39 protein-coding genes and 3 tRNA genes (1 of these 42 running past the window's edge) are annotated in these 57,671 nt (G+C 73.5%); 19 read left to right on the forward strand and 23 right to left on the reverse strand.

Annotation, left to right across the window (positions count from 1 at the left end; all coding sequences use genetic code 11):
• Nucleotides 1–129: 129 nt before the first annotated feature.
• Both ACGFX4_RS17200 and ACGFX4_RS17205 read right to left on the reverse strand, forming a co-directional pair.
• Nucleotides 130–624, reverse strand: a complete 495-nt coding sequence (locus tag ACGFX4_RS17200) for a DUF3145 domain-containing protein (protein WP_345696925.1) — start codon at nt 622–624, stop codon at nt 130–132.
• Between the two features lie 361 nt (nt 625–985).
• The gene (locus ACGFX4_RS17205; protein ID WP_393074506.1) at nt 986–2,005 is read right to left on the reverse strand and encodes an NADP-dependent oxidoreductase; all 1,020 of its coding nucleotides are present in this window, start codon (nt 2,003–2,005) and stop codon (nt 986–988) included.
• A 92-nt stretch (nt 2,006–2,097) separates the two neighbouring features.
• Here ACGFX4_RS17205 and ACGFX4_RS17210 point away from each other — a divergent pair, with 92 nt between their 5' ends.
• Both ACGFX4_RS17210 and ACGFX4_RS17215 read left to right on the forward strand, forming a co-directional pair.
• On the forward strand, nt 2,098–2,547 hold the full coding sequence (locus ACGFX4_RS17210; RefSeq protein ID WP_393074509.1) for a MarR family winged helix-turn-helix transcriptional regulator: 450 nt from the start codon (nt 2,098–2,100) through the stop codon (nt 2,545–2,547).
• A gap of 128 nt (nt 2,548–2,675) precedes the next feature.
• Nucleotides 2,676–4,217 (forward strand): LCP family protein, encoded by a 1,542-nt coding sequence (locus ACGFX4_RS17215; RefSeq protein WP_393074512.1) that lies wholly within the window; start codon nt 2,676–2,678, stop codon nt 4,215–4,217.
• Here ACGFX4_RS17215 and ACGFX4_RS17220 read toward each other — a convergent pair.
• Nucleotides 4,204–5,112, reverse strand: coding sequence for a pyridoxal-phosphate dependent enzyme (locus tag ACGFX4_RS17220; protein ID WP_393074515.1), 909 nt, complete (start codon nt 5,110–5,112; stop codon nt 4,204–4,206). The genes ACGFX4_RS17215 and ACGFX4_RS17220 overlap by 14 nt on opposite strands.
• A gap of 149 nt (nt 5,113–5,261) precedes the next feature.
• Here ACGFX4_RS17220 and ACGFX4_RS17225 point away from each other — a divergent pair, with 149 nt between their 5' ends.
• Nucleotides 5,262–7,505, forward strand: a complete 2,244-nt coding sequence (locus tag ACGFX4_RS17225; protein WP_393074518.1) for a M9 family metallopeptidase — start codon at nt 5,262–5,264, stop codon at nt 7,503–7,505.
• Nucleotides 7,506–7,576: 71 nt separating this feature from the next.
• On the opposite strand, the gene ACGFX4_RS17230 is transcribed toward ACGFX4_RS17225, so the two are convergent.
• The 8 genes from ACGFX4_RS17230 to ACGFX4_RS17265 all read right to left on the reverse strand — a co-directional run bounded on the left by ACGFX4_RS17230 (nt 7,577) and on the right by ACGFX4_RS17265 (nt 27,177).
• Nucleotides 7,577–10,276: a PKD domain-containing protein gene (locus ACGFX4_RS17230; protein WP_393074521.1), complete on the reverse strand. Its 2,700-nt coding sequence runs from the start codon at nt 10,274–10,276 to the stop codon at nt 7,577–7,579.
• A gap of 65 nt (nt 10,277–10,341) precedes the next feature.
• Nucleotides 10,342–13,020, reverse strand: a complete 2,679-nt coding sequence (locus tag ACGFX4_RS17235) for a PKD domain-containing protein (protein WP_393074524.1) — start codon at nt 13,018–13,020, stop codon at nt 10,342–10,344.
• A 69-nt stretch (nt 13,021–13,089) separates the two neighbouring features.
• On the reverse strand, nt 13,090–15,768 hold the full coding sequence (locus ACGFX4_RS17240; RefSeq protein WP_393074527.1) for a PKD domain-containing protein: 2,679 nt from the start codon (nt 15,766–15,768) through the stop codon (nt 13,090–13,092).
• A 69-nt stretch (nt 15,769–15,837) separates the two neighbouring features.
• Nucleotides 15,838–18,495 carry a PKD domain-containing protein gene (locus ACGFX4_RS17245; RefSeq protein ID WP_393074529.1) on the reverse strand — a complete coding sequence of 886 codons (2,658 nt, stop codon included), beginning with the start codon at nt 18,493–18,495 and terminating at the stop codon, nt 15,838–15,840.
• An 89-nt stretch (nt 18,496–18,584) separates the two neighbouring features.
• Nucleotides 18,585–21,323 (reverse strand): PKD domain-containing protein, encoded by a 2,739-nt coding sequence (locus ACGFX4_RS17250; protein WP_393074532.1) that lies wholly within the window; start codon nt 21,321–21,323, stop codon nt 18,585–18,587.
• Between the two features lie 116 nt (nt 21,324–21,439).
• Nucleotides 21,440–24,124 carry a PKD domain-containing protein gene (locus ACGFX4_RS17255; RefSeq protein ID WP_393074535.1) on the reverse strand — a complete coding sequence of 895 codons (2,685 nt, stop codon included), beginning with the start codon at nt 24,122–24,124 and terminating at the stop codon, nt 21,440–21,442.
• A 101-nt stretch (nt 24,125–24,225) separates the two neighbouring features.
• The gene (locus tag ACGFX4_RS17260) at nt 24,226–26,922 is read right to left on the reverse strand and encodes a PKD domain-containing protein (protein ID WP_393074537.1); all 2,697 of its coding nucleotides are present in this window, start codon (nt 26,920–26,922) and stop codon (nt 24,226–24,228) included.
• Between the two features lie 181 nt (nt 26,923–27,103).
• Nucleotides 27,104–27,177, reverse strand: a tRNA-Ile gene (locus ACGFX4_RS17265).
• A 210-nt stretch (nt 27,178–27,387) separates the two neighbouring features.
• On the opposite strand from ACGFX4_RS17265, the gene ACGFX4_RS17270 reads away from it, so the two are divergent.
• Nucleotides 27,388–28,236 carry a trypsin-like serine peptidase gene (locus ACGFX4_RS17270; RefSeq protein WP_393074540.1) on the forward strand — a complete coding sequence of 283 codons (849 nt, stop codon included), beginning with the start codon at nt 27,388–27,390 and terminating at the stop codon, nt 28,234–28,236.
• 113 nt (nt 28,237–28,349) lie between these two features.
• Nucleotides 28,350–29,099 (forward strand): trypsin-like serine peptidase, encoded by a 750-nt coding sequence (locus ACGFX4_RS17275; protein ID WP_393074543.1) that lies wholly within the window; start codon nt 28,350–28,352, stop codon nt 29,097–29,099.
• A gap of 117 nt (nt 29,100–29,216) precedes the next feature.
• Here ACGFX4_RS17275 and ACGFX4_RS17280 read toward each other — a convergent pair.
• Both ACGFX4_RS17280 and ACGFX4_RS17285 read right to left on the reverse strand, forming a co-directional pair.
• Nucleotides 29,217–29,289, reverse strand: a tRNA-Asn gene (locus ACGFX4_RS17280).
• Nucleotides 29,290–29,294: 5 nt separating this feature from the next.
• Nucleotides 29,295–29,367: transfer RNA gene (locus ACGFX4_RS17285), tRNA-Asn, on the reverse strand.
• Between the two features lie 309 nt (nt 29,368–29,676).
• Here ACGFX4_RS17285 and ACGFX4_RS17290 point away from each other — a divergent pair.
• The 3 genes from ACGFX4_RS17290 to ACGFX4_RS17300 all read left to right on the forward strand — a co-directional run bounded on the left by ACGFX4_RS17290 (nt 29,677) and on the right by ACGFX4_RS17300 (nt 32,907).
• Nucleotides 29,677–29,970 carry a hypothetical protein gene (locus ACGFX4_RS17290; protein ID WP_393074546.1) on the forward strand — a complete coding sequence of 98 codons (294 nt, stop codon included), beginning with the start codon at nt 29,677–29,679 and terminating at the stop codon, nt 29,968–29,970.
• Between the two features lie 9 nt (nt 29,971–29,979).
• On the forward strand, nt 29,980–31,413 hold the full coding sequence (locus tag ACGFX4_RS17295; protein WP_393074549.1) for an FGGY family carbohydrate kinase: 1,434 nt from the start codon (nt 29,980–29,982) through the stop codon (nt 31,411–31,413).
• Nucleotides 31,414–31,500: 87 nt separating this feature from the next.
• Nucleotides 31,501–32,907, forward strand: a complete 1,407-nt coding sequence (locus tag ACGFX4_RS17300; RefSeq protein WP_393074552.1) for a glutamate decarboxylase — start codon at nt 31,501–31,503, stop codon at nt 32,905–32,907.
• Between the two features lie 19 nt (nt 32,908–32,926).
• Here ACGFX4_RS17300 and ACGFX4_RS17305 read toward each other — a convergent pair whose 3' ends face one another.
• The 4 genes from ACGFX4_RS17305 to ACGFX4_RS17320 all read right to left on the reverse strand — a co-directional run bounded on the left by ACGFX4_RS17305 (nt 32,927) and on the right by ACGFX4_RS17320 (nt 37,093).
• Nucleotides 32,927–34,033, reverse strand: a complete 1,107-nt coding sequence (locus ACGFX4_RS17305; RefSeq protein ID WP_393074555.1) for an RNA polymerase sigma factor — start codon at nt 34,031–34,033, stop codon at nt 32,927–32,929.
• Between the two features lie 71 nt (nt 34,034–34,104).
• A complete protein-coding gene (locus ACGFX4_RS17310; RefSeq protein WP_393074558.1) occupies nt 34,105–35,004 on the reverse strand; it encodes a heme ABC transporter ATP-binding protein in 900 nt (299 codons plus the stop codon).
• Nucleotides 35,001–36,086, reverse strand: a complete 1,086-nt coding sequence (locus ACGFX4_RS17315) for a FecCD family ABC transporter permease (protein ID WP_393074561.1) — start codon at nt 36,084–36,086, stop codon at nt 35,001–35,003. Before ACGFX4_RS17315 ends, ACGFX4_RS17310 begins: the two co-directional genes overlap by 4 nt.
• On the reverse strand, nt 36,083–37,093 hold the full coding sequence (locus ACGFX4_RS17320) for a hemin ABC transporter substrate-binding protein (protein ID WP_393074564.1): 1,011 nt from the start codon (nt 37,091–37,093) through the stop codon (nt 36,083–36,085). Before ACGFX4_RS17320 ends, ACGFX4_RS17315 begins: the two co-directional genes overlap by 4 nt.
• A 166-nt stretch (nt 37,094–37,259) precedes the next feature.
• Here ACGFX4_RS17320 and ACGFX4_RS17325 point away from each other — a divergent pair, with 166 nt between their 5' ends.
• On the forward strand, nt 37,260–38,729 hold the full coding sequence (locus tag ACGFX4_RS17325; protein ID WP_393074567.1) for an HtaA domain-containing protein: 1,470 nt from the start codon (nt 37,260–37,262) through the stop codon (nt 38,727–38,729).
• Nucleotides 38,730–38,770: 41 nt separating this feature from the next.
• Complete coding sequence (locus ACGFX4_RS17330; protein WP_393074569.1) at nt 38,771–40,279, forward strand: HtaA domain-containing protein; 1,509 nt, start codon at nt 38,771–38,773, stop codon at nt 40,277–40,279.
• Between the two features lie 77 nt (nt 40,280–40,356).
• Here ACGFX4_RS17330 and ACGFX4_RS17335 read toward each other — a convergent pair whose 3' ends face one another.
• Complete coding sequence (locus tag ACGFX4_RS17335; RefSeq protein ID WP_393074572.1) at nt 40,357–41,031, reverse strand: heme oxygenase (biliverdin-producing); 675 nt, start codon at nt 41,029–41,031, stop codon at nt 40,357–40,359.
• Nucleotides 41,032–41,163: 132 nt separating this feature from the next.
• On the opposite strand from ACGFX4_RS17335, the gene ACGFX4_RS17340 reads away from it, so the two are divergent.
• Nucleotides 41,164–41,967 (forward strand): MerR family transcriptional regulator, encoded by an 804-nt coding sequence (locus ACGFX4_RS17340; protein WP_393074575.1) that lies wholly within the window; start codon nt 41,164–41,166, stop codon nt 41,965–41,967.
• Entirely contained in the window at nt 41,964–42,953 is a 990-nt protein-coding gene (locus ACGFX4_RS17345) for a hypothetical protein (protein ID WP_393074578.1), read from the forward strand. Before ACGFX4_RS17340 ends, ACGFX4_RS17345 begins: the two co-directional genes overlap by 4 nt.
• Here the strand turns inward: ACGFX4_RS17345 and dnaG are convergent.
• From dnaG to ACGFX4_RS17360, 3 genes are all read right to left on the reverse strand, one after another.
• On the reverse strand, nt 42,925–44,835 hold the full coding sequence (gene dnaG / locus ACGFX4_RS17350; RefSeq protein ID WP_393074581.1) for a DNA primase: 1,911 nt from the start codon (nt 44,833–44,835) through the stop codon (nt 42,925–42,927). The genes ACGFX4_RS17345 and dnaG overlap by 29 nt on opposite strands.
• Nucleotides 44,836–44,844: 9 nt before the next feature.
• Nucleotides 44,845–46,134: a deoxyguanosinetriphosphate triphosphohydrolase gene (locus ACGFX4_RS17355; RefSeq protein ID WP_393074584.1), complete on the reverse strand. Its 1,290-nt coding sequence runs from the start codon at nt 46,132–46,134 to the stop codon at nt 44,845–44,847.
• 70 nt (nt 46,135–46,204) lie between these two features.
• A complete protein-coding gene (locus ACGFX4_RS17360) occupies nt 46,205–46,549 on the reverse strand; it encodes a hypothetical protein (protein ID WP_393074586.1) in 345 nt (114 codons plus the stop codon).
• Nucleotides 46,550–46,659: 110 nt separating this feature from the next.
• Between ACGFX4_RS17360 and ACGFX4_RS17365 the strand changes: the two genes are divergently transcribed.
• Nucleotides 46,660–47,235 carry an ArsR/SmtB family transcription factor gene (locus ACGFX4_RS17365; protein ID WP_393074589.1) on the forward strand — a complete coding sequence of 192 codons (576 nt, stop codon included), beginning with the start codon at nt 46,660–46,662 and terminating at the stop codon, nt 47,233–47,235.
• On the forward strand, nt 47,232–48,536 hold the full coding sequence (locus ACGFX4_RS17370) for an MFS transporter (protein ID WP_393074592.1): 1,305 nt from the start codon (nt 47,232–47,234) through the stop codon (nt 48,534–48,536). The genes ACGFX4_RS17365 and ACGFX4_RS17370 overlap by 4 nt, the downstream gene beginning before the upstream one ends.
• Nucleotides 48,537–48,563: 27 nt before the next feature.
• Here ACGFX4_RS17370 and ACGFX4_RS17375 read toward each other — a convergent pair whose 3' ends face one another.
• Nucleotides 48,564–49,316, reverse strand: a complete 753-nt coding sequence (locus tag ACGFX4_RS17375) for a sirohydrochlorin chelatase (protein WP_393074595.1) — start codon at nt 49,314–49,316, stop codon at nt 48,564–48,566.
• A gap of 161 nt (nt 49,317–49,477) precedes the next feature.
• On the opposite strand from ACGFX4_RS17375, the gene ACGFX4_RS17380 reads away from it, so the two are divergent.
• The 5 genes from ACGFX4_RS17380 to nirD all read left to right on the forward strand — a co-directional run bounded on the left by ACGFX4_RS17380 (nt 49,478) and on the right by nirD (nt 56,824).
• A complete protein-coding gene (locus ACGFX4_RS17380; protein ID WP_393074597.1) occupies nt 49,478–51,550 on the forward strand; it encodes a molybdopterin oxidoreductase family protein in 2,073 nt (690 codons plus the stop codon).
• A gap of 25 nt (nt 51,551–51,575) precedes the next feature.
• A complete protein-coding gene (locus ACGFX4_RS17385) occupies nt 51,576–52,436 on the forward strand; it encodes a GNAT family N-acetyltransferase (RefSeq protein ID WP_393074600.1) in 861 nt (286 codons plus the stop codon).
• 136 nt (nt 52,437–52,572) lie between these two features.
• The gene (locus tag ACGFX4_RS17390) at nt 52,573–53,850 is read left to right on the forward strand and encodes an NAD(P)/FAD-dependent oxidoreductase (RefSeq protein WP_393074603.1); all 1,278 of its coding nucleotides are present in this window, start codon (nt 52,573–52,575) and stop codon (nt 53,848–53,850) included.
• On the forward strand, nt 53,847–56,474 hold the full coding sequence (nirB, locus tag ACGFX4_RS17395) for a nitrite reductase large subunit NirB (RefSeq protein ID WP_393074606.1): 2,628 nt from the start codon (nt 53,847–53,849) through the stop codon (nt 56,472–56,474). The genes ACGFX4_RS17390 and nirB overlap by 4 nt, the downstream gene beginning before the upstream one ends.
• Nucleotides 56,471–56,824, forward strand: coding sequence for a nitrite reductase small subunit NirD (gene nirD / locus ACGFX4_RS17400; RefSeq protein ID WP_393074609.1), 354 nt, complete (start codon nt 56,471–56,473; stop codon nt 56,822–56,824). The genes nirB and nirD overlap by 4 nt, the downstream gene beginning before the upstream one ends.
• Before the next feature lie 146 nt (nt 56,825–56,970).
• Here the strand turns inward: nirD and ACGFX4_RS17405 are convergent, their stop codons facing one another.
• Nucleotides 56,971–57,671: the 3' portion of an SGNH/GDSL hydrolase family protein gene (locus tag ACGFX4_RS17405; protein ID WP_393074611.1), read on the reverse strand. Its footprint extends 115 nt past the window's final position; 701 of the gene's 816 nt are visible here — the last part of the coding sequence; its start codon lies beyond the right edge, outside the window; the stop codon is at nt 56,971–56,973.

The raw sequence follows: 57,671 nt of genomic DNA on the forward strand, positions 1-57,671 counted from the left end.
GGGCCCGGACCGCCGCGCACAACAACTGGTCGGGCTGCGCCCCCCACACGGGGGTTTTGGCGTCCCGCCCGGGCCCCCCCCCCCGGGGGGGGGGGCCCGGGGCCCCCCCCCCCCGCCCCTCCTCCGCGTTCACACCACCTGGTGGAGCCAGCGGACCGGGGCGCCCTCGCCCGCGTAGCGGAAGGGCTCCAGCTCGTCGTCCCACGGCTTGCCGAGCAGGCGGGCGATCTCGGACTCCAGGTCGCCGCCCTCGTTGCGGGCACGCAGCAGCACGGCGCGCAGCCGGTCCTCCGGGATCAGGATGTCCCCGTGGATGCCGGTGACGGCGTGGAAGATGCCGAGGCCGGGCGTGGAGCTGTACCGCTCGCCCTCCGCGGTGGCGCAGGGCTCGCTGGTGACCTCGTACCGCATCAGCTGCCAACCGCGCAGCGCGGAGGCCAGCCGCGACGCGGTGCCGGGCTCGCCCTGCCAGGACAGCTCGGCGCGCCAGTGGCCGGGCGCGGCGGGCTGGCGGATCCAGTCGAGGCTGACCCGCACGCCGAGCACGCCCGCGACCGCCCACTCGACGTGCGGGCACAGCGCGCGGGGCGCGGAGTGGATGTAGAGAACTCCACGAGTCGTCACCGGGACCTCCAGGCTGTGGACGAGGGTCGCCTTCCCCAGCTGCCTCGCGCCGTCTGCCGGTAGGTTCTGACCACTGGCTACCCCGTGAAGCTCAACTTATTCGACATTAGGTCATCAAATTGAGCAAAACGGACAAGCTTTCACTCCAATCGTAGCCGGATCCACCGGGAGGTCTACCCCCGGTCCGGATCTCTCCCCCGAATGGACCTGTCCCGACGCTACCGGCCCCGGCGGGCGGCGCGGGTGACGTCCCGTCGGAATCCGGACCGAAGCACGCGGCGTGCGCCCGTACACGGAGCACCCCCGCCCGGAGCTTCCGGACGGGGGCGCATGACGGTACGTCAGTGGACGCGCCGGCCGGTCAGAGCTTGACGACCATCTTGCCGGTGTTGGCGCCGCGCAGCAGGCCGATGAAGGCGTCTCCGGCGTTCTCGATCCCCTCGACCACGGTCTCGTCGCCCTTGAGCTCGCCGCTCCTCAGCCAGCCGGCCGTCTCGGCGACGAACTGCGGCTGCAGGCCGTAGTGGTCGCCGACCAGCAGGCCCTCCAGGCGCAGCCGCTTGCCGATGGCGAGCGCCAGGTTGCGCGGGCCGGCCGGCGGCTCGGTGTCGTTGTACTGGGCGATGGCGCCGCAGAGCACCGCGCGGCCCTTGACGCCCAGCGCGCCGATCGCGGCCTCCAGGTGGTCGCCGCCGACGTTGTCGAAGTAGAGGTCGATGCCGTCCGGGGCGGCCTCGGCGAGCAGGTCGCGGACCGGGCCGTCCTTGTAGTTGAAGGCGGCGTCGAAGCCGTACTCGTCGACCAGCTTCGCGACCTTCTCCGCGGAGCCGGCCGAGCCGATGACGCGCTTGGCGCCCTTGAGGCGGGCGATCTGGCCGACCAGCGAGCCGACCGCGCCGGCCGCGCCGGAGACGAAGACGGTGTCGCCCTCCTTGAGCGCGCCGACCTCCAGCAGGCCCGCGTACGCGGTGAGTCCGGGCATGCCGAGGACGCCGAGGTAGGCGGAGAGCGGGGCGAGCTCCGGGTCGACCTTGACCGCGTGGGCGGCGCCGACGGTCGCGTACTCGCGCCAGCCGAGGCCGTGCAGCACGGCGTCGCCGACCTCGAAGCCCTCGGCCGCGGAGGCGACCACGTAGCCGACCGCGCCGCCGTCCATCACCTGGCCGACCTGGAACGGCGGGATGTAGGACTTCACGTCGTTCATCCGGCCGCGCATGTACGGGTCGACCGACAGGAAGGCGTTGCGGACCAGGATCTCGCCCGCCTCGGGCTGCCGGACCGGCGCCTCGACCAGGGCGAAGTCGTCCGGGGTGGGCCAGCCCTGCGGGCGGGCCGCCAGGTGCCACTCGCGACCGGTGGTGGGCACGTCCTGCTCTGCCATGACTTTGCTCCTCAACCTGAAAGTTTGACCTTCTCAAGCAATCGTGCGAGTGAAAGGTTCATGTTGTCAAATGTTCAGGTAGACTGGACCGCATGGAGACGCAGCAGCAGCCCGCCGACGCGATCACCCGCGAGGTCGTGGACCTCATGGCGAGCCTGGTCGCGCTCTTCCACCGCGAGTACGAGGAGGCCGCCGCCGCCCGCTCGCTCACCGGCGCCCAGGCCAAGGTGCTGGCCCTGCTCCGGCGCGGCCCGATGCCGATGCGGCACATCGCGCAGACCCTGGCCTGCGAGCCGTCCAACATCACCGGCATCGTCGACCGGCTGGAGGGCCGGGGCTTCGTCACCCGCGAGGCCGACCCGCAGGACCGCCGGGTCAAGCTGGTCGCCGCCACCGACACCGGGGTGACCGCCACCGAGGAGCTGCGCGAGTCGCTCAACTTCGCCCGCGAGCCGCTGGCCGCGCTGGACGAGTCCGAGCGCGCCCAACTGCGCGACCTGCTCCGGCGGATGCTGCACGGCGCCGAGTCCACCGCGCTCTGACCCCCCCGGCGGGGGAGGCTGTCGGTCCTCTCGGCAAAGATGGTTCGCGTGTAACCGTTCGGGCCGCCGCACCGTCCTTAGAGGTGAGTCCCGAGAATCCCGCGGCCGTACAGAGAGCTTTCCTACCGATGACCGACGTCCCCCGTCGAACCGTCCGGGGTGCCGCCGCACCCCGGCGTGCCCGCCTCGCCCGGGCGGCCGGCGCCACCGCCGCCGTCCTGGTGCTGGCCACCGCGGGCGCCGGCGCCTGGCTCTACCAGCGGCTGGACCAGAACATCACCACCTTCTCCGCCGACGGCATCGCCACCAGCCGCCCGCCGGTCGCGCCGCCCGCGGCGGGCGGCGGCCGCGCGGTCAACGTCCTGCTGCTCGGTTCGGACACCCGCCAGGACGGCAACGGCAGCCTGGGCGGCGGCGAGGAGGGCGTCGGGCACTCCGACACCGCGATCCTGCTGCACGTCTACGCCGACCACCAGCACGCCGTCGGGGTGTCGATACCCCGCGACACCCTGGTGACCGTCCCGGCCTGCCGGCTCCCGGACGGGCGGTGGACCGCCGCCAAGCACAACCAGATGTTCAACTCCGCCTTCACCGTGGGCGAGTTCGCCAAGGGCAACCCGGCCTGCACGCAGAACACCGTGGAGGCGCTGACCGGTCTGCGGATCGACCACACCATCGTGGTCGACTTCAAGGGCTTCGCCGCGATGACCGACGCGGTGCACGGCGTGGACGTGTGCGTGCCCAACGACGTGAACTCCTACGGCATCCACCTCACCAAGGGCCGGCAGACCGTCTCCGGGCAGACCGCGCTGGACTACGTCCGGGCGCGGCACGGCTTCGGCGACGGCTCGGACATCGGCCGGGTGAAGCGGCAGCAGGCCTTCATGTCCTCGCTGATCAAGAAGGTGCAGGCGCAGGGCTTCAACCCGACGACGATACTTCCGCTGGCCGACGCCGCGACCAAGTCGCTCACCGTCGACCCGGAGCTCGGATCGGCGTACAAGCTCGCCGAGTTCGCCCAGTCGCTGCAGGGCGTCAAGCTCTCCGACATCACCTTCGTCACCGTCCCCTGGCGCTACCAGGGCGAGCGCGTCGCCCTGGTCCAGCCCGACGCCGACACCCTGTGGAACCTGCTCCGCCAGGACCGCACCCTGGACGGCCGGGCCACCGCCTCGCCGGGCGCCTCCGCCTCGCCCTCCTCCTCTGCCTCCGGCTCCTCGGCCTCCGCCTCCGCGTCGCCCTCGGGCTCGACCGCCGCCCTCCCCCCGAACGTGCCGATCACCGTGCACAACGCCGCCGGCTCCCCCGGGCTGGCCGGGAAGGCGGCCTCCGCACTGCGCGCCAAGGGCCACTCCGACATCACGGTCGGCCCGAACACCACCCCGCGCCGCACCACCCTGATCGAGTACGGGCCCGGCCGGAACGCCGCCGCCGAGGCGCTCGCCCAGCTCTACCCCGGCGCCGAACTGCGGGCCGACGCCACGGTGGACGGCCTGGCGCTCACCCTCGGGCAGGACAGCGCGCCCGCCGACCCGGAGACCGAGGAGGCCTCCCCGAGCGGCACCGGCAGCGCCCGGCCCACCGCCCTGCCGTCGACCATCCCGACCGGCATCGCCGAGAACGCCCGGCCGGCCGACAGCGACCTCTGCTCCGACCTCAGCTTCGGCTGATCCCCCGCGCGGCGAGTCCGTCCGGCAGCCCGGTGACCACCGCGGTCACCCGGGTGCCGGGCGCGAACTCCCCGGCCAGCGCCAGGTCGTGGACCGCCCGCAGGGTCTTGGCGACGTACCGCCGCTCCACCGGGACGCCGTGCCGCTGCTCGAAGTCGACGGCGAAGGCCTCCAGTTCGGCCGGCACCCGGCCGTAGCCGCCGAAGTGGTGGCCGTGGTGCAGCCGCCAGTTGTCGAACTCCCGTCCGCAGGCGGCCCGGTGGAGCGCGGCGACCTCGCCCTCCAGGTAGCCGGCCCCGCCCTTGAGCACGGCCACGCCGAGCGCCCGGGCCCCGGCGGGCAGGCCGGCGGCGATCCCGGCGAGGGTGCCACCGGTGCCGACCGGACAGCACACCACGTCCCGCCCGCCGAGGTCGTCCAGCTCGGCCGCGACCGCCGCCGCCCCGTGCACCGCCAGGGCGTTGGAGCCGCCCTCGGGCAGCACCCAGTACCCGTCCCGGGCCTGCCCGCCGCCCGCCACCAGCGCGCGGTACGCGGAGCGCGGGACGAACTCCAGCACCATGCCGTCCGCCTCGGCGGCCGCCAGCGACCAGTTGCGCTCCGCGCCGGCCAGCTCCTCGCCGCGGACCACCCCGACCGCGGCCAGTCCGAGCGCCTTCGCGGCCGCCGCCACCGCCCGGACGTGCGTCGAGTACGCCCCGCCGTAGGTCAACAGGCCCCGGCTGTCGGCCGCCACCGCCGCCTCCAGGTTCGGCAGGAGCTTGCGCCACTTGTTGCCGGGAAGCAGCGGGTGCACCAGGTCGTCGCGCTTCAGCCGCAGCTCCACACCGACCGCGGCGAGCCTCGGGTCGACGATCGGCGTCAGCGGCGTGGGGAGCGCGGGCGGAGTGAGCATCGGGCAACCCTAGGACATTCCCTCTTCCGTCCGGCGCCATTCTGTGCCATTTTACATGTCACACACTAGACGGTCGGTGCCCCCTCAGCCCGGCCACGATCCGCCCGGAGTCCCCCACCGTGCGTCAATTCCGGATAACCCCGGCCCGGATGGGCCGACTGCTCACCCCGGCCCTCGCGCTCACCCTCTCGCTCGGCGTCGCCGCGCAGAGCCAGGCCGCCCCGAGCACCCCTGCCACCCCCGAGAAGACCCAGGTGACGACCGCCGCCCCGGCCTCGCACCCGGTCCCCAAGTCCCCGAACGAGGCGAAGGACGGCCGTCCCGTCCCGGGCGAGGCCCTCACCGGCACCAAGTCCGCCCCGCAGAAGGGCAACCAGGCCTCCACCCCCGCCAAGAACAGCAAGCGGCTCGGCTCGGCCGCCGCCGGCGCCGCCTCCTGCGACATCTCCGAATTCGGCACCAAGAGCGGCAACGCCCTGGTCCAGGCCGTCAAGGCGGCCGACCTCGCCTGCGTCTCCCAGCTCTACTCGATCACCGGCAGCCAGGCCCAGGCCACCTTCCGCGAGCCGCAGATGGTCACCGTCGCCGACGCCCTGCGCACCACCTCCCAGTCCTACGACGGCACCAACTCCGGCTCCGTCGGCCAGCTGGTGACCTTCCTGCGGGCCGGCTACTACGTCCAGTGGTACAACCCCGACGTGGTCGGCGCGTACGGCACCCCGCTGCAGACCTCCGTCCGCGGCGCACTGGACGCCTTCTACGCCGCCCCGCACGCCAAGGACGTCACCGAGGCCAACGGCCAGACCCTGTCCGAGGCGGTCATCCTGATCGACTCCGCCCAGGAGAACGCCCGCTACACCGGCGTGATCAAGGACCTGCTCAACCGCTACACCTCCGCCTGGACCGGCGCGATGTGGAACTCCGTCTCCAACACCAAGCTGGTGCTGGAGAACGGCCTCGGCACCCCCGCGTTCAACAGCGCCCTGGTCGCCGACCCCTCCGTGGCCACCACCATCTCCTCCTTCGTCACCCGCAACAGCTGGATGATCAACGGCGGCGACCTGGCCACCGACCTCGGCATCGACCTCGGCTCGTTCCTCTCCTCCCCCGAGCTCCAGGCCCAGGCCCGCCCGCTGGTCAAGGACCTGGTCAACCGCTACCCGCTGGTCGGCAACACCGGCCCGCTCACCATGAACCTCGCCTGGTTCACCGAGAACAAGGACAAGGGCAACTGCGCCTACTACGGCCTGTGCGACCTGCCCACCCGGCTCGTCCCGCTGATCCTGGTGAACGACAAGGTCTGCAGCCCGACCCTGCACATCCGCGCCCAGCAGATGTCCGACACCGAACTCGCCGACACCTGCGCCAGCCTGGCCAACGAGGACGCGCTCTTCCACCGCGTCGTCAAGGACAGCGGCCCCGTCCCCGGTGACGTCAACACCCAGCTGGAGGTCGTCGCCTTCGACTCCTCCTACAACTACCGCCTGTACGCCTGGTCGATGTACGACATCGACGTCGACAACGGCGGCATGTACCTGGAGGGCAACCCGTCCCAGGCCGGCAACCAGGCCCGCTTCATCGCCCACGAGGCCGAGTGGCTGCGCCCCGCCTTCTCGATCTGGAACCTCAATCACGAGTACGCCCACTACCTCGACGGCCGCTACGACTTCTACGGCGACTTCGACGCCGGGCAGACCGTCCCCAACATCTGGTGGATCGAAGGCCTCGCCGAGTACATGTCCTACACCTACCGGGACGTGCGCTACGACGACGCCATCGCCCAGGCCGCCCAGGGCACCTACGCCCTGAGCACCCTGTTCGACTCCACCTACGACAACAGCGACTCCACCCGGGTCTACAACTGGGGCTACCTGGCCGTCCGCTACATGCTCCAGTCGCACCCGCAGACCGTCGCCGCCTACCTGGCCAAGACCCGCACCGGCGACTTCACCGGCGCCCGGGCCGTCCTCACCTCGCTCGGCACCTCCTACGACGCCGACTTCGCCCGCTACCTGACCGCCTGCGCCGCCGGCGACTGCGGCACCCTGCCGCCCGCGCAGGCCCCGCTGTGCACCAACGCCGACACCCGGCAGTTCGACCAGAACTGCCGCCGCGACGACCTCGCCGCAGCCACCGGCAACTACAGCTACCACTTCCTGTACCTGCCGGCCGGCGTCCAGCAGCTCACCATCACCACCACCGGCGGCACCGGCAACGCCGACCTCTACTGGAACGCCGCCAACTGGGCCACCACCGGCGCCAACACCGCCCGGTCCACCAACGCGGGCAACGGCGAGACCCTGACCATCACCAACCCGCCCGCGGGCTGGGTGTACTTCAGCCTCTACGCCCAGAACACCTTCTCCGGCGTCAGCGTCACCACGCAGTACTAGACACCGGACCAGCACAGCCCGAAGGCCCCCGCGCGGTGCGCGGGGGCCTTCGGCAGTGCCGGGCCAGGCGGTCAGAGACCGGCGGCCGTGATCACGTCGACGGTGCCGCCCGTGCCCGCGACGGCGGGGCCGGAGACGTTGGTGGCGCCGCTCCACCGGCCGGCGGTGTAGTCGCCGGTGATGGTGCTGACACCGCGCCAGCGGTCCTTGGCGAAGATCCGGATGGTGTTGCCGGTGGACGCGGCGGTCACCTGCTGGACATCGGACAGGCCGCTGGCACCGGAGATGTCGCCCCAGCCCGTCCAGTAGCCGGCCGCGTAGTCGCCGGTGATCTCGTGGATCCGGCCGCCCGCCAGCGCCACCACGTGGAAGCGCGAGCCCGGCGTGGACGCCGCCGCGAGCTGGGTGATGCCGGTCGGACCGCCGTACCCGGCCGTCACGTCGCCGTAGCTCCAGCGACCCCGGGTGTAGTCGCCGTCGGCGACCCGGATGTGGCCGTCGAAGCCGAGCACCGCCACGTGCAGCGTGTTGCCGGTGGTCCCGGCCGCGATACTGGCGACCCCGGTCGGGATCCCCACCGCGGCGGTGATGTCGCCCCACTTCGACCAGGTGCCGGTCGCCCGGTCGCTGGAGGCCTCGTACACCCGGCCGTCCGCCACCGCCACCAGGTGCGTGCTGTTGCCGATCGACGCCGCAGAGATCCGCGTCATCCCCGACAGCGCGCCCGGCCCGGTGACCTCCTTCCACGGCAGCCACTGCCCCTGCGCCACCCCACCCGACGCCGGACCGAGGTTCCGGTCCGCGGTGAAGATCTTCCCGCCGACCAGGGCGAAGGTCCGCAGGTACTGGTCCGCAGTGGTCGCCGACGCCATCGAGCTGACCCCGGTCCAGGTGGGGTCGGCAAGGGTCTGCGGTGCCGGGGTCCACGGCTGCCACGAGCCGTTGGTGTAGTTGACACCCGTGCTCGTGAAACTGATGTTGACACCCGCGCTCGTGAAACTGGTGCTGAAGGCGCCGACCAATTGGACGCGCTGGCCGGGCTGCAGCGATCCGGTGAACCCCGCGTCGGCCACGACCACGGCCTTCGTGGCGACCACGGTCCGGCCGCTCTCGTCGGTGGCGGTCAGGGTGACCGTGTAGCTGCCCGGGAGGACGTAACGGTGGACTCCGCCGCCGCCCTGGACGACCGTGCCGTCACCGTAGTCCACCTGGGTCTTCGCCACCACGTACGGCGAGCTGACCTTGGTGTCGGCGACGAAGGTCATCGTCTCCCCCGACCTTGAGGAGACGTCCAGGGTCGCGGTGAGCTCGCCCGGGTCGCGCACCGTCACCGTCACGGCGTTGGCGCTGGTCACCGTGCCGCCCTGGCTGTCTGCCACGGTCACCGTCGGCTGGTACCAACCGGGTGAGGCGTAGGTGTGGCTGACCACCGGCTCGGTCGAGCGCACCGCGGGCGTCCCGTCACCGAAGGTGAACACGTAGGCGGCCTGCGCCAGTCCGAAGTCGTTGACCGCACTGCCGGTCACCTTCACCGTGTACGGGGCGGGGCCCTGCTTCGAGGGCTCGGCGATCACCCCGACGGTGGCCGAGCTCTGCCCGGTGATCTCGTACGCGCCGCGGTCGCGCACCCCGCCGCCCGGCGCCGTGTTGGCGACCTCCGGGTCATCAGTCGGCTTCGCCCCGGTCACGTCGGTGTCCACGCCAGGCGCGGTCGGGTCCGCCGAGTCGATGGCGACGGTCGCGGACCGCGGCAGCCTCGTCTCCGTCCACGAGCTGATGGCGGCCAGGTCGTAGTCCACGTCGTGCGCGGCCTGGCCGGGCTGCGCCGCGGCGAAGGCGGCGGCGGTCGGGTACGCGGTGCCGCCCCAGGTGTACGCGGAGGCGTCCGACCACGGGTGCACCGTGTTGTAGTCCACCTTCGACCCGGCGGTCGACGCCGCGGAGACCGAGATCTCCGTCTCCCCGCGCCCGATCGTGCCACCGTTGGCGCAGGCCGACGTGCCCGTGTGCTGAGCAGTGATCACGTTGTTCTCGATCAGGGCGCCCGGCGAGGCCCCGTCGATCCTCACGCTCTCCTCGCAGGACAGCGCAATGGTGTTGTTGGTGACCGCCGTGTTCGGCGCGTCCACCACCGCGATCGCTGCCCGCTTGGTCAGGACGAACTCGTTGGCGGTGACCAGCGAGTCGTGCACCCCGGCTCCGATCCGCAGACCGCCGGCAACCGTTCGGAAAACACTCCGACTGACCGTCACGTGGTCGCTGTTGCCCGACAGTTGAGCAGCGACCGGCCCGGTGTTGGAGTACCGGATCCGGTCCAGCGCCACCCGCGAGGAGTCGGTCACCGAGACCACCGGCTCCGATGTTCCGAGCAGGCCGTTCAGCTGCAGGTTGCGCACCGTCACATCGTGCACACCGGAGAGCAGGACCGCGTTCTTCGTGGCCACCACCGGGCGCACCAGGGTGCCCGCGGGGTCCATGCCGACGAACGTGATCGGCTTGTCCGGCGTACCGGACCGGGTGATCAGCACCGTCTCCTGGTAGGTGGTGCCGGCGGCGATCTCGACCGTCTGGCCGGGCAGCGCCGCGTTGGCCGCGCCAGTGATGGTGCAGAACGGCTGCTCGGCGCTGCCGCTGCCGACGTCGGAGCAGGCCGTCGACCGGTTGTTCACGTACAGCGTGCTCGCCGGCTCCGCCGCAACGGCGGCGCAGGGGAAGGCGACCAGCGCGGTGGCTGCGGCCGCGGTCAGCGCGGCGGACTGGCGAAGACGCACGGGGACCTGCTCTCCAGACGGGGAAGGGGAGCCGGGCACGGCGCTGGCCGTGCCCGGCGGGTGGGTCAGAGGCCGGCGGCCGTCAGGCTCCGGACGGGGGCGATCGGCCCCGCGGCGCCGGCGCTGAAGACCTCGCTGGCGCCGCTCCAGCGTCCGGCGGTGTAGTCACCGGTCACGGTCTGGACGGAGTCCCAGTAGGTGCGGCCGAAGATCCGCAGGGTGTTGCCGGTCGAGGCGGCGGCGATCCGCTGGATGTAGTTCATTCCGCCGCTGGCGGCGGAGATGTCGCCCCAGCCGGTCCAGTAGCCCGCCTGGTAGTCACCGGTGGTCTCGTAGACCCGACCGCCCGCCAGCGCCACCACGTGGAACCGCGAACCCGGAGTGGACGCCGCCGCGAGCTGGGTGATCCCGCTCGGGCCGCCCTTCGCCGCGGTCACGTCGCCGAAGCTCCACCGGCCGCGGGTGTAGTCGCCGTCGGCGACCCGGATGTGCCCGTCGTTGCCCAGGATCGCGATGTGCAGCGCATTGCCGGTCGTGCCGGCCGCGATGCTGGTCACCCCGGTCGGGATACCGGTCGCGCCGGTGACGTCGCCCCAGGCCGACCACGTGCCGGTTGCACGGTCCGAAGACGCCTCGTACACCCGGCCGTTGGCCACCGCCACCAGGTGCGTGCTGTTCCCGATCGACGCCGCCGAGATCTGCGTGATCCCCGACAGCGCACCCGCGCCGGTGACCTCCTTCCACGGCAACCACTGACCCTGCGCCACCCCGCCCGACGCCGGACCCAGGTTCCGGTCCGCGGTGTAGATCCGCCCGCCCACCAGCGCGAACGCCCGCAGCCACTGGTCCGCCGTGGTCGCCGAGGCAAGGCCGTCGGCCGATTCGGCCGGGAACGCGATGCCGGCCTGCGGCACCGGCAGGTTCGGCGACCAGACGTTCTTGTCGTAGTTGACCCCGGTGTTGCGCAGCAGGTTGTCGTTGGCTGTCACCAGGAGCTGGACGCGCTGACCCGGCTGCAGCGCCGCCGTGTACTTCTCGTCGGCCACCTCGACGGTCTTCTTGACGACGGTGGTCCGGCCACCCTCGTCGGTGGCGGTCACCGTGACCGTGTAGCTGCCCGGCGCCAGGTACTGGTGGCCGCCGTAGGCGCCTGCGATCGACGTGCCGTCACCGAAGTCGATCTTCGTGCCGGTCAGCGCGTACGGCGAGGTGACGCCGGCCTCGACGTGGAGGCTCAGCGGATCCGACGACGGCTTGACGACGTCGAGGGTGGCCACGAGGTCGCCGGCCGGATTGACGGTCAGACTGTAGGGCGTGATGGTGTCCACCCGGCCGCCCTGGGTGTCGGTCGCGATGACCCTGGCCCAGTACGTGCCGGTCTTGGTGTAGGTGTGGCTCACGGTGGGCTCGGTCGACCTGAGGATCTCGCCGTCGCCGAAGTCGAAGAGGTACTCGGCCTGCGCCAGGTTGAAGGTGTTCACCGTCTTCGCGGAGATCTTCACCGTGTACGGAGCCGGACCCGTCCGCGACGGCAGGTCGGTGATCACCTCGGCGGTCATCGGGGCCTGTCCGGTCCGCTCGTACGCGCCGCGGTCGCGCACCCCGCCGCCCGGCGCGGTGTTGGCGACGTTCGGGTCGTCGGTCGGCTTGGCCCCGAGCAGGTCGGTGTCCACCCCGGGCGCGGCCGGGTCGGCCGAGTCGATGGCCGCGGTGGCCGACCCCGGGAGGACGGCGTCCGCCGTCGGGGCGTAGGGGAGGTTGTAGTCGGCGTCGTGCGCGGCCTGGGCGGGCTGTGCGGCGGTGAACGCGGCCGCCGTCGGGTACGCGGTGCCGCCCCAGGTGTACGCCGAGGAGCCCTGCCAGGGGTGCACCGTGTTGTAGTCCACCTTCGACCCGGCGGTCGACCCGACCGAGACCGAGATCTCCGTCTCGCCGCGGTTCGTGGCGGCGGTCAGGCAGTTGTTCTGCGTCTGGCCGTTGTACTGGGCGGTGATCACGTTGTTCTCGATGAACGCGCCCGGCGAGGCTCCGTCGATCTTCACGCTCTCGCCGCAGGAGAACAGGATGGTGTTGTTGGTGACCACCGTGTTCGGGGCGTCCACCGCCGACACCCCGGTGGTGGTCGTCGCGTTGAACTCGTTGGCGGTGACCAGGACGTCGTGCGCCCCGGCGCCGATGCTCACCCCGCCGGCGGTGGCCCTGAACCGGCTGCGGCTCACCGTCACGTGGTCGCTGCTGCCCGACACCTGGACGGCGGGCATGGCCGCACCGGTGTAGGTGATCCGGTCGAGCGCCACCCGCGAGGAGTTCACCACGTTTGCCAGCGGGACGCCGGCCAGGTAGGTGCCGACGGCGCGGAAGTTCCGCACCACGACGTCGTGGACGTCGGACAGCACGAAGGCGCCCTTGGTGTTCACGACGGAGCGCACCATGCTCCCCCGGGGGTCCAGGCCGACGAAGGTGATCGGCTTGTCCGGCGTACCGGAGTTGGTGACGTTCACCGTCTCCTGGTAGGTGGTCCCGGCGGCGATCTCGACCGTCTGCCCGGCCTGCACGGCGCGGGCCGCCGCGGAGATCGTGCAGAACGGCGCCCCGGCCGTACCGCTGCCGAAATCGGTGCACGTCGCGGAGGTGTTGTTCACGTACAGGGTGCTCGCCGGCTCCGCCGCGACAGCGGCGGAGGGAACGGCGACCAGGGCGGTGGCTGCGGCCGCAGTGAGCGCGGCGGACTGGCGGAGGCGCACGGTGACTTGTTCTCCAAGGGGCGCGGAAGGGGAGCCGGGCACGACGCTGGCCGTGCCCGGCGGGTTGACTCAGAGGCCGGCGGCCGTCAGGTTCCTGACTCCGCTGGCCGATCCTGCGCCGTCGGGGCCGTAGACGTTGCTGACTCCGCTCCACCGGCCGGCGGTGTAGTCACCGGTCACGGTGTAGATGCCGTCCCAGCGCATCCGGCCGAAGATCCGGAGGGTGTTGCCGGTGGACGCGGCGGTGACCTGCTGCACGTCCGTCAGTCCGCTGGCGGCGGAGATGTCGCCCCAGCCGGTCCAGTAGCCCGCCTGGTAGTCGCCGGTGGTCTCGTAGACCCGACCGCCCGCGAGGGCCACCACGTGGAACCGCGAACCCGGAGTGGACGCCGCCGCGAGCTGGGTGATCCCGCTCGGGCCGCCCTTCGCCGCCGTCACGTCGCCGAAGCTCCACCGACCACGGGTGTAGTCACCGTCCGCGACCCGGACGTGCCCGTCCTTGCCCAGGATCGCGATGTGCAGCACATTGCCGGTCGTCCCGGCCGCGATGCTGACCGCTCCGGTCGGGATACCGGTCGCGCCCGTGACGTCGCCCCACGCGGACCACGTGCCGGTTGCACGGTCCGAAGACGCCTCGTACACCCGGCCGTTGGCCACCGCCACCAGGTGCGTGCTGTTCCCGATCGACGCCGCGGAGATCTGCGTGATCCCCAACAGCGCGCCCGCGCCGGTGACCTCCTTCCACGGCAGCCACTGACCCTGCGCCACCCCGCCCGACGCCGGACCGAGGTTGCGGTCGGCGGTGTAGATCCGCCCGTCCACCAGCGCGAACGTCCGCAGCCACTGGTCCGAGGTGGTCGCCGAGGCGAGGCCGGTGACGGTGTCGGCCGAGAACAGGGCACCGCTCTGCGGCACCGGCAGGAACGGCGCCCAAGCGCCCTTGTCGTAGTTGACCCCGGTGTTCAGCAGCGCCCCGCCGTAGGGCGCCCCGACCAGCTGGACCCGCTGGCCGGGCTGCAGCGCCGCCGTGTACTTCTCGTTGACCAGCTCGACGGTCTTCTTGGCCACCGTGGTCCGGCCGCCCTCGTCGGTGGCGGTCACGCTGACCGTGTAGGTGCCCGGGACGCCGTACTGGTGCCAGGAGTTGGTCCCGGTCACGACATCACTGCCGTCGCCGAAGTCGATCGAGGTCTTCGTCACGACGTACGGCGAGGTGACGGACGAGTCCACCTGGACGCTCAGCGGATCCGCCGCAGAGGTGGTGTTGACGTTGACGACGAGGTCGCCGGCCTCCTTCACGACCACCCAGTTGCTGGTGACGCCCGTCGCCTTGCCGCCCTGGGCGTCGGTGGCCGTCACCTCCGTCCAGTACTGGCCGGGCTTGGTGTAGGTGTGGCTCACGGTCGGCTCGGTCGACCTGAGCGTCTCGCCGTCACCGAACAGGAACAGGTACTCGGCCTGCGGCACGTTGAAGGTGTTGACCGCCGTGGCGGTGATCGTCACCGTGTACGGCGCGGGTCCCTGGCGGGACGGCACCTCGGTGATCACCTGCGCGGTCACCGACTTCTGCCCGGACAGCTCGTACGCGCCGCGGTCGCGCAGCCCGCCGCCCGGCGCGGTGTTGGCGACGTTCGGGTCGTCGGTCGGCTTCACGCCGTACAGGTCGGTGTCCACCCCGGGCGCGGCCGGGTCGGCCGAGTCGATCGCCACAGCGGCCGACTCGGTCAGCTTCGGGTCCGTGGCGTACCTCGAAAAGGCGGGGTCGTAGTCGACGTCGTGGGCGGCCTGGCCGGGCTGCGCGGCGGCGAACGCGGCCGCCGTCGGATACGAGGTGGCGCCCCAGGTGTAGGCGGAGGCGTCCGCCCACGGGTGGACGGTGTTGTAGTCGACCTTCGACCCGGCGGTCGACCCGGCGGAGACCGAGATCTCCGTCTCGCCGCGGTTGGTCGTGGCGGTCTGGCAGTTGGCCTGGGTCAGGCCGTTGGACTGAGCGGTGATCACGTTGTTCTCGACCACCGCGCCGGGCGAGGCTCCGTCGATCTTCACGCTCTCGCCGCAGGAGTACACGATGGTGTTGTTGGTGACCGCCGTGTTCGGCGCGTCCAGCACCGAAACCGCCCTCGCGGAGGTCTGGTTGAACTCGTTGGCGGTGATCAGCACGTCGTGCGCACCCGCGCCGACGACAAGCCCGCCGACGCTGCTGCGGAACTGGCTCCGGCTCAGCGTCACGTGGTCGCTGCTGCCGGAGACCTGGACGGCCACCGGCCCGGTGATGCTGTACTTCATCCGGTCGAGGGCCACCCGCGAGGAGTTCACCACCGACACCGTCGGCACGGCGGATCCGAGGAAACCGAAGGCCCGGAAGCCCTTCAGCACCACGTCGTGCGTGTCGGAGAGCACGAACGCGCCCTTGGTGTTCACCACCGGACGCACCAGAGTGCCGGAGGGGTCCAGACCGACGAAGGTGATCGGCTTGTCCGGCGTACCGGAGTTGGTGACGGTCACCGTCTCCTGGTAGCTGGTCCCGGCGGCGACCTCCACCGTCTGTCCGGCCTGCACGGCGCGTGCCGCGGCGGAGATCGTGCAGAACGGCGCCTCCGCCGTACCGCTGCCGAAGTCGGAGCAGGCCGTCGACCTGTTGTTCACGTACAGCGTGCTCGCCGGCTCCGCCGCGACAGCGACGGACGGAACGGCGACCAGAGCGGTGGCTGCGGCCGCGGTCAGCGCGGCGGACTGGCGGAAACGCACGGTGACTTGCTCTCCAAGGGTGCGGAACGGAAGCCGGGCACGAAGGTCGGCCGTGCCCGGCGGTGTGGGTCAGAGGCCGGCGGCGGTCACCCGCATGATGGAGCCGGCTTCTCCTGCGGCATCGGCGGTGAAGACGCTCGTGGCGCCGCTCCATCGGCCGGCGGTGTAGTCACCCGTCACGCTGAGGACACCTCCCCAGTAGGTGCGGCCGAAGATCCGGAGGGTGTTGCCGGTGGACGCGGCGGAGATCTGCGCAACGCCCGTCAGACCGGCGGCGGTGGTGATGTTGCCCCAGCCGGTCCAGTAGCCGGCCTGGTAGTCGCCGGTGGTCTCGTAGACCCGCTGGTCGGCGAGGGCCACCACGTGGAAGCGGGAGCCCGGGGTGGACGCCGCGGCGAGCTGGGTGATTCCGGTCGGGCCGCCCTTCGCCGCGGTCACGTCGCCGAAGCTCCAGCGACCCCGGGTGTAGTCGCCGTCGGCGACCCGGATGTGCCCGTCGTTGCCCAGGATTGCGATGTGCAGCATGTTGCCGGTCGTGCCGGCCGCGATGCTGACCACCCCGGTCGGAATGCGCGTGGCGCCCGTGACGTCGCCCCACGCCGACCACGCGCCGGTCGCGCGGTCCGAAGACGCCTCGTACACGCGGCCGTTGGCCACCGCCACCAGGTGCGTGCTGTTCCCGATCGACGCCGCCGAGATCTGCGTGATCCCCGACAGCGCACCCGCGCCGGTGACCTCCTTCCACGGCAGCCACTGCCCCTGCGCCACCCCGCCCGTCGCCGGGCCGAGGTTGCGGTCGGCGGTGTAGATCCGCCCGTCCACCAGCGCGAACGTCCGCAGCCACTGGTCCGCCGTGGTCGCCGACGCCAGCGCATAGACGTCGCCCGCCCCGAAGTCGGCCCCGGTCTGCGGCACCAGCAGGTGCGGCGACCAGACGTTCTTGTCGTAGTTGACCCCGGTGGTCAGCAGCTGTCCGCCGCCGGGTGCCGCGACGACCTGGACGCGCTGGCCGGGCTGCAGCGCCGCCGTGTACTTCTCGTTGGTCAGCTCGACGGTCTTCTTGACGACGGTGGTCCGGCCGCCCTCGTCGGTGCCGGTCACGCTGACGGTGTAGGTGCCGGGGCCCGGGTACTGGTGCTGGGAGGGCGAGCCGGCGGCCACCGTGCCGTCGCCGAACTCGATCCTGGTGCCGGTCACCACGTAGGGCGAGGTGACGCCGGCCTCGACGCGGAGGCTCAACGGTTCCGACCCGTCCGTGACGTCGAGGGTGGCGACGAGGTCGCCGGCCGGCTTGACGATCACCGAGTTGGCGGAGGCCAACGCCTTGCCGCCCTGGGTGTCGGTCGCGGTGAGCGTCGTCTGGTACGTGCCGGGCTTGGTGTAGGTGTGACTCACGGTCGGCTCGGTCGACTTGAGCGTCTCGCCGTCGCCGAAGTCGAAGAGGTACTCGGCCTGCGGCGCGCCGAAGGTGTTGACCGCCGTGGCGGTGAACTTCACCGTGTACGGCGCGGGCCCCTGCCGGGACGGCACGTCGGTGACCAGCTCGACCGTGGCCCGGTTCTGCCCGGTGAGCTCGTACGCGCCGCGGTCCCGCACCCCGCCGCCCGGCGCGGTGTTGGCGACGTTCGGGTCGTCGGTCGGCTTCACCCCGAGCAGGTCGGTGTCCACGCCGGGCGCGGCCGGGTCGGCCGAGTCGATGGCCGCGGTGGCCGAGTCCGGCAGCTTCGCGTCCGTCGAGGGGCCGATGGGGAAGTTGTAGTCGGCGTCGTGCGCGGCCTGTCCGACCGCGGCGGTGAACGCGGCGGCCGTCCGGTAGGAGACGCCGGCCCAGGTGTACGCGGACGCGTCCGCCCACGGGTGGACCGTGTTGTAGTCCACCTTCGACCCGGCGGTCGACCCGGCCGAGACCGAGATCTCCGTCTCGCCGCGGTTGTTGTTCACGATGCCGCACTGGGGCCAGCCGTTGTACTCGGCGGTGATCACGTTGTTCTCGATCACCGCGCCCGGCGAGGCACCGTCGATCTTCACGCTCTCCATGCAGGAGAACACGATGCTGTTGTTGGTGACCGCCGTGTTCGGCGCGTCCATCGCCGAAACCGCCGCCGCGGACGTCTGGTTGAAGTCGTTGGCGGTGATCAGCGTGTCGTGCGCACCCGCGCCGACGACGACTCCGCCGGCGTTGCGGAAGGTGCTGCGGCTCAGCGTCACGTGGTCGCTGCTGCCGGAGAGCTGGACGGCCACCCGACCGCCGCTGCTGTACTTGATCCGGTCGAGGGCCACCCGCGAGGAGTTCACCACCGCGACCACCGGCGCGGTGGCCTGGTAGTAGCTGATGGCCCGGAAGCCCTTCACCACCACGTCGTGGGTGTCGGTGAGCACGAACGCGCTCTTGGTGTTCACGACGGGCCGCACCGCGTTCCCCAGGGGGTCCAGGCCGACGAAGGTGATCGGCTTGTCCGGCGTACCGGAGTTGGTGACGTTCACCGTCTCCTGGTAGCTGGTACCGGCGGCGATCTCGACCGTCTGCCCGGCCTGCACGACCCGGCTCGCGGCGGAGATCGTGCAGAACGGCACCTCCGCCGTACCGCTGCCGAAGTCGGAGCAGGCCGTCGACCTGTTGTTCACGTACAGCGTGGACGCCGGCTCCACCGCGACGGCGGCGGACGGGACGGCGACCAGAGCGGTGGCTGCTGCCGCGGTCAGCGCGGCGGACTGGCGGAGGCGCATGGCGGTGGAGGTCCTCGGGGCGTGCGGGGCGGAGGTGGCGGGCCGGTGGCCGCGGCCGGGGCGGAGCCCGTCGGCCGCGGCCTGCGCGGTCAGAGTCCGGCGGCGGTGATGACGGTGGTACCCGACAGGATCCCGGCGCCGGTGGGGGTGTTCACGTAGGCCGACTTCGACCAGCGACCGGCGGCGTAGTCGCCGTCGACCTCGGAGATGTTGCCGTAGGCGTCCATGGCGAACACCCGCAGCGTCATGCCGTTGGGCGCGACGGCCAGCGTGTGGTTGGGGGTCGACAGCCCGGTGGCGGCGGTGACGTCGGCCCAGGGGCTCCAGCGCCCGGCCACGTAGTCGCCGCCCGACTCCAGCAGCTTGCCCAGTGCCATGGTGAAGATGTGCAGCTTGCCGTCCGGCGTGGCCCCCACCGCCACCTGGGTGGGGTGCATCAGGTCGTTGGGCCAGGCGAAGCCGATGGCGGCGGTCATGTCGCCGCCGCTCCACCGGCCGCGGTTGTAGTCGCCGTCGCCGACCCGGATGTGGCCGTCCGAGCCGAGCATCGCCACGTGCAGCACGTTGCCGATGAACGCCGCGGAGACGCTGGTGGTGTTGGCGGGGAAGCCGAGGGCCGCGGTGATGTCGCCCCACTTCGACCAGGTGCCGGACGCCCGGTCGCCGGACGCCTCGTAGACCCGGCCGCCCGCGAGCGCCAGGACGTGGATCCGGTTGCCGGTCGAGGCGGTCGCGATCTGCGTGATGCCGGAGAGGCTGCCCGCGCCGTTGGCGCCGGTGACCTCCTTCCACGGCAGCCACTGGCCCTGCGCCACCCCGCCCGCCGCCGGGCCGAGGTTGCGGTCCGCGCTGTACACCTTGCCGCCCGCCAGCGCGAACGCCCGCAGGTACTGGTCGGAGGTCGCCGTGGAGGCCATCGCGGTGACGTCCTTGGTGGCGAAGGCCGCACCGGTCGTCGGCACCGGGAGGAACGGGCCCCAGACGCCCTTGTCGTAGTTGGCGCCGGCGTCGCTCAGCCAGTCGTTGGCGCTGCGGGCGAGCAGCTGCACCCGCTTGCCGGGCTGCAGTGCGGCCGCGTCGCGGGGGCTCAGCGCGTGCACGGTCCGCTTGGTGACCAGGACCTTCCCGCTGTCGTCGCGGTGGGTCAGGGTCAGCTGGTAGTCGCCGGGCACCATGTACTGGTGGTAGTAGGTGCCCTGCGGGTAGGTCTGGGACTGGTGGGTGCCGTCGCCGAAGTCGATCTCCTCGGAGGTGAAGCTCCACGGCGTGGAGGCGTTCGGCACGATGGTCGCGTACAGGCTCGGGGTGACCGTGATCTCCGGGTTGGCCGCGAGTTCGGTGGCGGCGGTCCGGATCACCGTGCCGGCCCCGAAGGCCCGTCCACCGTTGCGGTCGGTGATGACCACGGTGGGGTAGAAGGTGCCGGCCGTGAGGTAGGTGTGGGAGACCGTCGGCGAGGTCGAGTGGACCGGGGCGCTGCCGTCGCCGAAGTCGACCGCGTAGTCCGCCTGCTGGATCGGCCAGTCGCTCTTCGGCGTGACGGTGGCGGTCACCGTGAAGGGCGTCGTGCCCCTGGTGCCGGGCGAGCTCGTGCCGGTCACCGAGAGCTCGACCTCGCGCTGGCCGGTGGCCTCGAAGGCGCCGCGGTCGCGGACCCCGCCCTTGGGCCCGTTGGTCGCGCCGGGGTTGTCGGCGTAGGTGAGCCCGCGCAGGTCGGTGCCCACCCCGGGGGCGTCCGGGTCGGCGGAGTCGGCCAGGGCCGGGTGGGCGACGGCCGCCCGGTAGTACGGCGGCATGCCCCCGCAGCCCGCGGTCTGGCAGGTGAAGTCGACGTCGATGTCGTTGGCGGCCTGGCCGGGCTGCGCGGCGGCGAACGCGGCGGCCGTGCGGTACGAGGTGCCGGCCCAGGTGTAGGCGTTGGCGTCCGACCACGGGTGGACGGAGTTGTAGTCCACCTTCGACCCGGTGGCCGACGCCGCGGAGACCGAGATCTCGGTCTCGCCCCGGCCGATCGGCTGGGCCTCGCAGTTGGTGTAGACGTCCGCCGGGGTGTAGCCGGCGGTGATCAGGTTGTTCTCGACCAGCGCGCCGGTCGAGGCGCCGTCGATCTTCACGCTCTCCCCACAGGAGAACGCGATGGTGTTGTTGGTGACCGCCGTGTTGGGCGCGTCGAGGGTGCTGACGGCGGTGGACTGGGTGCCGAAGAACTCGTTCGTGGTGATCAGCGAGTCCCGGACGCCGGCGCCCAGGCGGACACCGCCGGAGGTCTTGAAGTAGTTCCGGCTCACCGTCACGTGGTCGCTGGTACCGGTGACCGCAACGCCGCCGAGGCCCTGGAACGTGGTGCCGTCCACGGAGACCCGCTGGCTGTCCGTCACCTGCACCGCGGGGGTGCCGCCCTCCACGTCGGACCCGGCGACGAGCTGGAACCCGCGCACCACGACGTCGTGCACCCCGTCCAGCACGAAGGCGCTCTCGGTCCCGGACGCGCTCCGCACCCACGGCTGGCTCGCGTCGGGCGCGTTGCCCGGGCGGCCGACGAAGGTGATCGGCTGCTCCGCGGTGCCGGAGTGGGTGACGTGGACGCTCTCCTCGTACTCGTCGTCGCCCATCGCGACCTGGACGGTCTGACCGGGCAGGACGACCGCCGCGGCCGCCGAGATGCTGCAGAACGGCGTGGCCTCGGTCCCGCTGCCGGTGTCCGAGCAGCCGGCGGTCTTGTTGACGAAGAGCACCGTCGGCACGGCTCCCGCCGCCGAGACGGCCGGGACGGTGACGATGCCGGTCGCGGCGGCGACCACGAGGACGGCCGACTGGCGGAAGCGCATGGGCACTGGAGTTCCCCCCGATGGAAAGGACGTGGTTGTACGGGCGTCCGCAGGCGGGGAGTCCCACCGGCGGACGGGAGCCGGGCACGGAGGGCGGCCGTGCCCGGCGGGGCGGATCAGAAGCCGGCGGCCGAGAGGATGTCGATGGTGCCGAGGCCGCCCGCCGCCTGGGGCGTGTTGATCTGGAAGCCGCCGGTCCACCGGCCGGCGGTGTAGTCGCCGGTCACCGAGTAGAGGGCGTCCCCCCAGACCGTGCCGTAGATCTGCAGGGTGTTGCCGGTCGAGGCGACCGCGATCCGGGAGTAGCCGGAGATCCCGCTGGCGCTGGAGATGTCGCCCCAGCCGGTCCAGTAGCCCGCCTGGTAGTCGCCGGTGGTCTCGTAGACCCGACCGCCCGCGAGCGCGACCACGTGGAACCGCGAACCCGGAGTGGACGCCGCCGCGAGCTGGGTGATCCCGCGCGGGCCGCCCTTCGCCGCCGTGACGTCGCCGAAGCTCCAGCGGCCCCGGGTGTAGTCGCCGTCCGCGACCCGGATGTGCCCGTCGGTGCCCAGGATCGCGATGTGCAGCACGTTGCCGGTGGCGCCGGCCGCGATGCTGGTCACCCCGGTCGGAATGCCGGTCGCGCCGGTGACATCGCCCCAGGCGGACCACTTGCCGGTTGCACGGTCCGAAGAGGCCTCGTACACCCGGCCGTTGGCCACCGCCACGATGTGGGTGCTGTTGCCGATCGACGCGGCCGAGATCTGGGTGATCCCCGACAGCGCACCCGTGCCGGTGACCTCCTTCCACGGCAGCCAGTGGCCCTGCTCCACCCCGCCCGCGGTCGGGCCGAGGTTGCGGTCGGCGGTGTAGATCCGCCCGCCCACCAGCGCGAACGCCCGCAGCCACTGGTCCGCCGTGGTCGCCGAGGCGAGGCCGGTGACGGTACCGGCCGGGAAGCCCGCACCCGTCTGCGGCACCGGCGCGAACTGCGACCAGACGCCCTTGGTGTAGTTGACGCCCGCGTTGGACAGGCCGCCGTACGACACCTGGCCCAGCAGCTGGACCCGCAGGCCGGGCTCCAGCGCCGCCGTGTAGTTCGGGTCGACCAGGTCGAGGGTCTTCTTGACCACCGTGGTCCGGCCGCCCTCGTCGGTGGCGGTCACGGTGACCGTGTAGCTGCCGGGGTAGCTGTACTGGTGGTTGGTGGTGGTCCACGGCGTGGACGAGACCTTGGCGCCGTCGCCGAAGTCGATGTCGGTCTTGGTCACCGCGTACGGCGACTCCGCGCTGGGCGTCATGGCGACGTTCAGCGGCCCGTCGTTGCGGAAGGCGACGTCCGCCTTCAGGTCACCGGGCTCCCGGATGAGCATCGCGTTCGGGGTGGAGGCCGACGCCTTGCCGCCCTGGGTGTCGGTCGCGGTGACCGTCGTCCAGTACGTGCCGGGCTTGGTGTAGGTGTGGCTCACGGTCGGCTCGGCCGAGTGGACCTGCTCGCTGCCGTCGCCGAAGTCGAACAGGTAGTCGGCCTGCGCCAGGTTGAAGGAGTTGACCGCCTTCGCGGAGACCTTCACCGTGTACGGCGCGGGCGCCTGACGGGACGGCACGTCGGAGATCAGCTCGGCGGTCAGCGAGGTCTGCCCGGTCAGCTCGTACGCGCCGCGGTCGCGGAGACCGCCCGCCGCGCCGTTGGCGACGTTCGGGTCGTCGGTCGGCTTCACGCCGAGCAGGTCGGTGTCCACCCCGGGCGCGGTCGGGTCGGTCGAGTCGATGGCCTTCACCGCGGACTCCGGGAGCTTCGCGTCCTCCCAGTAGTTCGGGAAGTCGAGGTCCAGGTCCACGTCGTGCGCGGCCTGCCCGGGCTGCGCGGCGGTGAACGCGGCCGCCGTCGGGTACGAGGCGCCACCCCAGGTGTACGCGGAGGCGTCGGCCCAGGGGTGCACCGTGTTGTAGTCCACCTTCGACCCGGCGGTCGACCCGGCGGAGATCGAGATCTCCGTCTCGCCGCGCTTGCCGACGGCGCTGCCGCAGGACCAGTCGGCCGTGCCGTTGTGCTGGGCGGTGATCACGTTGTTCTCGACCAGCGCGCCGGGCGAGGCACCGTCGATCTTCACGCTCTCCCCGCAGGAGAACACGATGGTGTTGTTGGTGACCGCGGTGTTCGGGGCGTCCACCGCCGACACGGGCACCGCGGACGTCCGGCTGAACTCGTTGCCGGTGATCAGCGCGTCGTGCACGCCCGCGCCGATGCTCACGCCGCCGGTCTGCCGGAACTGGCTCCGGCTCACCGTCACGTGGTCGCTGCTGCCGGAGAGCTGAACGGCCGCCGGACCGGTGCTGCTGTACTTGATCTGGTCGAGCACGACCCGGGAGGAGTTCACCACCGACACCACGGGCACGGTGGTGGTCGCCCCGGTGGAGTTCAGCCGGAAACCCTTCACCACCACGTCGTGGACATTCGACAGCACCAGGGCGCTCTTGGTGCCCACCACCGGGCGCAGCGCGTTCCCGACACCGACCGGCAGGCCGACAAAAGTGATCGGCTTGTCGGGCGTACCGGAATTGGTGACGGTCACCGTCTCCTGATAGGCGGACCCGGCCGCCACCTGGACGGTCTGGCCGGGCTGCGCCGCGTGGGCCGCCGCGGAGATCGTGCAGTACGGCGCCTCGGCCGTCCCGCTACCGGCATCGGTGCAGGTCGTCGACCTGTTGTTCACGTACAGCGTGCTCGCCGGCTCGGCTGCCGCGGCAACCGAGGGGAACGCGACAAGAGTGGTGGCCGCAGCTGCGGTGAGCGCGGCAGACTGGCGCAGACGCACGATGACTGACTCTCCATGAGGTGAGAAACGGGCACAGCTTGGCATTCGAACCACTGTTCCGTCGACTCGATTTCCGGAACCGCCGACAATGTCCCGAATGGTCAGAATCCGGCGGCGCCGAGCACGTCGGCGGTCACGGGTCCGGGGACCCCGGTATTGCCATTCACATTGACGGTCCCGAAGCCCGACCAACGGCCCGCGGTGTAGTCCCCGTTGGCGTTCTGGACCCTGCCGTCGCGCGAGATCGCGAAGAGCCGCAGGGTGTTCCCGGTGGCCGCGGCGGAGACCTCCACGAAGTCGGCCCGGCCGGTCGCGGCGGACACGTCCGCCCACCCGGTCCAGTAGCCGGCCGCGTAGTCGCCGGTGGTCTCGTAGATTCGGTCGCCCGAGATCGCCACCACGTGGAAACGCGATCCGGGCGTGGTCGCGGCAGCGAGCCGGCTGACGGCACGCGGACCGCCGTACGCGGCCGTCACGTCGCCACCGCTCCAGGTACCGCGGTCGTAGTTCCCGTCCGCCACCCGGACGTGCCCGTCCGCGCCGAGCATCGCCACGTGCAGCGAATTGCCGGTGCTGCCCGCCGCGATGGAGGTGACGCCGGCCGGGAACCCGACGGCCGCCGTGATGTCGCCCCACTTCGACCACCCGCCGGAGCCACTGGTGCCGGAGGCCTCGTACACCCGGCCCCCGGCGAGCGCCACGATGTGGGTCCGGCCCCCGATCGAGGCAGCAGCGATCTTCGTCACCCCGGACAGCACGCCGGCCCGGCTCGCGCCGGTGACCTCCGCCCAGTCCGACCACGCGCCGAGCGGGAGACCGTTGTCGGCACCGACGTTGCGGTCGATGCAATAGATCCGGCCGTTCACCAGCGTGAAGGCCCGCTCGACCCGGTCGGACCCGACGGTCACGGCGACCGCCGTCACCCGGTCGTTCGGGGCGGTGTACCGGCTGTTCGCCGGCGGGCCCCCCGCCGGGGACCAGTACCGGTTGGTGAAGTTGGCCCCGGCGGACTTCAGCCAGGACCCGCTGCCGGCCAGGAGCTGGACCCGCTCGCCGGGCTGGAGCTCGGTCAGCGGGTCCAGCCACCGCACCTCGACCGCCTGGGAGCTACGCGCCGTCCGGCCGCCCTCGTCCGTGACGGTGACGGTGACGGTGTACCGGCCCGGAGCCGCGTAGTGGTGCCTGCTCTCCGACGTCCGGGCGCTGCCGTCACCGAAGTCGATCTCGGTGCCGGTGATCCGGTACGGCGACGAGTCGTAGACCTGGACCCGCGTGATCAGGTCGCTGTCGGTCTGGGTGGCGAAGCTCATCACGAGGTCGCCGGGCGGCTTGACGTAGACGATCTGCGAGGTGCCTGCGGCCTTGGCACCCTGCGTGTCGGTCGCGACCACCGTGGCGGAGTAGGTGCTGGCCTGCTGGTAGACGTGGGTGACCGTCGGACTCGTCGAGCGGACCGGCTCGGTCCCGTCGCCGAAGTCGAAGAGGTACTCGGCCTGGGCCACGCCCCACCGGTTGACGCCCGTGGCGGTGGCCCTCACCTCGAACGGGGCGGGGCCCTGCGAGACCCGGACGCCTTCCAGGGTGAGCAATGGCGTGGACTGCCCGGTGAGCTCGTACGCTCCCCGGTCCCGGACGGATCCCCCCGGCCCGGTGTTGGCGACTCCCGGGTCGTCCACCGGCCCCGTTCCGAACAGGTCGGTGTCGACCCCCGGCGCGGTCGGGTCCGCGGAGTCGATCGCCGGGACGTCCGCTTCGGTCAGCTTCTGATAGGTCGTCATCTGTGCGGAGGGATCGGAGAGGACATCGAGGTCCGCGTCGTGGCCGGCCTGGCCGGTCGCCGCGTTGAACTCCGCGGCGGTCCGGTACGGGGTGCCGGCCCAGGTGTACGCCGCCGCGTCCGCCCACGGGTGCACCGTGTTGTAGTCCACCTTGGTGCGGTCGACCGACCCGGCCGAGACCGAGATCTCGGTCTCCCCGCGCCCCGTCGCGGCGGTCGCGCAGCCGGCGAGCACGGCGTCCCGGGTCTTGGCGGTGACCACGTTGTTCTCGATCACGGCGCCGGGCGAGACACCGTCGATCCGCACGCTCTCCGCGCAGGAGTTGCTGATCGTGTTGTGGGTGACCCCGGTGTCCGGCGCGTCGGCGACGGCGATCGACGCCGACCGGGCGCCGCCGAAGTCGTTGCCGGTGATCAGCGTGGACCGGGCGCCGCCCGTCACGCCCACCCCGCCGGAGTTGAGGGTGAAGACGCTGCGACTGACCGTCACATGGTCGCCCGGTCCGGCGATCCGGACGGCCGGCACCCCGCCACGGGCGTACCAGTTGCGGTCCAGCACGACGCGCGAGGAGTCGGTGACACTGACCAGCGGCACCGTCCCCGCCTCGTCGATGCGTCCGGCGGTGAACCCTCGCACCACGACGTCGTGCACGCCCGCGAGGACGAACGCACTGTCGCCCGTCGGCTCGGGAGCGACCACGCTGTCGGCCCGCGGTGTCGACAGACCGAGGAAGGTGATCGGCTGCTCCGCGGTCCCGGACCGGACGATCCTGACCGACTCCCGGTAGTAGGTCTCGCTGGCCGCGACCTGGACGGTCTGCCCGGGCTGCACCACGGCCGCGGCGGCGGAGACCGTGCAGTACGGCTGCGCCTGCGACCCGCTGCCGTTGTCGGAGCAGGCGGCGCTCGCGTTGTTCACGTACAGCGTGGTGCCGGCGGGCGCCGCCGTGGCAGCGCCGGGGAAGCCGAACACGGTGGTCGCCGCGGCTGCGGTGAGAGCGGCGGACTGACGCAGGCGCATGGCGATTGGACTCCCCCTGGAACGATCGAGCGGCACACATTCGCACACGGAGGGGCGCCCCGTCGAGCGCGTTCTCCGATGGCTCCGGTGATGTCCGGATTACCCCACCCACCGTCCCGCCGGGTGACATCACGGCGTGTCGGGGGCCCGCCCGCGTGGGGGCTGCTCTAGGTTGCCGAGGTGGGGCGGGTGGGACTCGAACCCACGACCAGAGGATTATGAGTCCCCTGCTCTAACCGGCTGAGCTACCGCCCCCCGGACCCGGCGTCCTGCCGTCCGGGTCGACATCCGCGGCCCCGGCAGCAGCAGACGGCCCCTCAGGGCCGTCCCGGGCAGCATAGCCGGTCGATCAGTCGCGGTGCGCGCCGGGGGCGCATCCGGGTACCCCGCCGCGAGCCCGGTGGCGGGCGCCGGCGGGCCGGGTGAAGCTCGATCATCGGCGGCTCGGGCGAGGGCGGTGGCGGTGTGCGGCGGATCGGGTGCGCGGTACTGGCGGCGGTGGCCCTGGTGGCGTCCGGGTGCGGCTCGTCCGGGAGTCCGAGCGGCGCGCCGGGCGGCCCGACCGCGAGCGGCAGCCTCGCCGCGGCCGCGGCCGCGCACGGCTGGACCAGGGACCGGCTGCGCGCCGCGGTCGCCGCGCACGGCGGCACCACGCACACCGCGAAGGCGACCCCGCTCAACAGCCTGGTCGGCGCGGTCTTCACCAACGGCCCGGACGGCGACCACTTCTGCACCGCGAGCGTGGTGGACAGCCCCGGGCAGAACCTGATCGTCACCGCCGCGCACTGCGTCTGGACGCCCCGCGGCGCGGCCCGGACCGACCTGGTCTTCGTCCCGGGCTACCGCGACGGCGAGACCCCGCACGGCGTCTGGCCGCTCGGCACGGTGACCGTCGACCCGAGCTGGCAGAGCAGCGGCAACCAGGACCTGGACGTGGCGTTCGCCACCGTGCAGGCGCAGGACGGCCGGCAGGTGCAGCAGGTGCTCGGCGCCAACCGGCTGGGCACCGACCCGGGCTACCGGCTGACGGTGAAGATCACCGGCTACCCGAGCAGCGCGGACGCCCCGATCACCTGCGCCAACCTGACCACCGAGCAGAGCCCCACCCAGTTGCGGATCGACTGCCCCGACTGGACCGGCGGCACCAGCGGCAGCCCCTGGGTCACCGACCTGGACCCGACCACCCGCACCGGCACGGTGGTCGGCGTGATCGGCGGCTACCAGGAGGGCGGGGACACCGCCGACACCTCGTACAGCAGCTACTTCGGTGACCAGGTGCGGGCGCTGTACCGGCGGGCGAGCGGCGGCGGCTGACCGTTCGCACGCGGGCGGTAGGGTGCTGCCGACCGCGCCGGCACCTTGACCGGCCCGGCACCGGTCCTGGCAGGGCACCAGTACCGGCGGGGCGACGGACGGGGACGGGACGGATGGGCGGGCGGCGGGCGGCAGCGGTGGCGCTGGGCGGGGTGCTGCTGGCCACGGGCGCGCTGGCGGGCTGCGGTCCCACCGGGGCGGCGGCCGACCCACCCTCGGCGGCTCCGCTGCCGAGGGCGACCCCGGCCCCGGCGGACACCGCGGGCAACCGGGTCGGGGTCCTGTTCAAGGACGGCACCCGGCTGTGCACCGCCAGCGTGGTGGACAGCCCCCGCGGCAACCTGCTGGTCACCGCCGCGCACTGCGTCTGGGCCGGTGACCGCCCCCTCGACGGCGTGGTCTTCGCCCCGGGCTACCGCGACGGGGACAGCCCGTACGGGAGCTGGCCGGTGACCGCGACCTTCGTGGACGGCCGCTGGTCCCGCTCGGCGGACCCGGAGTCCGACGTGGCCTTCCTCGCCGTGGGCGAGGAGGGCGGGAAGCGGATCGAGGACCTGCTCGGCGGCAACCGGCTCGGCACCGGCCTGGGCTTCGGCCTGGAGGTCACCGTCACCGGCTACCCGCACGAGCGCGAGGCGCCGGTCAGCTGCCGGGTGCGGACCACCGCCCAGTCCACCACCCAGGAGCGGTTCGACTGCGCCGGCTACACCGAGGGCACCAGCGGCGGACCCTGGGTCACCGGTACCGGCCAGGTGGTCGGCGTGATCGGCGGCTACCAGGAGGGCGGGGACACCGCCGACACCTCGTACAGCGTCGCCTTCGACGACCGGGTCGCCGAGCTGTACCGCCGCGCCACCGCCTGAGGGCCCACCTGAGGGCCCGCCTGAGGGCCCGCCTGAGGGCCCAAGGGCCAAGGCCAGGACAGGACCGGGAACGGCAGGAGGCCCCCCGGCTGACGCCGGAGGGCCTCCTGCTCCTTGCTCCCCCAATTGGACTCGAACCAATAACCTGCCGATTAACAGTCGGCTGCTCTGCCAATTGAGCTATGGGGGACCGTGCTCCTCCAATTGGACTCGAACCAATAACCTGCCGATTAACAGTCGGCTGCTCTGCCAATTGAGCTATGGAGGATTGACCATCCGCCCGACCGCCTCACCCCGGGGCTTCCCCCGACCGCTCGGCGCTCGCTGCGGGACATACATTAGCGCACTCAGGGGGGTGGTTCGCCAATCCCTTTCGCCCGGCCCTCCCCCCGGCGCGCCCCGCGCGCGCGGGGGCGGCGCTGCGAGGATGCTGGTGCACGGCGGCGGCGCCCCGTCCGGGGCTGGCCCGGACCCGCCACCGGCGGGGCGGTTCGCACCCCGGCCGGGCGGGTAGGGCAACGCGGCACAGGATCGCTCGTAGGCGCCGTACCGGCGCGAGGAAGGGTGGAACCGCACCATGTGGAAGGTGACGTTGATCGTGGGCGTCGGGATCGGCTACGTCCTCGGGGCGAAGGCCGGCCGGCACCGGTACGAGCAGATCGCCAACGCGGCCCGGCAGATCACCGAGAACCCGAAGGTCCAGGACGCGGCCGGCAAGGCGAAGCAGCAGGCCGGCGCGGTGGCGGGCCGGGCCGCCGGCGCGGTCGCGGACAAGGTCGGCGACCGGCTGCCGAACTCGGTGACCGACCGCGTCCCGTACTTCGCGCACCGGCAGTCCGAGAACGACGACTGGGGCACCGTCCGCCCGTAGGATCTCGCCATGGGCATCGTCGCGGGCATCGACAGTTCCACCACTCGCACCCGGATCGTCGCGTGCGACGCCGAGACCGGCGCCGTACTGCGCCAGGGGCGGGCCCCCCATCCGGTGCCGGAGGGCGAGGACGCCCGCAGCACCGAGGTGGATCCGCAGTCCTGGCTGCACTCGCTGGGCGACGCGGCCACCGGCGGCCTACTGGAGGGCGTGACCGCGATCGGCGTCTCCGCCCAGCAGCACGGCCTGATCGGGCTGGACGCGGGCGGGGTGCTGGTCCGGCCCGCCCTCCTGTGGAACGACCCGCGGTCGGCCGGCGCGGCCGCCGCCCTGGTGGACGCGCTCGGCGGGCCGCAGCCGTGGGTGGAGGCGATCGGCGCGGTCCCCGGGCCGACGTACACCATCGCCAAGCTGCGCTGGCTGGCCGAGTTCGAACCGGCCTCGGCCAAGCGGATCGCCGAGGTGCTGCTGCCGCACGACTGGCTGATCTCCCAGCTGCTCGGCACCGTCAAGCGGCGCACCACCGACCGCGGCGACGCCTCCGGCACCGGCTACTGGTCGCCGATCACCGGCGAGTACCGGCAGGACCTGGTGAAGCTGGCGATCGGCCACGAGCTGCGGGTGCCGGACGTGCTCGGCCCCGCCGAGCCCGCCGGGCACACCCCCGAGGGCCTGCTGATCTCGGCGGGCACCGGGGAGAACATGGCCGCCTCGCTGGGCCTGGGCCTCGGCGTCGGCGACGCCGTGGTCTCGCTCGGCGGCAACGGCACCATCTTCGCCGTGCACGACCGCGCGGTGGTCGACCCGACCGGCCTGGTCTCCTCCTTCGCCGACGCGACCGGCCGGCACCTGCCGATGGTGGCCACCCTGAACGCGGCCCAGGTGCTGCGCTCCACCGCCGCCATGCTCGGCACCGACCCGGAGGGCCTGAGCGAGCTCGCCCTGCAGTCCTCCCCCGGCTCGTACGGCCTGGTGCTTCTGCCCTACCTGGACGGCGAGCGGACGCCCAAGCTGCCGCACGCGGCGGGCACCCTGACCGGGCTGCGCGCCGAGTCGATGGGCCCGCAGCACCTGGCCCGGGCCGCCGTCGAGGGCATGCTCTGCAACATCGCCGACGCGCTGGACCTGCTGCGCTCGCACGGCGTCGCGGTGAACCGGGTGTTCCTGCTCGGCGCGGTCGGACGGCTGCCGGCGGTGCGGGAGATCGCCCCGCTGCTGTTCGGCCGTCCCGTGGTGGTACCGCCGGCCGGCGACCACGCGGCGCGCGGCGCGGCCCGGCAGGCCGCCTGGGCGCTCGCGGGCACCGCCGAGCCGCCGCACTGGGAGCTGCCGGGGGCGACGGTGCTGACCCCGGACCAGGACCACGACCTGGCGGTGGGCAGCGCGGTGCGCCAGCAGTTCGCCGCGGTGCGGGAGCAGATCCACCCGGAGACCGCTTCCTGACGGACCGCCTCCTTCGGCGCAGCTGAAGATGCGTCATCGCGGGGGCGGTGGCAGCGTGGGGATCCCGGCCAGTGAAGGGATCCCGGCATGGCGCTGCACCAAGGTCACGAGGAGAACGACCGTCCGCTGTCCGTCAGTCCGCTGTCCGCCGCGGTCGATCCGATCGGCGCGATGCAGACGGCACCGGCCCGGCACCGGCTGGCGGGCCTGCCGGTGCCGCCGCCGGTGGCGTACCAGCTGATCCACGACGAACTGATGCTGGACGGCAACGCCAAGCTCAACCTCGCGACGTTCGTCACCACTTCGATGGACGACTACGCCGACCGGTTGATGGCGGAGTGCCGCGACAAGAACATGATCGACAAGGACGAGTACCCGCAGACCGCCGAGCTGGAGAAGCGCTGCGTGGCGATCCTCGCCGACCTGTGGCACGCCCCGGACCCGGCCGCGGCGGTGGGCTGCTCGACCACCGGGTCGAGCGAGGCCTGCATGCTGGCCGGCATGGCGCTCAAGCGCCGCTGGATGGCCCGCAACCGGGAGCGGTACGAGGCGGGCGCCCGGCCGAACCTGGTGATGGGCGTCAACGTGCAGGTCTGCTGGGAGAAGTTCTGCAACTTCTGGGAGGTCGAGGCGCGGCTGGTCCCGATGGAGGGCGAGCGCTTCCACCTGGGTGCCGAGCAGGCCGTGGCCCAGTGCGACGAGAACACCATCGGCGTGGTCGGCATCCTCGGCTCCACCTTCGACGGCTGCTACGAGCCGATCGCGGACATCTGCGCCGCCCTGGACGACCTGCAGAAGCGCACCGGGCTCGACGTGCCGGTGCACGTGGACGGGGCCTCCGGCGGCATGGTCGCGCCCTTCCTCGACCCCGACCTGGCCTGGGACTTCCGGCTCCCCCGGGTGGCGTCGATCAACACCTCCGGGCACAAGTACGGCCTGGTCTACCCCGGCGTCGGCTGGGCGCTGTGGCGGGACGCCGAGGCGCTGCCGGAGGAGCTGGTGTTCCGGGTGAACTACCTGGGCGGCGAGATGCCGACCTTCGCGCTGAACTTCTCCCGGCCGGGTTCCGAGGTGGTCGCCCAGTACTACACCTTCCTGAGGCTGGGCCGGGAGGGCTACCGGGCGGTGCAGCAGGCCTGCCGGACGGTCGCCGAATACCTCGCGCAGAAGATCGAGGCGCTCGGGCCGTTCCGGCTGCTGACCCGCGGCGACCAGCTGCCGGTGTTCGCCTTCACCACGGCCGAGGGCGTCGGCTTCGACGTGTTCGACGTGTCCCGGCGGCTGCGCGAGCGCGGCTGGCAGGTCCCCGCGTACACCTTCCCGGAGGGCCGGGAGGACCTGGCGGTGCTGCGGGTGGTGTGCCGCAACGGGTTCACCCACGACCTGGCCGACCTGCTGCTCGACGACCTGACCCGGCTGCTGCCCGAACTGGAGGCCCAGCCGGCGCCGTTGAAGGAGTTCGGGATCCCGGCCCGGACGGCGTTCCACCACTGATCCCGGTCGCCGCGCCGGGTCAGTCCAGGTAGCCGCGCAGCTGTTCGGCGAAGGCGTGCTCGCGCAGTCTGGCCAGGGTCTTGGCCTCGATCTGGCGGATCCGCTCGCGGGTCACGCCGAACAGGTGGCCGATCTCCTCCAGGGTGCGCGGGCGCCCGTCGTCCAGGCCGTAGCGCAACTGGACGACCTGGCGCTCGCGTTCCCCGAGGGTGGCGAGGACGGCGTCCAGGTGTTCGCGCAGCAGCAGGAAGGCGGCGGACTCCACCGGGGAGGCGGCGTCGGCGTCCTCGATCAGGTCGCCGAGCGCGACGTCGTCCTCCTCGCCGACCGGGGTGTGCAGCGAGACCGGCTCCTGGGCCAGCTTCAGCACCTCCCGGACGCGCTCGGGCGTGAGCTGCAGCGCCTCGCCGACCTCGGCGAAGGTCGGCTCCACGCCGCGCTCCTGGAGCAGCGAGCGCTGCACCCGCAGCACCCGGTTGATCAGCTCCACCACGTGCACCGGCACCCGGATGGTGCGGGCCTGGTCGGCCAGCGCCCGGCTCATCGCCTGCCGGATCCACCAGGTGGCGTACGTCGAGAACTTGTAGCCGCGCGCGTAGTCGAACTTCTCGACCGCGCGGATCAGGCCGAGGTTGCCCTCCTGGACCAGGTCGAGCAGGGTCAGGCCGCGGCCGACGTAGCGCTTGGCGACCGAGACCACCAGGCGCAGGTTGGCCTCGATCAGGCGGCGCTTGGCGATCCGGCCGAGCACCACGAGGTGGTCGAGGTCGTCGGTGCAGCGCTCGTCGAGGTCGGGGGTGCGGTCCAGGGCCTCCTCGGCGAACAGGCCCGCCTCGATCTGGCGGGCGAGTTCGACCTCCTCGGCGGCGGTGAGCAGGCGGACCCGGCCGATCTCGCGCAGGTACTGGCGCAGCAGGTCGGCGGCCGGCCCGGCGGATTCGTCGATGGCGGGTTCGGGGCGTTCCTCCTCGACCTGTTCGGGGGTGAAGTCCGTTCCACCGGTGGGGTCTTCGGGCTCTTCGAGATGGTCGGGCGCGGCGGGGCGATCGGGCTCGGGGGTCGGGTCAAGCTGGTCCTCGGCCGTGACGGCCTGGGGCCGGCGGACAGCGGCTAGCTCCACGGGCATCCCTCCAGGGGCCGGGCGCGGCGTCTGGGGGCCGCCGCGCGCCACCCCACTGGGATACCCACCCTTGCGGGTTACGCCACCTCCGGGACCAGGGCGCCCGGTCCGGGCGCGTGTCCGGGCTCGCGTCCGGGCTCGCGTCCGGGGTCGCGTCCGGGGTCGCGTCTGGGGAGGACCAGCGGCGTTCCGGTGCGCGGGTGCGGCAGCACCTCGACCGGGTGTCCGTACACCTCGCTGAGCAGCGGGCCGCGCAGCACCTCGGCCACCGGACCTGCGGCGACGGTACGGCCGGCGGCGAGCAGGGCGACCCGGTCGGCGTGGGCGGCGGCGAGCGAGAGGTCGTGCAGGACGACCACCACGCCGTCGCCGGCCGCGGCGCGCCGGCGGGCCACCTGGAGGACCAGTTCCTGGTGGCGCAGGTCGAGGGCGGCGGTGGGCTCGTCGAGCAGCAGCAGCGGGGTGCGCTGGGCGAGGACCCGGGCCAGGGCGACCCGGGCCCGTTCGCCGCCGGAGAGCGCGGTGAAGGGGCGGGCGGCGAAGGCGGTGCACTCGGTGGCGGCCATCGCCTCGGCGACCGCTTCCTCGTCCTCGGCGGCCGCCGCCGTACCGGCCCAGGGGGCGCGGCCCATCCGGACCACCTCGGCGGCCGGGAAGGGGAAGGAGAGCTCGGCGGTCTGCGGCAACAGGGCTCGCAGCCTGGCGAGTTCGACGGTCCGGTGGTCGGCGAGCGGGCGGCCGGCGAGCCGTACGACGCCGCCGGTCGGGGTGAGGTCGCCGGCCAGCACGGAGAGCAGGGTGGACTTGCCGGCGCCGTTCGGTCCGAGCAGGGCCAGTACCTCGCCGGCCCGCACGGCGACCTCGGCGCCGGCCAGCAGCTCACGGCCCGCGAGGGTCAGCCGGATCCGTTCGGCGCGCAGCAACTCCTCGCCGGGGAGCGGACGTTCGGGCAGTTCACGACGGGTGCGGAATCTCATGACCAGCCTCCCTGGCGGGTCCGGGTGCGGCGCAGCAGCCAGAAGAAGAACGGGCTGCCGATCAGGGCGGTGAGGACGCCGAGCGGCAGTTCGGCGGGCTGGGCGAGGGTGCGCGCGGCGAGGTCGCCGGCGAGCAGGACGAGCGCGCCGCCGAGCGCGGAGGCGGGCAGCAGGAGGCGGTGGCCGGGCCCGGCGGCCATCCGCAGCAGGTGCGGGACGACCAGGCCGACGAAGCCGATGATGCCGCTGACCGCGACGGCGGCGGCGGTCAGCAGGGCGACCGCGGTGATCAGCACCAGGCGCATCCGCTCGACGTCCACGCCGAGGTGGCGGGCGGGGCGCTCGCCGAGCGCGAGCAGGTCCAGGCGGCGGGCGTACAGCGGCGCGACGGCCAGACCGACGAGGGCGAACGGCAGGACGGCGAGCACCCGCGCCCAGGTGGCCTGGGCGAGCGAGCCGAGCTGCCAGAAGGTCACCTGGTTGATCGCGGCGGAGTCGGCGGTGAACAGGAACAGGCCGATCAGCGCCCCGCAGAAGGCGTTGACCGCGATGCCGGTGAGGATCAGGGTGACCACCTCGCTGCGGCCTCCGCTGCGGGAGAGCGCGTAGACGGCCACCACGGTCAGCAGGCCACCGGCGAACGCGGCCGCGCTCACCGTCCAGCTGCCGAGCGCGTCCAGGCCGAGCACGATGCACGCCACCGCGCCGACCGCGCCGCCGGAGGAGACGCCGATCACCGCCGGTTCGGCGAGCGGGTTGCCGAAGACGCCCTGCATCAGCGCGCCGGCGCAGCCGAGCGAGCCGCCGACCAGCACGGCGAGGACCACCCGCGGCAGCCGGACGTTCCACAGCACCGACTCGGGCACCCGGTCGAGCGGGTGCCCGCCGAGGCCCAGGCGGTGGGCGAGCGAGGCGAGGACGTCGGCGGTCGGGATGCGGTAAGCGCCGATGCCGGCCGCGAGCAGGGCGCAGAGCAGCAGCGCCGCGGCGAGCGCGGTGAGCAGCAGGGCGGGTCGGCGGGGCCTCTCCGGCGCGGGGGCTGCCGCCCGTCCGGGGGCCTTCTCCGGTGCGGCGGTGGTCACTCGGCGGCCGCCGGGTGGAGCTGGGCGGTGATCTCGCGCAGCACCTGCGGGGTGCGCGGGCCGTAGCTGAGCAGCTGGCCGTCCTCGACGGAGACGATCCGGCGGTCCAGGCCCGCGGGGGTCTGGGCGACCCCGGGGAGGGCGAGCAACCCGTCGACGCCGCCGACCGACTCGAGTCCCTTGCGCATCACCAGGATCGCGTCCGGCGCGGCCTTCACCAGGGCCTCGCTGGTGAGCGGGGTGAAGTCGCCGCTCAGTCCGGCCGCGGTCCCGGCGTCCTCGCCGCCGGCCGCCTCGATCAGCGAGCCCGCGCCGGAGTCCGGACCGCCGAGCAGGAAGACGGAGGCGCTGCCGCGCAGGTAGAGGAAGGCCACCTTGGGGCGGCGGGCGGCGGGCGGTACGGCGGCCCGGGCCTCGGCCAGCCTGGCGTCGGTGCGCTCGGTCAACTGCCGTCCGGCGTCCGGGACTCCGAGGGCGGCGGCGACGGCGGCGATCCGGGTGTCCACGTCGGCGAGCCGCTTGGCGTCGTCCAGCACCAGCAGCGGTACGCCCGCGGCGCGGATCTGTGCGACGGCCTCCGCCGGGCCGGTGGACCGGTCGGCCAGCACCACCGTGGGGTGCAGCGAGAGCACACCCTCGGCGGACACCGCGTGCGCCTGGGTGATCACCGGCAGCCCGGCCGCCTGCTCGAAGGTGGTGGACACGTCGCGGGCGACCACCTTCGGGCCGAGGCCGAGGCTGAAGACGATCTCGGCCAGGCTGCCGTTGAGCGGGACGATCCGCTCGGCGCTGGCCACGGTCACCTGCCGGCCGTCCGCGGAGGCGGTGGTGGCGGGCAGTCGGGGCGTGGGGGCGGCGCCGGGCAGTGGCTCGACCGTGTCGGCGCGGGCGGCGGCCGGCGGGGCGGCCGGGGTGTCCGCCGTGCCGGCGCAGGCCGAGGCGCCGAGGAGCAGGGCGAGCAGCAGGACGGCCGGTCCACGCGGTCGGGTGCGGTGGGTTCTGCTCAACTCTGGTTCTCTCCTCGGGCCTTGCCGACCGGTGGCGGCTTCGCGGGGAAGGCCGGCGCCGGAGCTCTTGACCCATATATTAGGTTAGCCTTACCTGACTTACGCAAGGGGTGGGTCCTTCGCCGGCCCTCGCCCCGGCCTGCCGTTCTCCGAGGAGTGATCCGTCGTGCCGCTCTCCGCGCGGCTGCGCTGCCGCCTGGCCGCCGCCACCCTGTTCGCCCTGCTTCCCCTCCTGCTGCTGCCCGCACCGCGGGCGTCGGCGGCAGCGGGCCAGGTGGCCGGTGGACGGCTGGACTGGGGCATCCGGCAGTCCTTCCTGACCTACGTCACCGGGCCGATCGCCCAGGGGAGTTGGAGCCTGACCGGCGGTGCCGCGACGGTCGGCGGCAGCACCTTCCGGTTCCACTCGGCGACCGGCACGTACGACCCCGCGAGCGGGGCGCTGAGCGCCGCGTTCTCCGGCGGGGTGCGGTTCACCGGCCACCCCGGGGAGGGCGGCAACGCGCTGGACCTCAGCATCGGGCGGCTCGCCGTCCGGACCGCCGGGGACGGCTCGGCCGGGCTGTACGCGGACGTCAGCAGCAAGTCCAAGGAGACCGGCAAGGTCACCACCACCGCGCAGACCCGGTTCGCCGACCTCTCACTGGCCGGCGTCGACCTGCGGGGCGCCTCGGGCACCGTGACGCTCAGCCGGGTGCCGACCACCCTGACCGAGGCCGGGGCGAAGGCGTTCGGCGGCTTCTACTCGGCCGGGACGGCCCTCGACCCGCTCACCCTCTCCGTCACCGTCAGGCCCGCCGCGCAGGCCGACGCCCCGGCCCCCTCCTCCACCCCGGCCGCCCCCTCCGGTCCGACGTCGAGTGCCCCGGCCCCGGGTGCCACCCCCTCCCCGACCGCGGCCGGACGGCAGGAGTTCGCCGCCGGCGCGCTGGACTGGGGTGTCCGGCGGACCTTCCGCGACTACGTGACCGGCTCGATCGCCAAGGGCCGCTGGCAGCCCGCCGACGGCGCGGCGGACGGCGGGGCGTACTTCCGCTGGATCGGCGGCACGGGCTGGTACGAGCCCGGCGGCGGGGCGCTGAGCGCCGCGTTCACCGGCAGCGTCCGGTTCACCGGCCTCCAGGACGGCGACGCCCTCGGCCTCGACCTCACCCTCGCCGACCCCGCGGTGACCGTCACCGGCGGACAGGGCCGGCTGACCGTCGACGTCCGCGGCCGCACCCCCGACGGCACCGTCCAGCAGGCCACCGGCGTACCGATCGCGGAGTTCCCGGCCACCGCGCTCACCACCGACGGCGGGCTGCTCAAGGCCGTCGAACTCCCCCTGCAGCTCACCGAAGCGGGCTCGAAGGCGTTCGGCTCGCTCTACCCGGCGGGCACCGCGATGGACCCGCTGAGCTTCGCCGTCGCCCTCGTCCCCGGAACCGCCCTGCCACCCCTGCCGGACCTCGGCAGCTCGCCCACCCCCACCTCCACCGCGTCCGCCGCGCCGTCCGCCGCTCCCGCCGCTCCCGCCGCAGCCGCGTCGACCGGCGGCACGGCCGGCTGGTGGGTCGCCGCGGCCGCAGCCCTGCTGCTGCCCGGCGCGGCCGGCGGCGCCCTGCTGCTGCGACGCCGACGCCGCACCGCCTCCTGACCTCCCCTCACCCCCCGCCACCGAACGGAGCCACCCACCCGATGTCCCGCCACCCGCACCGCAACCGCACCCGGCTCGCCGCCCTCGCCGCCGCCACCGCCGGCCTCGGACTGACCGCGCTCGGCGCCCCCGCCCTCGCCGCCGGCGGCGCGCCCACCACCGTCGCGTACGACACCGGCGCGCTCGACTGGGGCGTCAGGAGCAGCTTCCGTACGTACGTCACCGGCCCGGTCGGGCAGGGCGCCGTCGAACTGACCGGCGGAGCCACCACCAACGCCGACGGCAGCTACCACTTCGCCCTCACCTCGGCCACCTACGACCTCACCACCCACGTGCTCGACTCCCGCTTCGCCGGCGGGGTCCGGTTCACCGCGCACCACGGCGCGCTCGACGTCGCCCTGAGCGACCTGCGGATCACCACCACCGGCACCACCGGCACGCTCACCGCCGACACCGCGTCCAAGGAGACCGTCGGCGCACCGGAGGCCACCCGGCGGGACGACGTGCCGCTGGTGACCTTCACTGTCGGACGGGACACCACGGGCGGGGTACCGACCGCGACGGCCCTCACCGAGCAGGGCGCGAAGGCGTTCGCCGGGTTCTACGCGGCGGGCAGCGAGATGGACCCGGTGGCGCTGCTGCTGAAGCAGAGCCCGGCCTCGCCGTCGGCGTCCGCGTCGATCTCGACGTCCGCGTCCGCGTCGGCGTCGGCATCCGTCTCCGCATCGGCCTCCGCATCGGCCTCGGCCTCGCCGTCGGCGTCCGGCTCGGCGTCGGCCGGCGCGTCCCCGTCCGCCTCCGGCAGCGCGACGTTGCTTCCCGTGGTGAACGGGCGGCTGGAGTGGTCGGTGAAGGAGGGCTTCCGGACGTACGTGACCGGTCCGATCGCGGGCGGCAAGGTGGAGTTCGGCGGCGGCGCGGCCGACTACCGCTTCGGCGGGGCCACCGGCGGCTACGACACCGCGACCCACGCGGTGACCGCCGAGTTCGGCGGCTCGGTCCGCTTCCTCGGCCACGCGGCGGCCGACGGCAGCTACGCGCTCGACACCACCTTCTCGAAGCTGGGCGTGCGGATCGACCGTTCCGGCGCCTTCCTGGTCGCCGACGTGCACGCCAAGTCCCGCGACGGCAAGGACACCTCGCTCACCGGGGTGAAGCTCGCCGCGCTCGACCTGTCGGGGCAGCAGCTCTCCCCCGTCAACGGCGTGGTGACCCTGAAGGCCGTCCCGGCCGCGCTGACCGCCGAGGGCGCCCCGGCGTTCGGCAGCTACCGGGCCGGCGAGGCACTCGACCCGGTCACCGCGGTGCTCTCCTTCGACAAGGACGCCGCGCTGCCGGGCACCGCCCCGACCACGAGCGCCCCGAGCACGGACGCTCCCACCACCGCCGCGCCCACGGCCGTCGGCGCCGTCCTGACCTCGTCCGGCGGCGAGCTGGCGTCCACCGGTCCGGGCGCCCCCGTCCTGCCGCTGCTCGCCGTCTCGGCCGGGCTGGTGCTGGTCGGCGGCAGCACGGTCGTCCTGCTGCGCCGCCGGGGCGCGGAGCAGTGACACGAAGGCCGCGGTGATACGAAGGCCCGGGCCCCGGTGGGAGGTTGTCCACCGGGGCCCGGGCCTGCGAAGGGCTCTCAGGCGCTCAGCGGGTACCGGGCGTCCAGGTCGCGGAAGATCGCGCCGTTGAGCACGAACGCCCGCCGGCACTCCTCGACCACCCGGCGGCGTTCCATCTCGTCCAGCGCCTCGCCGACGGCGTCCAGCCGCGCGCGGTACTCGCGCTTGAAGGCGGCGGGGTTGTCGATCTCCTCGAACACGTAGAACCGGACGCCCGGGCCCTTGCGCTCGAAGCCCCAGGTCTTCTCGGCCACGCCGCGGATGATCTGGCCGCCCGACAGGTCGCCCAGGTAGCGGGTGTAGTGGTGGGCGACGTACCCGACGGGCCACTCCTCGGCCAGCTCGCCGATCCGCGCAACGTACGCGGCGGTGGCCGGCAGCGGGGCGACGCGGGAGCGCCAGTCGGGCCCGTTGAGGTGTTCCAGGTCGCGCTCGATGGCCGCGGTGCGCAGCAGGGCGCCGGTGGTGACCAGTCCGGCGACGGGGTGCGCCGCCAGTTCCTCGAACCGCTCCTCCAGGGCCCGGTAGACGTACCAGAGCTGGCCGGTGAGGTCGGCGTAGGCGTCGACGCCGAGGCGCCCGCCGAGCAGGTGGCTCATGAAGGAGGAGTTCTCCGCGGCCTCGTGCTCGGCGCTGCTGGCGGTGCGGAGCACCGTGGAGAAGGGGGTGAGCTGCTGCTCGGGGGTGGGCATCGGGGGCCTCCGGGGATCGGGAACGCCCTCATATTGTTTGGTTAGCCTAACCTAAGTCAAGATGGTTGCCCCGCTGGTCCGGCGGCTGTTCCGCCTTGACCTTGTCGCAACGGCAGGGTTTCTACTGGGGCCATGCGAATCGGAGAGCTCGCCGGCCTGGCCGGCATCACCACCCGCGCGGTGCGCCACTACCACCAGGTGGGCCTGCTGCCCGAACCTCTCCGCCAGGCCAACGGGTACCGCGAGTACACCCTGCGGGACGCCGCCCTGCTGGCCCGGATCCGGCGGCTCACCGAACTCGGGCTGAGCCTGGAGGAGGTCCGCGACGTGGTCGCCGAGGACGCCGGGCGGGACCTGGTCGAGGTGCTCACCGAACTGGACGCCGACCTGGCCCGGCAGGAGGCCGCGATCCGCGAACGGCGCTGCCGGCTCGCCGAGTTGCTCGCCCAGGCGGGCGAAGCGGGCCGGCTGCCCGCCGAGGGGCCGGTCTCCCCCGAACTGGCCGCGCTCTTCGCCGACATGGCCGCCGAGGCCGAGCGCCGCACCGGCCCCGAGCCGCAGTCCGCCGCCGCGGAGCGCCGCCTGCTCGCCCTGCTGGACGGCCCCGGCGGGCACGCCCACCAGGGCTGGCTGGCCGGCCTGCAGGCCTCCTTCGGCGCCGACCCGCAGGCGATGGCGCGCGCGTACGACGTCTACGCGCTGCTCGACGAGCTGCTCTCCGCCGCGCCCGACGACCCCCGGGTCGAACGGACCGCGCAGGCCATGGCCGACGCCGTCCCGGACGCCGCGCTCGGGGCCCTGAACCTGCCGCCGCAGGACGGCGGGATCGGCGAGGGCCGGGGCGGCTTCGCCGACGCGTTCCTCGCCGAGTTCGCGCCCGCCCAGGCCGCGGCCGTCCTCCGCGCGATCGAGCTGCTCCGCGAGCGTGCCCGATGACCGCCGCACCACGGCCGGAGGCCGCGCTCCCCCGCGCCGACGGCCCGGGGGATGCCGCGGGCCGGGCCGGCGGGCCGGTGCGGCTGCGAGGGCTGCGAGGGCTGCGAGGGCTGCGAGGGCTGCGGCGGGCCGTACGCTGGGGGGTCGCGGCGCTGCTGCCCGGGGAACTGGTGCTGGCCGTCTGCCTGCTGAGCGGCGTACGGGTCCCGGCCCCGGCCCGGCTCGCCGTCGAACTGGCCGTCCTCGCGCTCACCCTCGGTACGGCCGTCCTGCTGGCCACCGACTACCGGCGGCACCGCCGCGCCCGGCCCGGACGCCGCCGGGAGGCGCTGCTCGCGGCGGTCGCGGACACCGTGCCGCCGACGGTGCGGCGGCTGGCCGCGCACGAGTGGTCGCTGTCCACCAGCATGCTGCGCCTGCTGGTCCGGCGCGGCCCGCACGGCGTGGGCCCGGGCGACGTGCCGGTGGCGTACGCGTCCGGGCAGACGCTGGCGGTGGGCGTGTTCCTGTTCGTCTCGGTGGTGGAGACGGTGGCGCTGGCGCTGGTCATTCCCTGGCCGGTGGTGCACGCGGTCACCCTGGTGCTGGACGTGTGGGGTGTCTGGTTCGTCGCGGCGCTGCACGCGTCCTGCGTGGTGCGACCGCACGTGGTCGGGGCGGACGGCTCGCTGCGGCTGCGGTACGGCGCGCTGCTGGACATCCGGATCCCGGCCGGGTCGATCTCCGCCGTCCGGCTCGAACGGGCCTACCCGGAGGGCAGGTTGGGCGCGGTCTCGGCGGACGGCACGGCCGATCTGGCGATCGCCTCGCAGACCTCGGTCACCGTCGAACTCACCGCCCCGCTCGGCTACCTGAGGGCGCTGGGCGGGCCGGCCGAGGCCCGGGCCTTCCGGTTCTACGCCGAGGACCCGGCGGCCGCCGTCGCCGCGCTCACCGCGGCGCGGGCCGCCGACCGGGTCACAGCCCCGCCGCGCCCCGGCTCTTGAGCATCGCCTTGTACTGCTGCAGCGCGTACAGCTCACCCTGGACGGCGAGTTGCTGCTCCTCGGTGGCCCGGTTGCCGAGCCGCCGCAGGTAGCTGTGCGACTCCTCGATCCGGCGCTCCACCGCCTGCAGGCGCAGCTTGACCAGGAACTCGCCCGCGTAGAGCTCGTCGGCCTTGCGCCGGGAGCGGATCGGTTCGACGGTCAACTCGGTGACCAGGCCGCGGACCTGGTCGTCCGGGCAGACCTCGCGGACCGCGCCGACGAAGTCCGGCAGGGCGGCGCCGTACGCCGCGCCACCGGCCTGGCCGATGGCCCGCCGGACCGCCTGGTACGGCGGGGTGGGGAACTCCTCCTCGCCGTACTGGTCGAACGCGGGGCTGACCAACTCGGGGTGCTGGAGCGCGAGTTTGAGCAGCTCGCGCTCGACGAACTGGGACTGGTCGCGCGGGTTGAGCCGGTAGGCGGGCTGCGCGGGCACCACCGGGGCGGCCGGCGCCCCGGTGCGGCGGGCGCCGGGCCGCTGGCTGCCGTTCTTCTCGTTCTCGCGCTGCCAGCGGGCGAGTTGGCCGATCCGGCGGACCACGAACTGCTCGTCCAGGATGCCGAGCATGCCGGCCAGCTGGACGGCGTACTCGTGCTGGATCGAGCGGTCCTTGATCTTCACGATGATCTGCGCCGCCTCCTCCAGCGCGGCGGCGCGGCCCTCGGCGGTGTCCACCCGGTGCCGGTCGACGGCCGAGCGCAGGGCGAACTCGAAGAGCGGGACCGGGTTCTCGATCAGCTCGCGGACCGCGTCGTCGCCCTTGGCCAGGCGCAGCTCGCACGGGTCCATGCCGCCGGGGGTGATGGCGATGGAGGTGCGGGCGGCGAACTTCTGGTCGTCCTCGAAGGCACGCAGGGCGGCCTTCTGGCCGGCCGCGTCACCGTCGAAGGTGAACACCGTCTCGCCGCGGTAGGCGGAGGTGTCCATCAGCAGCCGGCGGATGATCTTGATGTGGTCCTCGCCGAACGCGGTGCCGCAGGTGGCCACCGCGGTGGTGACACCGGCCAGATGGCAGGCCATCACGTCGGTGTAGCCCTCGACCACGACCGCCCGGCCCGACTTGGCGATCTCCTTGCGGGCCAGGTCGATGCCGTACAGCACGTTCGACTTCTTGTAGATCGGCGTCTCGGGGGTGTTCAGGTACTTCGGCCCGTTGTCGTCCTCGCGCAGCCGGCGGGCGCCGAAGCCCACCACGTCGCCCGAGCTGTCCCGGATCGGCCAGACCAGCCGGCCGCGGAAGCGGTCGATCAGGCCACCGCGCTGGCCCTGCGAGGCCAGGCCGCCGACCGAGATCTCCTTGTCGCTGAAGCCCTTGCCGCGCAGGTAGCGCACCAGGTGCTCCCAGCCGACCGGGGCGTAGCCCACGCCGAAGTGCTTGGCCGCCTCCTCGTCGAAGCCGCGCTCGGCGAGGAACCGCCGGCCGATCTCCGCCTCCGGCGAGGCCAGCTGCTCCTGGTACCAGGCGGCCGCCACCTTGTGCGCCTCGACCAGCCGCGTCCGCTCGCCCTGCTGGTGGCGCGGGCTGTAGCCGCCCTCCTCGTACCGCAGCGTGACGCCCGCCTGCGCGGCCATCCGCTCCACCGCCTCGGCGAAGGAGCAGTGCTCGATCTTCATCAGGAAGGTGATGGTGTCGCCGCTCTCACCGCAGCCGAAGCAGTGGAAGACGCCCTTGCCCGGGTGCACGTAGAACGACGCGGACTTCTCGTCGTGGAACGGGCAGACGCCCTTCAGCTGCGCCCCGCCACCGTTCGCCAACTGGACGTAGTCGCCGACGACCGCGTCGATGGGCAGCGCGTTGCGCACCGCCTGCACGTCTTCATCCCGGATCCGACCAGCCACCGGGAAATTCTACGGGACCAGTCTGGCGTGCAGGGCGAGGGCCGAGGCATCGGTCAGGGTGGCGATCTGGTCGATCACGGCGCGCAGCGCGGCCCGGTCGTCCTCGGCCTCGTCGTAGAGGACGGCGAACACCGGATCCAGGCCGTGCGGGGCGTCGCGCATCAGGACGTCGGCGAGCTCGGCGATCACGATCCGCTGCCGGGAGCGCAGCTGGGCCTGCTCGTCGCGCTGCATCACGTACCGCACGGCGACGGCCTTGAGCACCGCGCACTCCAGCCGCACCCCGCGCGGGACGACCAGCTCGGCCGCGTACCGAGTCAGCGGGCCGGGGCCGTACCGGGCCCGGGTGGCCTGCTCGGCGGCCAGGCAGAAGCGGCCGATCAGCTGGCTGGTGAGGTCCTTGAGGCCGGCCCGGGCGCGGGCCGTGCCGTCGTACGCGCGGGGCCACCACTCCTGGGCCTGCAGGCGGTCGAGCGCCTCGGCCAGCTCCGCGGGGGCGGCGTCGGGCGCGTACCGCTCGGCGATCTTGAAGAGCTCGGCGCGCTCCTCCGAGCCGCGCAGCGCGGCCGGGTCGATGTGGCCGGCCTGCAGGCCGTCCTCCACGTCGTGGGTGGAGTAGGCGACGTCGTCGGACCAGTCCATGACGGTGGCCTCGAAGCACTTGCGGCCGTCCGGCGCGCCGGCCCGCAGCCAGCGGAAGACCGGCAGGTCGTCGCCGTACACGCCGTACTTGGTGGAGGCCGGATCGGTGGGGTGGCCGCCCCGGGCCCACGGGTACTTGGTGGCCGCGTCCAGCGCGGCGCGGGTCAGGTTGAGGCCGACGCTGCGGCCGGGCCAGGGGGCGAGCCGGGCGGGCTCCTCGTCGGCCGGGGCGAAGCGCTTGGGCTCCAGGCGGGTCAGGATGCGCAGCGACTGGGCGTTGCCCTCGAAGCCGCCGCACGCCTGCGCGGCCTGGTCGAGCGCCTCCTCGCCGGTGTGGCCGAACGGCGGGTGGCCGATGTCGTGCGCCAGGCAGCCGGCCTCCACCAGGTCCGGGTCGCAGCCGAGGGCGGCGCCGAGCTCGCGGCCGACCTGCGCGCACTCCAGGGAGTGGGTGAGCCGGGTCCGCGGGAAGTCGCTGCGCATCGGCGCCACCACCTGCGTGGTGCCGGCCAGCCGGCGCAGCGCGGCCGAGTGCAGGACGCGGGCGCGGTCGCGCTGGAACGCGGTGCGGCCGGGCCGCTTGTCCGGCTCGGGCACCCAGCGGGCCTCGGCCTGCGGGTCGTACGGGGTGGCTTCGTACCGGGTGGTGTCGTTCATATGCCACTCACCGTACGCCCGGTGACCGACATTGCACCGTGCGCCGCGCAAAGACCGGCCGGCGGCGGCGCTAACTCCCCGTGGTGCGCAGGCGCTGCCAGCGGGGTTGCTCGGTCAGCAGGCAGGCGGCGGCGAGCAGCGAGGTGGCGGCGGCGGCCCAGCCGGGCCAGACCGCCCAGGTGGCCACCACGGCGGCGACCAGCTGGAGCAGCACCAGGGCGATGGTGACCCGGCCGGAGACCGGGACGATCACCTGGTTCTTGTCGCCGGGCGTGGCGAAGACGGTCGGCAGGCCGATCAGCAGGACGACGGAGAGGACCGCCAGCGGGACGGAGTGCCCGGCGAGCGCCCAGGGCGTGGCCACCCAGGCGATGAGCTCGGTGAGGAAGCGGAGGGGGGATGCCAGTCGGTCCACGGGCGGAGTCTGCCACGCGGGGCCGGGGCGGCAGGGCGATTTCCATGATGCAGAGGATTCTCTGCAAAGAACCCTATGCAGAGAATCCTCTGCAACCCTAGAGTGGAGGCATGAACCAGGAACTGCCCCGCCGTCAGATCGACGCCAGGAGCCTGCGCGCCCTCGCCCACCCGCTGCGCATGCGGATCCTCGAGGAGCTGCGCGAGAACGGCCCCGCCACCTCGGCGAAGCTCTCCGACCGGCTCGGGGAGTCCACCGGCACCATCAGCTGGCACCTGCGCCACCTCGCCGAGCACGGCTTCATCGAGGACGAGCCCGAGCGCGGCACCAAACGCGAGCGGTGGTGGCGCGCCACCCGCAGCCGCAACGTCCTCAACACCACCGACTTCGACCGCGACCCGCAGACCAGGGCCGCCCTCGACGTCTACCTCGCCGAGCTGCTCCGCTCCCAGTACCAGCGGGTCGCCGACTCGATGGCCACCGAGTGGCCCGAGGAGTGGCGCGGCGCCGGCACCGTCTCCGACTGGAACAAGCTCCGCCTCACGCCCGCCCAACTGCGCTCGCTCATCGACGAGTTGACGGACGTCATCGAACGCCACACGCCCGACCCGGACGCCGAACCCGATCCGGCGGCCCGCCCCGTCCTGCTCCAGCTCCAGGCCCTGCCGCGGAAGGAAACCCCATGAGTACCGGGACGAGCACCGAGACCACCGGCGGGCTGCTGCGCCGCCACCGCGACTTCCGCCTGCTGTGGACCGGCGAGACCGCCAACAAGCTCGGCTCCGCCGTCACCGGCCTCGCCATGCCGCTGATCGCGGTCACCGCCCTGCACGCCTCCACCTTCCAGGTCGGCCTGCTCGGCGCCGCCGGCTGGCTCCCCTGGCTGCTCATCGGCCTCCCGGTGGGCGTCTGGGTCGACCGGCTGCGCAGCCGACCGATCATGCTCGCCGCCTCGGCCGCCTCCCTGCTGCTCTTCGCGACCGTGCCCGTCGCCGCGCACTTCGGCGTGCTCAGCCTCGCCCAACTGCTGGTGGTCGCCCTCGCCACCGGCGTCGCCGGGGTGTTCTTCCAGACCGCGTACACCGCCTACCTGCCCCGCCTGCTCGACCCCGCCGACCGGGCCGAGGGCAACGCCAAGCTGCACGGCAGCGCCTCCGCCGCCGGCATCGTCGGCCTCGGCGCCGGCGGACTCCTCGCCCAGCTCGCCGGGCCGGTCTCCGGCCTGCTCGCCAACAGCGGGACGTTCGCGCTCTCGCTGTGGTGCACCCGGCGGATCCGTCACCGCGAGCCGGCCCGCGCCGAACGGCCGAAGCGGGCGCTGCGGCAGGAGATCGCGGAGGGCCTGCGGCTGGTCGCCGGCGACCGGTGGTTCCGCACCTTCACGCTCTTCGGCGCCACCTCCAACCTGATGCTCACCGGGTACCAGTCGCTGATCGTCGTCTTCCTGATCCGCGAGGTCGGCGTCACCGAGGGCGCGGTCGGCGTGCTCGCCGCGGTCGCCTCCACCGGCGGCATCGTCGGCGCGGCCGTCGCCCGCCGGGTCGCCGCACGGATGGGCACCGCCCGGGCGATGCTCTTCTTCGAGCTGGCGCTGCCCTCGCTCGCGGTGCTCGTCCCGCTGACCGCGGGCGGGGCCCGGCTGGCGCTGTACGTGGTCGGCGGCTTCGGGGTCTCGGCGGGCGTCGTCGCAGGGAACGTCATCAAGTCGACCTTCCAGCAGCGCTACTGCCCGCCGGAGCTGCTCGGCCGGCTCTCCGCGAGCAGCGCCGTCCTCAACTTCGGGGCGATCCCGGTCGGCGCGCTGGTCGGCGGCCTGCTCGGCGACCGGCTGGGCGTGCTCCCCGCGATGTGGATCCTCACCACCGGCGTGCCGCTGGCGGCCCTGATCCTCTGGTTCTCCCCGCTCCGCACCTGCCGCGACCTGCCGACCGAGCCCCTCCGGCTCCCCGACACCGCCCCGGCCCCGACCGCGGCCCTGGCCGCCTGAGAAACCGGCCCGGGTGCGGTGCGGGCGTCAGACCGCCAGGCGCACGGGGGCCCGGACGACGGACTGGTAGCGGTGCAGGACGAGGCGGGCCATCAGCGGGTGGGCGCCGAGCGGGGCGGAGGCCAGGGTCGCACCGGCCGCGGCCGCCAGGCGGGCGAAGTCGCCGGGCGCGGTGAAGTAACCGGCGACGGCGGTCTCCGGGTGGCCCTCCGCGGTGAGTGCGGCGACCTGCCCGGCGACGCTCGGGCCGCCCGCGGCGACGTAGCCGGGACGGACCGGGACGCCGAGCCGGGCGGCGAGCAGCGCGGCCTGCGCCCCGGTGTCGACGGCGGCGTCCGGGTCCCGGGAGCCGGAGGCGGCGAGCACCACGGGCTGGCCGGCCCAGCCGGCCTCCAGCAGCCGGGCGTGCAGCGCGTCGGTGAGCAGCGGGTCCGGCCCGAGCGGGTCGGCGACCGTGCCGTGGACGTGCGGTGCGGCGGCCAGCGCCTCGGGGATGTCCACCTTGACGTGGTAGCCGCGGCCGAGCAGCAGCGGGACGAGCACCACCCGGCCGGAGAGCTCGGCGAGCACGTCGGGCAGCAGCGGGGCGTTGAGCCCCAGGTGCGCCAGGCGGACGTCCAGCTCGGGGCGGGCCGAGCGGACGGCGGCCAGCAGGCGGCGGATCTCCGCCTCCGCGGCGGGGTCGCGCGAACCGTGGGCGACGAGCACCAGGGCCGGGCGGCGGGCGGCGTGCAGCACCCTCGGCGGGGCGGTGGGGCCGGCGAACGGGATCACGGTCATGGGAAGAGCCTCGCCGACGGCTGTTTCTGCGCGGTTGCCCGGTGGTCACGGGTCATGTCACGGCGCTCACGGTGGCGGGGGCGGCCCCGGTGAGGGCCGTGTGCTGGGGACGTAACGTGGGGGCCGCCGGGTGGAAACAGCCCTGTTGCACGCTGAGGCGCATGAGCGATGCCACTGACACGCACTGCCCGTACTGCGCGCTGCAGTGCGGGATGGGCCTGCGGGCCGCCGAGGGGCCGGTGCCGGTCTCGGTGGTGGAGCGGCCCTCGTTCCCGGTGAACCAGGGGGCGCTGTGCGGCAAGGGCGCCAACGCGGCGGCCGTGCTGGCGCCCGGTGCCCGGCTGACGACGCCGCTGGTCCGGCAGGACGGGGTCCTGCGGCCGGCCGGCTGGCCGGAGGCGCTGGGCCGGATCGCCGAGGCGGTGGGCGCCACCGCCGAGACGTACGGCCGGGACGCGGTCGGGGTGTTCGGCGGCGGCGGGCTGACCAACGAGAAGGCGTACGCGCTGGGCAAGTTCGCCCGGGTGGTGCTGGGCACGTCGGCGATCGACTACAACGGCCGGTTCTGCATGTCCTCGGCGGCGGCGGGCGGCATCCGGGCGTTCGGCCTGGACCGGGGGCTGCCGTTCCCGGTGGCGGACATCCCGTTCACCGGCTGCGTGGTGCTGGTGGGTTCCAACCCGGCGGAGACCATGCCGCCGTTCGTCCGGTACCTGCGCGAGCTCCAGGAGAACGGCGGCACGCTGATCGTGATCGATCCGCGCCGCACCCGGACCGCCGAGCTGGCGGACCTGCACCTGGCGCCGCGCCCGGGCACCGACCTGGCGCTGGCGCTGGGCATGCTGCACCTGGTGGTCGCGGAGGGCCGCACCGACGAGGAGTTCATCGGGCTGCGCACCACCGGCTGGGAGCAGACCCGGGCGGCGGCGATGGCGCACTGGCCGGAGCACGTGGAGGCGGTCACCGGCGTGCCGCTGCCGCAACTGCGGGCGGCGGTGCGGATGTTCTGCGACGCGTCGAGCGCCATGGTGCTGACCGCGCGCGGTCCGGAGCAGCAGGCGAAGGGCACCGACACGGTCAGCGCCTGGATCAACCTGTGCCTGGCGACCGGCAACGCCGGCCGCCCGTACGCGGGGTACGGCTGCCTGACCGGGCAGGGCAACGGCCAGGGCGGCCGGGAGCACGGCCAGAAGGCCGACCAGCTGCCCGGGTACCGGAAGTTGGACGATCCGGCGGCGCGCGCGCACGTCGCCGCGGTGTGGGGCGTGGACCCCGACTCGCTGCCGGGGCCGGGGCGCAGCGCGTACGAGCTGCTGGAGTCGCTGGGCGGAGAGGTCCGCTCGCTGCTGCTGATGGGCTCCAACCCGGTGGTGTCGGCGCCGCGTTCGGCCCATGTGGCGGAGCGGCTGCGGGCGCTGGACTTCCTCGCGGTGAGCGACGTGGTGCTCTCCGAGACGGCCGAGCTCGCGGACGTGGTGCTGCCGGTCACCCAGTGGGCCGAGGAGACCGGCACGATGACCAACCTGGAGGGCCGGGTCATCCTGCGGCGCAAGGCCGTTGACGCGCCGGGGGGCGTGCGCAGTGACCTGGAGGTGCTGCACGAGCTGGCCGCGCTGCTGGGCCGTCCCGAGGGCTTCCCGACCGATCCCGAGCTGGTGTTCGAGGAGCTGCGGCGGGCGTCGGCGGGCGGGGTGGCGGACTACGCGGGCATCAGCTACGAGCGGATCGCGGCCGAGGACGGGGTGTTCTGGCCGTGTCCGGCCGAGGAGCACCCGGGGACGCCGCGGCTGTTCCTGGACCGGTTCGCCACGCCGGACGGCCGGGCCCGGTTCACGCCGGTGCAGCACCGGCCCGCGGCAGAGGAACCGGACGCGGAGTTCCCGGTGCGGCTGACCACCGGACGGGTGCTGGCCCAGTACCAGTCCGGCGCGCAGACCCGCCGGGTCGACGCCCTGAACGACGCCGCTCCCGGCGCGTTCGTCGAGCTGCACCCGGCGCTCGCCGAGCGCCTCGGGGTGCGGGAGGGGGACCGGGTCGCGGTGGTGAGCCGGCGCGGGCGGACCGTCACCCCCGCGCGGCTGACCACCGCGATCCGCCCCGACACGGTGTTCATGCCGTTCCACTGGCCCGGCGAGGGCAACGCCAACCTGCACACCAATCCGGCGCTGGACCCGGTCTCCCGGATGCCGGAGTTCAAGGCGTGCGCGGTGCGGCTGGAAGCCGTGGCGCCGTGACCCGGCCGGGTGGGAGACTTCCGGCGTGATCGACGACCTCCCACCCGAGTTGACGGCCCGTCGTCCGGTCGAGGGCGACCACCCGAGGGTGCTCGCCGTCCTGGACCGCTGGTGGGGCGGGCTGAAGGGCACGGCCGGCGCGCGGGAGCGGGCGCTGCTGCTGCCCCGGCTGTACTTCCAGCACTTCGCCGCGAGCAGCTTCGTGGTGGAGCACCCGGACGGCGGACTCGCCGCCTTCCTGGTCGGCTTCCTCTCCGACAGCGAGCCGGACGCCGCCTACGTGCACTTCGTCGGCGTCGACCCGGCCCTGCAGGGGGCGGGCGTCGGCGCGGCGCTCTACCGGGCGTTCTTCGCCCTCGCCCGGCGGCACGGCCGGCGGACGGTGCGCTGCGTCACCAGCCCGGAGAACACCGGCTCGCAGGCCTTCCACGCCCGGCTCGGCTTCACCGCCTCGCCGGTGCGCCCCGACTACGACGGCCCGGGCCTGGACCGGGTGGTCTTCACCCTGGAGCTGGATCCTGCCTCTGCGGGCCCTGCGCCGGCCCGCGGGCTGCGGCTGCTGGACGGCGCGTACGCGCTGGAGCACCGCCCGGACTCGGCCGGACCGGCCGGCGACTGGCTCGCGGCGGTCCGGGCACCGGAGGGGCTGACCGTGATCCGCCCGGCCGGTCCGGACGAGGAGCGGTGGCTCGCGCTGTACGACGCCGACCCCGACCACGGCCTGGACGTGCCCGGCCTGCTCGCCGCCGTCCTGGTGCCGCTGGCCGGCGCCGGGGTGCCGGTGTTCACCGCCTCCACGTACCACGCGGACGTGGTCCTGGTCCCCGAACGGCGACGCGCGGACGCGCTGAACTCCCTGCGCACGGCCGGGTTCACGGTGCACTGAACCGTGCGCCGAACCGTGCGCCGAACCGCGCCCGGCAGCCGCTCACAGCCGCCGCCGGACCGCGATGAGGGCTAAGTTCCGGCCGTGAAACAGCGCGGCACCTGACGAGAAACACCCGCCGACCATGCTCAAGGGCATGACAGCGACCGAGACGCGGGTAGTGGTGGTGGGCGGCGGCATGGCCGGCCACCGGCTGGCCCGGCAGGTGGCCGCCCAGGGCGGACGCGAGGTGCTGCTGCTCTGCGAGGAGCCGCAGGCCCCGTACAACCGGGTGCTGCTCGCCGAGGTGCTGGCCGGGCGGTACGCGCCCGAGCTGGCCGCCCTCACCGAGCTGCCCGACCGGGTCGCCCGGCGGCACACCCGGGTGGTGCGGATCGACCGCGACCAGCACCGGGTGCTGTGCGACGACGGCTCGGCGATCGGCTACGGCGACCTGGTGCTGGCCACCGGTTCCAGCCCGGTGCTGCCCGCGCTGCGCGGTCTGTTCGACGATTCGCTCACCGGCCGGGAGCGGCACGAACTCCCCTCCGGGGTCTTCGCGTTCCGCACCCTGGCGGACTGCGCCGACATCGACGCCTACCTGCCGGACGTCCGGCAGGCGGTGGTGGTCGGCGGCGGCCTGCTCGGGGTGAGCGCCGCCCGGGCGCTGGCCGGCCGCGGCGTGCCCACGGTCCTCGCCCACCAGGGCGAGCACCTGATGGAGCGCCAGCTCGACGAGGAGGCGGCCGGGCTGCTGGCCGGCCACCTGGCCGAGCTGGGCGTCGAGGTGCACACCGAGTGCCGGGTCCGCTCGGTCCTGACCGACGGCGAGCGCCGGGTCACCGGCGTGGAACTGGCGGACGGCTTCCGGCTCGACGCGCAGCTGCTGGTGGTCGCGGTCGGGGTCCGCCCGCGCACCAACCTGGCGCAGGCCGCCGGCCTCGCGGTCCGCAAGGGCATCGTGGTCGACGACCGGCTCGCCACCTCCGACCCGCGCATCCACGCCGTCGGCGACTGCGCCGAGCACGACGGCGAGGTCTACGGCCTGGCCGGCCCGGCGATCGCCCAGGCCGACCTGCTGGCCCGGGTGCTCGGCGGCGAGGACGCCGTCTACCGCGGCAGCCGGCTGCTCACCCGGCTCACCCTGCCGCACACCGACCGGCCGCTGGACCTCGCCGCGTTCGGCGAGACCACCCCGGCCGGACCGCAGGACCGCGTGGTCCGCCTCACCGACGCCGGCCGCGGCTCCTACCGCAAGGTGATCGTCCGCCGCGACGAGCTGGGCGGTGACCGCCTCGTCGGCGGCGTCCTGCTCGGAGACCTCGACACCGTCGGGACCATCGCCGACACCTGGGAGGGCGACGAGGCCCTGTCAGCGCATCCGCTCCACCTGCTCACCACCCTGGGCACGAACTTCGGAGGGCCCTCCCAATGACTACCAGCCCGATGACCGCCACCACCAAGCCCACGCTGCTCCTGGTCGGGTACGGCATGGTCGGCCACCGCTTCCTGGAAGCCCTGGCCGACGCCGGCGCCGCCGACCGCTACCGCGTCGTCGTGCTCGCCGAGGAACCCCGGCACGCCTACGACCGGGTCGCCCTGACCTCGTACTTCTCCGGCAAGAGCGCGGACGACCTGCTGCTCGCCGAGGAGGGCTTCACCGACAAGCACGGCTACGAGGTGCACCTCAGCTCCCCCGCGGTGGCCATCGACCGGGCCGCGAAGACCGTCACCACCGGCGCCGGCCACACCGTGGCGTACGACACCCTGGTGCTGGCCACCGGCTCGTACCCGTTCGTCCCGCCGGTCGACGGCAAGGACGCCGAGGGCTGCTTCGTCTACCGGACCATCGAGGACCTGCAGGCGATCGAGACCTACGCGGCGGGTGCCAAGGTCGGCGCGGTGGTCGGCGGCGGTCTGCTCGGCCTGGAGGCGGCCGGCGCGCTCAAGGGCCTCGGCGTCCAGACCCACGTGGTCGAGTTCGCGCCCCGGCTGATGCCGGTCCAGGTCGACGACGGCGGCGGCGAGGCGCTGAAGCGCACCATCGAGGAGATGGGCGTGGTCGTGCACACCGGCGTCGGCACCAAGGCGGTCACCGTCTCCGCCGAGGGCAAGGCCGTCGGGATGGACTTCACCGACGGGTCCGCCCTGGCCACCGACATGGTGATCTTCTCCGCCGGTGTCCGCCCCCGCGACCAGCTCGCCCGGGAGAGCGGCCTGACCGTCGGCGAGCGCGGCGGCATCAGCGTCGACGAGTTCTGCCTGACCAGCGACCCGAACATCTACGCCATCGGCGAGTGCGCGCTGGCCGTCGACGGCCGGGTCTACGGCCTGGTCGCCCCCGGCTACGAGATGGCCCAGACCGTCGCCCAGCAGCTCGCCGACGTCTCCGCCAAGCCCTTCACCGGCGCCGACCTCTCCACCAAGCTCAAGCTGCTCGGCGTGGACGTGGCCAGCTTCGGCGACGCCTTCGGCAACACCCCCGGCGCGCTCGACGTGGTCTACTCCGACTCCCGCTCCGGCATCTACAAGAAGCTGGTCGTCACCCCCGAGGGCGCGCTGCTCGGCGGCATCCTGGTCGGCGACGCCGAGGCCTACGCCTCGCTGCGGCCGCTGGCCGGCACCGGCAACCCGCTGCCCGTCCCGGCCGAGTCGCTGGTCCTCCCGGCCGGCGCCGGCGCCCCCGTCTCGCTCGGCAGCTCCGCCCTCCCCGACGACGCCGTGGTCTGCAACTGCCACAACGTCACCAAGGGCGCCGTCCGCTCCGCCGTCACCGAGCACAACTGCACCACCGTGCCCGAGGTCAAGAAGTGCACCAAGGCCGGCTCCGGCTGCGGTTCCTGCATCAAGCTGCTCTCCACCATCGTCAGCGAGGAGCTGGAGGCCAGCGGCGTCGAGGTCGACAAGGGCCTGTGCCCCTGCTTCGCCCACACCCGCGCCGAGCTGTACGAGATCGTCCGGGTCAAGCGCATCGCCACCCACCGCGAGCTGCTGCGCAAGCACGGCCGGGCGCCCGAGGGCGCCGAGGGCTGCGAGGTCTGCAAGCCCACCGTCGGCTCGATCATCGCCTCGCTCGCCCCCGAGCTGGAGGCCTCCGGCCACATCCTGGACGGCGAGCAGGCCGCCCTGCAGGACACCAACGACCACTTCCTGGCCAACCTGCAGAAGAACGGCTCCTACTCGGTCGTCCCGCGCATCCCCGGCGGCGAGATCACCCCGGAGAAGCTGATCGTGATCGGCGAGGTCGCCCGCGACTTCGGCCTCTACACCAAGATCACCGGCGGCCAGCGGATCGACCTCTTCGGCGCCAGCGTCGACCAGCTCCCGCTGATCTGGACCCGCCTGGTCGAGGCCGGCTTCGAGTCCGGCCACGCCTACGGCAAGTCGCTGCGCACCGTGAAGTCCTGCGTCGGCTCGACCTGGTGCCGGTACGGCGTCCAGGACTCCGTCGCCATGGCGATCCACCTGGAGCTCCGCTACCGCGGCCTGCGCTCCCCGCACAAGCTCAAGTCCGCCGTCTCCGGCTGCGCCCGCGAGTGCGCCGAGGCCCGCGGCAAGGACTTCGGCGTCATCGCCACCTCCAACGGCTGGAACCTCTACGTCGGCGGCAACGGCGGCGCCACCCCGCGCCACGCCGACCTGCTCGCCCAGGACCTCGACGACGAGGGTCTGATCAAGCTCATCGACCGGTTCCTGATGTTCTACATCCGCACCGCCGACCGGCTGGAGCGCACCTCCACCTGGCTGGAGCGGATCGAGGGCGGCCTCGACCACGTCCGCGACGTGGTCGTCCACGACACCCTCGGCATCGCCGCCGACCTGGAGGAGCTGATGACCCACCACGTCGCGGACTACCAGGACGAATGGGCCGCCACCCTGGCCGACCCCGACCGGATGCGCCGCTTCGTCTCCTTCGTCAACGCGCCCGGCGTGCCCGACCCCAGCATCCGCTTCACCCCCGAGCGCGACCAGATCAAGCCCGACCTGGTCCTGCTCGCCACCGAGGAGGAGCTGCTCGCCGCCCTCGACCCCGACAACGCCATCCTGGAGACCCGATGACCACCGTCGCCGTACAGACCCGCGTCGAACTGCTCACCGGCCGCACCTGGACCCCCGTCTGCGACTGGGACCAGCTCGCTCCCGGCCGCGGCGTCGCCGTCCTCCTCCCGGACGGCCAGCAGGCTGCGCTCTTCCGGGACGCCAACGACCGCGTCCACGCCGTCTCCAACCGTGACCCGTTCACCGGCGCGTACGTGCTCTCCCGCGGCCTGATCGGCTCCACCGCCGACGGCCGGGTCTACGTCGCCTCGCCGCTGCTCAAGCAGCGCTTCGACCTGGTCACCGGCGAGTGCCTCGACGACGAGACCGCCCGGATCGCCGTCCACACCACCCGCCTGGCCGACCTCTGACCGGCCGACCTCTGACCGGCTGAGATCTGACCGGCTGAGATCTGACCGGCTGAGCTCCTGACGGCCCCCGAAACTCGGCAGTTGCCCGCCCTGACGCTGCCGACGGGGGCCGTCAGGCATGTCCCGCCCCTCCTGCTGACCCGGGGTCAGCGCAGGCGCGCCAGCACTGCCCCCGCCATCCCCTCCTGGCCCCTGGCGTTCGGGTGCACCGGGGCCGCGCCCGCCGCCGGCTGCGGCGGCTCGACCCAGCGCTCCGCCTCGCCCGCGCACATGTCGTGCCCCTGGGAGGCCGCCCAGGTGTCCACGTACACCGCCCCGCCGGCCGCCGCGCGGGCGCTGAGCATCGCGTTCAGCTCTCGCTCCTGCTCACCGACGAACAGCACGTCCCCCGCCGCCACGCCGTCCCCGAGCACGGCCGTGCAGCGCGCCGGATCGCCCGGCAGCAGCGCCGGGTACCCGACCACCAGCACCCGCGCCTGCGGCGCCCGCCGCCGGATCTCGCCCAGCGCGGACGCCAGCCGCTCCCCTGCCGCGTCCAGCCGCCGCTTGACCTCGCCGCGGCCCGCGCCCTCGGTGTAGTACGCCCGGCACGGCGCGTCCGACGCCGCGCGCTCCCCCAGCAGCCCGGAGCGCAGGCTCTCCACCGCGCAGCGCCCGAGGACGTCGAGGAAGCCCGCGTCGTTGCCGCCGATGCCGACCGTGACCAGCCGGGTGGCGGGCGTCAGCGCGTCCAGCTGCGGCGGGTTGGTCCCGTCGTCCGTCCGCTGGGCCGCGGTCAGGTCGGTCGTCCGGGCGCCGCTGCAGCTGACGTCCGTGAAATCCGTCACCTCCAGGCCACGCGCGACCA

This window comes from Kitasatospora sp. NPDC048365 (assembly GCF_043200835.1).
In the GTDB taxonomy this organism is placed as follows: Bacteria; Actinomycetota; Actinomycetes; order Streptomycetales; family Streptomycetaceae; genus Kitasatospora; species Kitasatospora terrestris.

Bases quoted from the DNA above. Each gene is read 5' to 3' on its own strand.
- ACGFX4_RS17275 (WP_393074543.1), top strand. From the start codon at position 28,350: ATGGGCGGGCGGCGGGCGGCAGCGGTGGCGCTGGGCGGGGTGCTGCTG.
- ACGFX4_RS17220 (WP_393074515.1), bottom strand. From the start codon at position 5,112: ATGCTCACTCCGCCCGCGCTCCCCACGCCGCTGACGCCGATCGTCGAC.
- ACGFX4_RS17260 (WP_393074537.1), bottom strand. From the start codon at position 26,922: ATGCGCCTGCGTCAGTCCGCCGCTCTCACCGCAGCCGCGGCGACCACC.
- ACGFX4_RS17355 (WP_393074584.1), bottom strand. From the start codon at position 46,134: ATGAACGACACCACCCGGTACGAAGCCACCCCGTACGACCCGCAGGCC.
- ACGFX4_RS17245 (WP_393074529.1), bottom strand. From the start codon at position 18,495: ATGCGCCTCCGCCAGTCCGCCGCGCTGACCGCGGCAGCAGCCACCGCT.
- ACGFX4_RS17380 (WP_393074597.1), top strand. From the start codon at position 49,478: ATGAGCGATGCCACTGACACGCACTGCCCGTACTGCGCGCTGCAGTGC.
- ACGFX4_RS17250 (WP_393074532.1), bottom strand. From the start codon at position 21,323: ATGCGCTTCCGCCAGTCGGCCGTCCTCGTGGTCGCCGCCGCGACCGGC.
- ACGFX4_RS17335 (WP_393074572.1), bottom strand. From the start codon at position 41,031: ATGCCCACCCCCGAGCAGCAGCTCACCCCCTTCTCCACGGTGCTCCGC.
- ACGFX4_RS17340 (WP_393074575.1), top strand. From the start codon at position 41,164: ATGCGAATCGGAGAGCTCGCCGGCCTGGCCGGCATCACCACCCGCGCG.
- ACGFX4_RS17390 (WP_393074603.1), top strand. From the start codon at position 52,573: ATGACAGCGACCGAGACGCGGGTAGTGGTGGTGGGCGGCGGCATGGCC.
- ACGFX4_RS17295 (WP_393074549.1), top strand. From the start codon at position 29,980: ATGGGCATCGTCGCGGGCATCGACAGTTCCACCACTCGCACCCGGATC.
- nirB (WP_393074606.1), top strand. From the start codon at position 53,847: ATGACTACCAGCCCGATGACCGCCACCACCAAGCCCACGCTGCTCCTG.
- ACGFX4_RS17205 (WP_393074506.1), bottom strand. From the start codon at position 2,005: ATGGCAGAGCAGGACGTGCCCACCACCGGTCGCGAGTGGCACCTGGCG.
- ACGFX4_RS17375 (WP_393074595.1), bottom strand. From the start codon at position 49,316: ATGACCGTGATCCCGTTCGCCGGCCCCACCGCCCCGCCGAGGGTGCTG.
- ACGFX4_RS17305 (WP_393074555.1), bottom strand. From the start codon at position 34,033: ATGCCCGTGGAGCTAGCCGCTGTCCGCCGGCCCCAGGCCGTCACGGCC.
- ACGFX4_RS17345 (WP_393074578.1), top strand. From the start codon at position 41,964: ATGACCGCCGCACCACGGCCGGAGGCCGCGCTCCCCCGCGCCGACGGC.
- ACGFX4_RS17330 (WP_393074569.1), top strand. From the start codon at position 38,771: ATGTCCCGCCACCCGCACCGCAACCGCACCCGGCTCGCCGCCCTCGCC.
- ACGFX4_RS17215 (WP_393074512.1), top strand. From the start codon at position 2,676: ATGACCGACGTCCCCCGTCGAACCGTCCGGGGTGCCGCCGCACCCCGG.
- ACGFX4_RS17225 (WP_393074518.1), top strand. From the start codon at position 5,262: ATGGGCCGACTGCTCACCCCGGCCCTCGCGCTCACCCTCTCGCTCGGC.
- ACGFX4_RS17310 (WP_393074558.1), bottom strand. From the start codon at position 35,004: ATGAGATTCCGCACCCGTCGTGAACTGCCCGAACGTCCGCTCCCCGGC.
- nirD (WP_393074609.1), top strand. From the start codon at position 56,471: ATGACCACCGTCGCCGTACAGACCCGCGTCGAACTGCTCACCGGCCGC.
- ACGFX4_RS17210 (WP_393074509.1), top strand. From the start codon at position 2,098: ATGGAGACGCAGCAGCAGCCCGCCGACGCGATCACCCGCGAGGTCGTG.
- ACGFX4_RS17300 (WP_393074552.1), top strand. From the start codon at position 31,501: ATGGCGCTGCACCAAGGTCACGAGGAGAACGACCGTCCGCTGTCCGTC.
- ACGFX4_RS17290 (WP_393074546.1), top strand. From the start codon at position 29,677: ATGTGGAAGGTGACGTTGATCGTGGGCGTCGGGATCGGCTACGTCCTC.
- ACGFX4_RS17370 (WP_393074592.1), top strand. From the start codon at position 47,232: ATGAGTACCGGGACGAGCACCGAGACCACCGGCGGGCTGCTGCGCCGC.
- ACGFX4_RS17365 (WP_393074589.1), top strand. From the start codon at position 46,660: ATGAACCAGGAACTGCCCCGCCGTCAGATCGACGCCAGGAGCCTGCGC.